Source organism: Colwellia sp. Bg11-28 (assembly GCF_002836245.1).
GTDB classification, from domain to species: Bacteria; Pseudomonadota; Gammaproteobacteria; order Enterobacterales; family Alteromonadaceae; genus Colwellia; species Colwellia psychrerythraea_A.
Genome location: NZ_PJBA01000004.1, coordinates 115,344 through 173,014, shown reverse-complemented (window position 1 = coordinate 173,014; position 57,671 = coordinate 115,344). Strand labels below are relative to the sequence as shown.

The window sequence follows — 57,671 nt, the reverse complement described above, 5'->3', positions numbered from 1 at the left end:
TACATCACTTTTTTATTTCCACGCTCCCTTAGAATCCAAACAAGTAGAAAACTAGTAAGGAAGACTAACTCGTCTTTTTTATTATATAAGCCAAGGTTGTCTTGTAGTCACTGTAATCCAGTGGTATTTGTTCGATAACGCCATCAACGTCAAGCACTAAGGATGGAAAACCCTGCTGGGTTAATTCTCTTGCCAAAGTTACTTGTTTTGCTAACTCTTTGTTTGTTTCTGACGAGTTAATATCAACAATAAATTGCGCTACATCTAAAGTAGGTGATGTCTGCTCGCTTAACTCTTTCGCCACACTAACTAACACATCCACATCAGATGGATTTAAAGCACGTAAGTAATATGCCTGCTGAATTGCATCTATCATAGCTTTTTGGCAAGACTGTTTGTGTGCTGCAATCGCAGCTCTACAGGCGTTATACGTTGAGCGCCTTGCCGTATTTTCACGCCAAAAATCATAATTAAACTTTGTACCTAATTTTTGCTCTATGGTACGCCAATGATTTTGAATCATCTGCTGTTGATCAATTGGCATTGCGCTGTCTGAATCAGGAGCCAAACCACCTGCAACATATTCCACATCTATCGACTTAGGCAAGTGTTGTTGTAAAAGGTCCCAAACAGGACGATAGCCCCAACACCAGCTGCACATTGGATCGTAAATATAATATAACTTGGTGCTCATATATAGCCTCTCTCTGGTGAAACAAAGTACAAAGAAGTGATTATTTAAATAATATTACACTTAATAAATAAATGTTGGACAGTTTAGCCATAGGTATAAAGTATCTAGCTCTTTATATTAGCTCAATAGCTAATGCCTCATTAATCACTAATGGTAGCTTTGAAACATTAGTCTTTACTGATAACTCAACTGTTCAAGGTAAAGTTACTTAGCTAAAGAAGCTAATTCTAACGTAACGTGATCTATACCCTGCCTAGCAATTTTCTTATTCAATTCAGCCTGTTTAGTACTTAATAAAGAGATGCCCTCTACCGTGATATCAAACGCCTTCCATTCTCCTGTTTTTTTGTTTTTTCTCATTTGAAAAACAATATCAATGGTTGGTGCGCCTTGATCAATAATTTGTGTTTTAACACCAATTATTCTTTTACCTTTAGTTGGTTTTTCAGGTTCAAAAATAACTTGTTGGTTTTTATACTTAGATAAAGCAACAGAGTAAGTTCTTACCAAGTAATGACGCATCGCTTTTACAAATTCAGCACGTTGTTCTTTCGATACCTTTTTCAAATGTTTACCTAAAATACGATATGAAGCATAACGGTAATCTATCGATGGCATTAATTCTTCTTCTACAATATCGCGCATTAAATGAGGAAACTTTTCAATCGCTTGCTGATTAGCTGAAATACGCGAAAACAAGTTGGTGCCCGCTGTTTTTAATACCACATAAGGTGAGACATTATTTACAGGAGAAACAGAAGCAGTTACTGAACTTGCCGATGCGGTTGCACCAGATGAAGCTGCTAATGCTTCAGAAGTAGTAGAGAGTAATACAAAAGCCATGATGCTTGTTGTTATGAGTGTTCGCATGAGAAGGTGATCCTTAAATATAATATAAGTACTGGAAAATCGGCCATTACATACCGACCAAGCGGTTTGTAACTAATAGCGAGATAATATCACCGACCGCTCGGTATGTTAAAGATATTTTAAAGAATAAAAAAGTTTACAAAAGTGTAAATAGGAATAAGCAAGTGAGATGGACATGACTAAGTATTATTAAGTTCAGGTGATTTTTTAAGGGAGAAAATACCTAGGTGAGATGATTTACTTTTTTAACGCCCTAATATAGATACATAATTCAGCGATAACTTGTTGAAACAATTCTTTATTGCGTGAGCTCTTGCTTAAGCTGGTAGCGCCATTTAAGGTAGCAACGATAAAGTACCCCACTTGGCTAAACGCTAGATTATCACGTAAATCACCACTAATTCGCTTAAGAGCATCGACAATCAATTGATTCAATTGTTCCTGCATACATAAGATACGTAAACGAAAGCCTTCATCAACATTTGCCATTTCTTCACAAAGATTATTGAGCGGACAGCCACAAACAACTTCACTGCAAGACATTTCCTCAGTCATTGAAGTTAAAAAATCGCACAAGCCTTCAATAGGATCATCAACAGTCAGAGGTGTCTGCCATACGTTTAAAAACATCGGAGTGTAAACTTCTTCAAATACGGCGTAACCCAGCTCTATTTTACTAGTGAAGTGATAGTACAGCGCACCTTTTGATATTTCACAGCGATTGAGAATAACTGATAAGCTGGTCGCTTTAAAACCATGCTGATGAATTTCATCGGCGGCCACGGTTAAAATATTCTGGCGGGTTTGCTCTGCATCACTCATGGCTACTACTCAATTATTTTACTAAACGGTTTAATCACCTAAATAATAACCAACCGATCGGTATGTTGCAAGCATTGCTTAAAAACACTCCCCCATGATTATTAAGTAGTTCAATCGATGACTAGGTCTATCATCATGAAGTTAGGGTGATTTTCGTGACTTAAATACGCTGAACGTCACGTTTTCATTTAATGTAGAATTGTTATGCTCATTAATTTTACCAATGACATTTTATTGATTCGTCCTATGAACTCTTTTTGAATAATCCATCAAACTAAGTAAAGTTCATTTACTAAATGATCACTTATGCCACATTCGAGACATTAGCTTTTAAAGACAATCAATACTTCGGATTAGGTTTTGTATCGATAACGCTTGGCTAAGCGGCTAAGTACAATTTGCTAAAATGCGCGCAGCGCGAGCAAACAGTACGTGTCCGTTTAAGCAACTTGTTAGCTGCTTACTCTCCACTTTCAAAGTGGGCAAAAACTTCCGCACCTGTCATATTTTTCGTTTCATTCTTAAACTCGTAATATTCTGGCTTTTCGTCAATGAATATTTGATGAGATAACTTGTAGTTATCCCCCGACATCAATAATCCAACAGGAAGGTGATACTGATTACTTGGAACTAAAAAGTAAAATAAGTGTGTACCACATTTACCGCAGAAGCCTCTTTCCGCCCACTCTGATGACTGATACCTAACAACATTTGACTCACCTGATATTTCAACTGAATCAGCGCAATCAATGGCTAACATTGGGCCGCCAGACCAATTTCTACACATACTACAATGACAGGCCGCCAATTCGTTACTAGCATACTCTACTTCCAACTTAACAGAGCCACATAGACACTTTCCTTTACCTTTCATAGATCCTCCAACTTTGTAATGAGTGTGAAACTTAATATCAGCTAACGCCTGCTTAAGCGGAAAATATAGCGGCCTAAAATGTTGAACGAAAACAGCCAGCTGTATTTTTTCCGTTTGAAGCCCTTGTTATCTGTTGTTTCTGCTGCGGTGATATATAACACCCATTATTGCAGCAGAAATACCAACTATTATTGCGACAGTTGCTAACTGCACACCTGCTTGTTGGCCCGTTAAAGTTCCTGAGTTTAAATTTTGCAATATCGGTAATGTACCGAAATAAACACCTACAGCTAGACCAGCAATACCGCAAAAAAGGCCTGTACTTTTACTTTGTTTCATATGAACTCCATCTCATTAGGTAAATTAAAAACATAACACCCTATTAAAGGGCAAAAAATTGTTGGTTAAAATGTTGAGGAACGAAAACAACCAACTGTTTTTTATCCTTATTTATTAGCTTGTTAGCTATACTTTTACACAAGTACCTGCTTCTTCAAGCTCTTTGTCTTTGGTTATAAATCTCGACTGCGACAATTCAATAATTTCAGATATGAAAACTTCACCCTCATATGAAATAGCTTCAAGTATCTCCACGGAGTTTTTTAGCTCAGGAATTGAGGCATCAAGAATAATCGTTTTCACTGCTTTCTCAGTAATAGTATTCCCGTTTATTTTCCAAGGACCAGAGTGAGAAACCTTAAGCCAAACATCATCTTCCATACCTTTCAATCTATAAACATGTATGTCTGTTGATGTACCATCTACTCTGTATTCAACCGTATGAGAGACATCGAAAATGTCTTCGTCGCCTTCTCCCACTGTAAATGAATCACATTTCCAGTTTCCCACAGCCAAAGATTCATCTGGCGAGGCAAAGCTAGAAAAAGAAAATATAACTAATAATATTGGAATGATTCTCATAACTATCCTTGTATAGCTAACGCCCACTTAAGCGGACAAAATAGTTGGTTAAAATGTGAAACGAAGCGGAACCTAACCAACTGTTTTTGTTTCGTTTTAAGTTCTTGTTAGGTGCATTTATATACCAAGCCTTTCAATAAGATTTTGAATTGATCGCTCAGGTGATTCACCAGCAGTATCAATTGAGATTACTTCAGAACCCCAAGGGTGATATTCTCTTGCTTTTACACTTTTCCACGATGGTAAAGCCAAACTTTTTACAGGAGAATCACGACTCTCCACTCTAATTTTATGCTCAATTTCATTAGAGCAACTAATTTCTATATTAACGTATTTTGCACCAGAATTAATAGCCGTTTGCTCCCATTCAACTCTAGATTCAGGGACAGAGTTACACGAGTCGCCAACCACATTTAGCCCTTGTATTAAATTATCTGAAGCCAACCTATAAGCTATTTTATAACCTTCAGCATAAACTTTTAAACCACAGATATCCTTTAGGGATTGCTCAATTGTATCAACTCGTAAATACGACGCTCCAAGGTGTTTACTTAAAAGTGCCGCTAAAGTACTTTTTCCAGTCCCCGGCAATCCTGAAAATATATAAAGTGTTGCCATACTAGATTTGCACCTAACGCCCTAATAATGATTTACAGTAGCGCAGCATAATTCATCTAATACAATCACTTACACAAACAATGATGGGTAATTATTTTTGCGTGTAGCACATGTGTAGCATTTTACTTTGCAAATTTATTTCGTGAATAATATCACTACAATATAGCTAAATACCACTAAGCGGTCATTGCTCGTTGAGATATGCAGCTAATTCGGATTAGATTTTCTATTGATAATGCCACATTAACAGGCAAAAAATTGTTGGCTAAAATAGCGCCGAAGAAGCAAAAAGCCAACTATTTGTTGTCCTTGTTTAATTTTTTTAGGGTTCAATCGACTCTGGCAAAGGAGTGAAAACAGTTGATCCTTTAAACCATCGTTTCTCAGCATTTTTATCTGTAATAGCTACAAGTAAAGCTTGACCTAATTCGTGTGGAACAGCTGATAGTTTTTTATTTGAATAAGCGGCCATAACAGCATGCATTTTAGCTGCACTCTTCATTGCAATTCCTTTATGCTCGGGCACTACAGCAAATGGATCTTTACATACTTCGGCGTCAAGAGAATTAAACTTTCGACACATAGCTGGTCGGAAATCATAAATAGTACACTTTCCATCATTCAACATGGGGCATGTAATTTGGTGTTCTATTTGTGAAAGTCCTTTAGCTTTTTCTGAGTAGTCCTCTAGGTTTTCTACTAACTCAGTGAGTTGTTCATTAGACAAATAAGCTTTTAATTTTTTAGCTATATAAAATATTTCAGGAGCAAGCGCTTCAACTCTAAGTGTGCAGCAATAACTACAGCCATTTTCGCAACCAAACCGAACACCAAGCTTTTTAGTTTCGTTGACAGTACTATCTATTTTAGAATGAAGATCAGAAACAAGGTTAATAGCATAAATGCTATTATTATTACTTCGTAGCTTATTTTTATATTCTTTTTGCGTAGTAACAACCAACTGTTGTATTTCCGCCTGTTCTCGTGGATTTAACACCAAACTCTCCTTGAACTCTAACGCCTCATTAAGAAGCTAAAAATAGTTGTTTAAAATAAGCAACGAATGACCAAAAAACAACTGTTTTTTGTCCTTTTGAATGGCTTATAGTTATGTGTGAGAGAGTAAATCTCCGTAACCCCATATAACAGTACCAGTGAGTGCGATAAAGAACCCAGCATGATTTATAAATTTATGCTTAAACTTATAAGTGTCGCCCATTGCACCTGCATCCTCTGACAATACCATTTGAACATGTTTGGATTCGCATATAACTCCAAGTACAACTATTAGTGCACCAGAGCGTTGAAACCAAGAATCAGGAGCTTCAAAACCTACTGAATCCAGATAGACTGAAATGAGTGCAACAATAATGGCGAGAATTATAAAAGTAATTTCACGATAGGCACTAGGATTAAAATTCAACGATGACATTGTTCGAGTACACCTTACACATAACGCTCTGTTAATGACTTTTGGAAACAAGGGGAAACCTTGAAATACAATAGGATAAACACAAAAACAAACAAATCTAAACGTACATCCGTAGCGCTTGAGGCTGAAGTGTTACGCAAGTTTATAATCCTAGCTAATAGAGCGGAGTTTAAACTAAAAATATATATTTAAGTCTATCTAGTAAGTAGGGTATGAAGTTACCCTACTTGTATTTAAGCCATATTTCTAAGTGTTTCTTTTACATAATTTAAATCTGAATTTTCAATGTTATTTTTAATCACACTAATTAATTGAGCTACATTCATATCAGTGTTTTTTTTGTATAAGCAATTTTCAGTATCTCCAATTTCGCATAAAGGGCATTGAGTGATACTCTGTCCGCATGCTTGATGTAATTCCTTCAAGAAGTGAAGTAATGATTTTAAGAAAAAATGAAGGTGCCATTTACCTTTACAAAAATCTTTCATCTGAAGAATACTACCGTTAGTAATATTGTGCCTTTGAGCAAAAGTATCAAGATCACTATACTTGGCTTCCAAGAGCTCTTTTTGGCTATCGTCATATATAAAACGTTCATAACCGTCAGAAAAGCCTAATAATGAATCATAATCTTCTTCTACTGCATTCCTCAAAGCTTCAAGTGTTATATAATAAAACTCTGTTACTCTTGTATTAATTAAATCTATCACTTTAGTTGTGAGATCTAAATTTAGTTGCTCCCTTGATACAGAGGTTAATGTTTTTATAGTTTCGATTATAGACTTTTCCGTCACAAAGCTATTTTCAAATGAATATGAATTTAGATATAAGATACCTGGTCTTTCATTCTTTTCATTCCTAAAGGCTTTAGCATCACTATCAACAACTCCTTTGAAATATTTATATACTAAATGGCTATTAGAATATTTTTCATTTATAAAAGTAACCTTATTCTCAATTTCAGCACAACCAGAGGTACATTCTTTAAAATATTCTATAGGTTTGACATTGAATTTATTGTCATTAGAATTAATGAGATCTATGTAAACACTTAAATCATCTTTACCTTCTACCACTACCAATGGCCTTTTAGTCATTACTGCTGTTTTAACTGCGTTATGAAACTCCACTTTCATCTGTTCTCTAGACATAATCATACTCATCAGAACCTTTATCTTTTGGAGCTTCTTCTATTTCCAAAGGTTCCTCATCTTTTATAATCTCCAACTCAGCTAAGTTATCAATTGATTCTGCAAGAATTGGACTATGCGATGCGGCAATAATCTGACATGAAGGCATCAACTCTTCTAATGTAGGTATTAGTGCTTCTTGCCAAGTAGCATTAAGAGATATTTCCGGTTCATCAATAATAATGAAATTTCTATGGCGTCCTTGATCTAAAAGAAGCGTGAATAAAGTCAGGATATGTCTTTCACCACTTGATAACTTATTTATATCATGACTATTTTTGCCGATTTTGACTTTTATCGCATTATTATTGATTATTAATTTCTTATCATCACCAGTAAAAAAATCAAACCTATCAATAACAGTATTGATTGCTGATAGTTCTTCTTCGCTATCTTTTAATTGTTCCGACATTTCTAATAGTAATCGGCTTAAAAGGGAATTATCTCTTAACTCATTTACATCATCTTCATTATTTATTTTTCGAAGCTCTTTAACAATTCTATCTTTAAAGCTATTTTCAGTTTTGTCATCTAAAGCTTCTATTAGAAGTTCTTTATTTCTATTTATAATTTCATTAAAGTTTACGGGTAACAATTTTGGGGCTTTGGGTCCCATTTCATTTTGTTCAGTAATAGCGCTAGCTAAAGTGTCAAACAAGGCACTCTGAATTTTTCTTGCCGCGCTCCTTCTTGCATTTCTATATCTACCAAGGAGAGTACTTTCAATATTATCCATATTGACTTCCTTTAAAAACACATGATTTTCATCGTAATCTATAACATTAGTACCTCGGATTGAACTACTATTTCTTTTCTTTAAAAACATCAATAAATCGTCTGCAAAGTCATGGACTTGGTTGAAATTTTTAAAGTTTGAACGAAATTCATGCGTTCTAGATAAATAATTTACGAGTATTTTTGTATTGAGGTTTAAACGGCTAGATTGAGTTCCACGATCAACACCTAATGAAAGTGACTTACTCATCGCTAATTCACTTTTTGAGAATGAATCCCAATCAAAGATATTTACAACGTTTTTATTAAAATACGCCTCTTTAAGCAAATACCCTTTTCTGTTTAAATTAATATCTTGTTCTGAATGTTCCTCACGAAATAAGTCTTCTTGGTTTTCTTTAATTTTAGATATCTTTACAGTTTTATCTATCCATTGTTCTTCTTGCCTATCAAATTTAGTTGAAGTTGAAGTTTTATAATCAATGATAATTGATTCAACTTCTTCCTCTAAAAGAACGTTGTCGTCTTGTTTAAAGACTGCATTTAATATTTTTAAAAATGTTGTTTTTCCACAACCATTATCACCATAGATAACGGAAGATTGCTTTTCAGAAAAACATATCTGTACTGATTTTGAAGGTGATTTAAACCCGTTAATTACGATTTTCTTTAAAAAAATCAATTTAGATTCCTTTCTTATTAAAGATAAAAAAATTTGAGAATATGACTTTACCCTGTTCATTCTAAAAAATATAGTTTCTCCTAAAAATCAATAGATTAATGTTTTGTTAATTTTAATAAATAGTACAGTTATTTACAGAACTCCAAGTAAAAGCATCTTTGCCATTCTGGCAGTCGACTAACTAAAGCCTAAAAAATTAATAGTGGAGTATTTTGAGTTGAGCTAAAGCTTAATTTCTAGCTAAAGGCTCTTTTGAGGTGTGCTTGAGTTGTTCAGGTTTGCAGATTTTCGACTAAATGAGCCTTTAGCCCAATTTTAGGCAGCGTTTGGCTTTAGCCTAATAAGTTTATGCCTTTTCTATTTTCCATTGATAATGTCTGGTTATAACCGCTTTACCCGCGAACCATAACCCTTTCACTTTGAGTATCAGCTCACCATCATAATAGCTTTGCAAGCATTCGCCTGTTTGCTCATTAACATTCAACTCATGATATAGCTGAATAGGTCTATCTTTGTTTTTGATGTGTAGTCCGCCCATAGCAAGCGTATAACCTTGCCAATCATTGTCATCAGCAGCAAAGCGAGCTTGCTCTAGTAATTCATCTTTTTTATCCATGAATTTAGTACGTAATCGTCTTAGTTCACGCCACACAGATACGCTTGCACCACCAATTTGTTGAAACTGACGAATACACCAACACGAAGCCCAAGCATCAATGCGTTGCGCTACGTGTATTGAGTCATTACCGAATTTATCTTCACCTAATCCAGCACCATCAATATTTTTAACGATGTATTTTAAGATATACCCTGTCGCAGAGCCTTTAGCTGGGTCAATTTTCTTAAAGTCACAACGGTTTTCTGCTGCGCCTTTTTCATCACCGTCAATCTCTAGTGCGTAATGACGAATAATGTCTTGTAGCGCTTGAAGCTTTTCACCTTCAATGAAAAATAACATATGCCAATGCGGTGTACCGTCATGTTGTGGTTCAACAACACGAAAGCCATAAGGGGTTATATCTTGTCGCTTAAATTCAGCGCGTGCTTTTTGCCATTGATGATTTAAATACTCATTTGCCTCATCTGGCATAAGTCCTTGCCACTTTGGGTTGGCTGCGCCTGATTTTGAAAAGGCGCGATGATATTTGGAAGGACACGTTACGGTAATAAATAAGGCTTCATGCCCTAAGTCTTTCGCTAAGTTTTCAAAGCCTCTCGCACGACATATAAGCTCGTCTTTTCGTATCTTGGGATTTGATACGTTAAGGTCTGAAATTTCTTTTAATGAGTAGCGTTGACCGCTTTCGTTGATAATGAAACTTGAGCTTAATAATTCCTCGTTTCGTAACCGTTGGGCAATACGGTTTTTAGTGGTTAGGTTACTGGCGTAAATCTGTCTTTTACTGTTAACGAAGTTTAAATGTATTGCAGCTTTTTCGTTTGCTTGTCTAATTATTTTTCGCATTTTTGGTAACCACCAGCGATTATCACTTAATCGTTTGATGCAACCTTCTAATGATTGCTTCTTATTTATTTCTGGTGGTGTGATGTTAAACATCATTACGTAACGAGATAAATACTCGTATACGGTTTTTCGCTCTGCTATAGCGAATTCGCTATCCTGTTCGCTCTTTGCATAGCGAACAGGGGCGAAAGTTTCGTTAACGGGTTCGCTATCGTTCGCTTTGTCGTTAACGGGATTTTCGCTTAGCACTAGCGAACTGTTTCGCATATTTTCGCTATGCGTTTGCTCTGCATTCCCGTTAACGGACTGACCAACGTTATGATTTTCGTTAACGGCTTTACCATGATGTACATGAAGGAAAGAAACTGTTTTGGGGTCTATTACGATTTGTCGGCAATAGTTCGCACACTCTTTTGCTTTAACATTAATATCATCGTCAAAACAAAAGAACATATGCGTCAATTTTTTTGGCAAGAGGTTATACAATTTTTTGGACGTATCTAAGATATGCCTGTTACGGTCATAGTCAGTTGGCTTGTTAAAAGCCTCGGTTAAAATCGTGCCTTTAATGACGTTAGAAAATGGCGCTAATTTATTGGTGATAAAGACAGCATCAAGTTTATCTACACGCGATAAAAAAGGCGCTAAAACATTATCTTTATCATTAATCGCTTTAACGATTAACTTTTCCTTAAAAATATCCATGTGCTTATTTAGAAATAGCTAACATAGACACATAAACCTGACCTGCTTGAGTCAAAAAATAGTGTTCATGTTTTACACCATAAGGATAAATAATCTCGCTCTGGACAAGGTTTTCGTTAACGAGTTTGTTCAGGGTACGCATATCAAATTTGTAAGGTACACCGTCTTTATTAACGTAACTTTTAAGGCCATTTACCTGTCTGTAGGAATAACCAACTTGACGACAAATTTCAAAGTATGTTGCGCTATAAGATAGCCAGATTAAAAGTCGCATTTGCTCTTTAGTTAACTTAGGCATGTTCACCTCCTAAAGAGATTTGACCTAAATGCTCTAAGCGGCAAAAGCTATTTAACCAATTGTCTAAATCATCTTTTAAGTAGCGAACGGCACGCCCAATTTTGATAAAAGGTGGCGCAGGTGTTCTATTTTCGCGATTTCCTTCCATACGTGATTGGCGCAGGAAAGAACGACTCATACCGATATATTCGGCTGTTTCTATTTCAGATAAAACTCTGGGTTGGATATTGTGGGACATTGTTGTCTACCTCGATTGATTAATGTGCTTCGAGGTAGAAATTTATTCGTCATTTTTGTCATATGACGTTAGCCATGACTAAAATTATTTATTTTTTTGAAACCTGCTTACTAAATTTTTAAAAGTACCTTTTGTCATTGTTCGGTCATTATCGTTCTCTTGCCCCCAAATTATTTTATCGGTCGACATTTCACGTAATAAAAAATAGGGGTCGATTAAGTCATTCTCTTCACTGTGCTGTTGAAGAATATGATTCCAAAGTGCAGAAGCTCCTTTTCTGGGGTGAGCTTTAATAAGTCCTTTCAGGTAAAGATGAAATACATTTTCTCTTTCACCAGAATCTTCTTCCTTCTTAGGCATTTCATCTGTTGGAAATAAATGACTCTTAGCCCAGTCAATATCTTTAGGCGTTACGACCATATCGTTAAGTTCAAAGGATAACGTTGTTGTCAGTAAGTCACTTTCGGTATGCATCATTTCACGGTTTTTTTCGTCAATAACACGACCGTTAATAGAATGGTTTGGAATAGCATTAACATCCAGAGACTTGAGAACATAACGGCTATCAAAGCAGTTATCTATGAGGATTCCAGAGGGCGTTTCGTACATAGTGATGCTAGACTTATTGAGTAAGTCACACTCAGTAATACTTATAGAGCCTTGTTGTAATAGACGTCTTCTATCATGAGGCTTTAAGGTAATAACACCTTTGTAGTTAACAACACCTACAACTCTAATTTCAGTAAAATCGGCTTCTGTAATAACAAAGTATTTACTGAAAACAAAGAAATGAATAGGATTGTTATGCTGTTCACATAAGTAAATATAATCGTACTCACTAAAACCGAATTTACTTTGTAATTCAGATAAACGGTAGTAATCCTTTTCAATCATATAATTTACCATTTTATAAATTCATAAAACTTAAGCATAGGTTTTAACGGATAATATTTTAGTGAAAGATAAAATTCATTTTAAACTTTAAGTTACAGATAATGATATTACTAAATAAGTACTTATATATTCAAGAGGAGTGATTAAACAAAAGTATCAACAAATGGAAAAATGCTATTGGAGCCCATAAATTCAAAACCCCTCCTTTTTTTTAGATTTAGTTACTTTTTTACCCGTGGTTTTTTTAGGTTTAGTTGCTTTTTTACCTGTGATTTTTTTAGATTCCTTCGATTTAATGCTACCTTTAGGTTTTGTCGCTTTTTTACCTTGCTTTTTTTGACTCTCCCCCTCTGTTTCTGTAGCTGCAATATAGACTAGACCGTTAGACTTCACCTTATTTGGTATTTCCAAAGCAATAGAATTATTATTAAACAAAAAGAAGATCGAAATAGAAAGCAATCTGATTTCTTTCAAAGTACGTGCCTTTACCTTTAACAATGACATGGGGCTGCAACGGAGTTAACTATGGTTCCGTTATAAGCATTAATAGTCTCATCAAAACAACGTTTCCCTGGATACTCGACCCTCCTCAATATTAAATTTTGATTGATCCACTTTTGACATAAAATTCTTGGAGAATTGAATTCAAGTGTTTCATATGATTCAATATCACTTGCTATTGCTTTATTTAATATATTGAAATTAAGCATAGTTACGATTGTCTCTTGAGAATCGACTATTTTTTCAACTGCAACCCATTCAAATCTTACTCTATTTTTAGGAGTCCTTATCCTAATAAAAACATCGCCAGATTCACATATATTTGCATCAACTTCTACATAGGAACTTGTAATATATGGATCCATAGGCCGAGCAGTGCATACTAAATTTTTTTTCCACATTTCAAGATTAACTTCTGCTTTTTTAGAGTCACCAAAATCAACGCTCTTTTGTTTTGAATTCCATAACTCCATATACGTGGGTACAGCGCCTACTAACGCAACTAAAATAGTTGGATATAGTAAAAACCATTGCCACCACTTTTTTGGGGGGGATTCTACGGTATCGGGGTGAGTACTACCTTCTTTCGTTGTTTGGTTTGATTTATCAATCATATGTTATCTTCCATAATATTTATCCTTTCTCAATTTAATAAGAAAGTAACAACAATTGTTGATGAAGGGAGGTAAGTTTAAATCTACCTAATATGACTTTAGTTCAAAATTTTAAAAATTCAACGTTGTTAATTTTTAAGAAATTAAAAATAATAGAAAAACTAAGTTGTATGCAGCATAAATCATTCCGTTTAAGATGAATCTTTAACTAACCTATTAAATTAACAGCCGCAGCTTTATGCTCTGGCGCTAAGTGTGCATATCTTAGCGTCATTTTTAAATCACTGTGACCTAACAACTCACGAACTGTATTTAAATCAACACTTGCCATCACTAGCTTACTGGCAAAATGGTGACGTAAATCGTGAAAACGAAAATTCGTAATTTGTGCCTCATCTAATAAAGCTCCCCACACGTAAGGAAAGTCTTTTAACTGAGCATGGTTTTTATCTTTGAAGACAAAACCTATTCCGTCCGTTTCTTGTTGCCATTGCTTAAGGATATTAAAAGCTTGTGAATTTAACGGTAAATGGCGGGTATTACCTGATTTAGCATTTTGAAAGTCAACGGTCAGTATCTTGTTATCAAAATTAACATGATTCCATTCAAGTGATAACAACTCACCTTTTCGCATACCTGTATTTAAGGCAAGTATCACTATCACTTCTAAAAAATCAGTGTCACAGGTTTGTAGATTATCTCGTAATCTTGTTTCTTCATCTTTGGATAAATAGCGAACTTTAGAATTATCTACGGTTAAGGTTTTTACCTTATTCAAATCATGACTATCAATAGCTCCCCATTCAACAGCACGACTCAAACAGCCCTTAATGGTATTTATTTGCCTATTCGTTGTTGCAGGCTTAACTCCGTCAGTTAATCGTTTGTTTCGCCATTTCTCGATCTCCCACGCGTTAATATCAGACAATTGAAAGTCCATTAGGGTAGGAAATGAAGATTCGAACGCTTTTATGGTTTTTTCGGCTGTTTTGGGATTACGTGATTTTAACCAAGGCGCATATTTTTCTTCTAAGAAAAACTGGAGTGTTGAAAATTTAGAATATTTGGTTTTGGTTCTGTCATGCTTTCTGACAGCTTGGACATCGACACCTTGAGTCACTTCGGCAATTTTATTTTTTGCTAAGTCTCTGGCTTGTGCTGGTGTCATTTGACCATCGATACCTAATCGATAATTCACTTGTTTCCCATTGAGGCGGTAAAACAAATAATAAGTGATCAAACCTGTGGGTGTTATACGGGCGTGAAAACCAGAGATCTCAGTGTCATTTAAACGCTTATCTTCTGGTGATAAGTTTTTAATATTGGTTACTGTTATTTTATTTTTTATTGGCATCGATAAGTCATCCTTGTAGCTCATTTGTAGCATCATCATTATGCTACAATGAACAAACAAGAACAACAACAAACCAACACCTATAATTTAAACGCATAAATACCAATAACTTAACGACATATAACGTTCATTGGTGTTCATTGATGTTTACTGATTAATATGGCCGTAACGCCCTAATAATGGGCAAAAAATTGTTGGCTATAATGTTGAGGAACGAAAACAGCCAACTGTTTTTTGTCCTTATTTATTAGCTTGTTATATTTATTTTTAGCTATCTATTTTATTAGAAACACTAATGCTAAATGTATTAAATTTGTTGCTATTAATCACCCTGCATTGAATACCAATAGTGACTGGAATCCAGAGTAAATTAATTAACAAAGTTGCATATGAATCTGTAATACCAAATCCTTTAACAAGTAACAGATTTATGAAAATTAATGGAAATACTCCAATTAAAATGCTTCTCCAAAACACAGACCACCATAGAAATGCGGACTGCTTATAACTCATTTTATTATTAGACTCATTATCCATTATTAAGCACTAACCTCGAGATAAATATAACAGTATATTATGGAGACTTCTCAGTAATGTCCGACCCATAAAATTCATTTAATTCGCATTAATATCTCATGATTTCAAAACATTAGACACCAGAAACTTATAACGCTTTGTCAAACCTAGCGTATTACTGAGACTTCTCAGTAATACGCGGTTCTAAAAACAATGTTAATTCTTATATTTTCATGGAATTAACATACTTAATTAACTGGTTGAGGTGTGTTACTGAGCCTTCTCAGTAACATGACAGAAAAGTATTAGAAAATGTAAGACTAATAGTTTTAGGTTAATGTCAGCTAAGCTCACTAACCGTCCAATGATTAAAAACATGCATCAGATAGATACTAGAAAACTTTCTAAAGAATTTTCCTAAAAAAATTAAGCTTTAGCGCCTTAGTGCGAAATTTAATGAACTAGAGTAAAAGTCATATTCATATTTTGCTTAGATGCTTTATTTCGCAATTAACCAACGACATTACTTAGTTTTAATAAATAATGATTTTCCTTAATCGTCATAATTATCAGGGGTTATGCTTGATTTACATCAAACAAAACTTTCAATTGTTTTGTATGCTTATTTAACTACTTCAAAATAGATAAAGGGAAATGTCATGACAGAAATCAATACAATATTATATGCAACTGATCTTGGTAAACATACAAGACCTGCCTTTCGTATGGCGGTAAGTCTTGCCAAAAGCAATAATGCAAAAATTCATTTTCTCTATGTAATAGAGCCGTTGAATACTAATACCGCGTCACTGGTTAACTCGTATCTACCTGAAGGGACTATAGAAGATATATACCAGCGCTCCATTGATGAGTTGCATGAGAAAGTTAAGAATCGCATTGATAAGTTTTGCTTAGAAGAATTAGACGGTGAAGAATTCCCTGGTGGTAAACCTGTAGCAGATATTATTGAAGGTTCTCCTGCCGCGACCATTGTTAGTTTCGCAGAAGATAACAATGTTGATCTTATTGTAATGGGCAGTCACGCACATAGCGTATTAAATAATCTGTTTATCGGTTCTGTCGCAGATAAAGTAGTGAATAGAACAACGACTCCGGTATTACTAGTACCACTCAAAAATGATTAGTGTTCAGTTATAGTTTTTAATTTTTAATTATGCCGTGTTTAACGGCATAACTAATTAGTTTTGCTAAGGAGTGAATGCCTAACTTGGTTTTCATGTTTCTTCTATGTGCTTCTACCGTTCTAAAACTTATATTGAGAATTTTAGCTATTTCTTTACTCGTTTTACCTTTAGCTAGATAGGATAAAACCACTTGTTCTCTAGTGGTCAATTTTTCACTTTCATTGGTATTAACAGGATTATCTATTAATAATTTTGCGATAGAGCTACTAAAATGAGTTTTACCATTGGCGACCGCTTTGATGGCGTAATAAATCTCTTCAGAAGTTGTATCCTTTAATAAATATCCCACAGCACCAGCCTGAATTGCACTTTTAACAAATTCGGGATTGCTGTGCATACTCAAAATCAATACTTTTGTTTCGGGCAATTGCTCGGTGATAATCTCGGTGGCATCAATACCATTCATGGTAGGCATGCTGATATCCATTAGGATCACGTCAGGTTTCAATTCAATTGCTTTGTTAAGTGCATCACTACCATCATCCGTTGAGCCAACAATAATGATGTCATCGTAGAAAGATAAACACGCTTTCAAACCACCTTGCACCATAGGGTGATCGTCAACAATTTGTACCGATACTGGAAGTTCTTTTAAGTTACTCATTGGCCGAACTCAATATCACCGTTATTGTCATTGTTTTTTACTCTCGTTTGATTAAAGTAATTTTCAAAACTACATTTCGGAATTTTCGCCGTAATGGTTGTGCCTTTTGATGATGAAACAACGCTAAATTCGCCCAAATGGTATTCAACGCGTTCTGCTAAGTTTCTCAGACCAATGCCACAATCATTTATTTCACTCACTGAATTAATATCAAAGCCTTTACCATCATCAGCAATGATTAATGTTAACCAGTTTTTGTCAAAGCTTAAGCTAATTTCAACATGCTCTGCTTTTGCATGTTTTTCAATATTGATTAATGACTCTTGTACGATTCGATAGAGGGTAGTATTAATAAAGTCGGGCAACAAATTTCTTGCTAGAGGTTTAAATACCTCGATACTTACGCCAGTTCTATCAGAAAAGTCAGCCGATAAGGTATCAATCGCAGCAGATAAACCTAGTTCATCTAATATTTGTGGGTGCATATGGTGAGAAATCCGACGAATTTCATCAATAGCAATAACTAAATTATCCTCTGCATGCTGAAGCGGTTTTGGCACGTCTTGTACCGCTTTTGAAAGGTGCATCTTAGTCGCTTCTAGTGAAAACTTTATTGACACCAAAATTTGAATTATTCCATCATGTAGCTCACGAGCAATGTGTCTGCTCTCATCTTCTTGAACATTAACAATGCGTTGTCCTAGCTCAGTAATTTTTTCATCCGTTTGTTTTTTCTGACGTAAATTTACTGTCACGCCAAACAAGAAAATAACAAAGATAGAAGAAAGAGCGAGAATCAAAATAATATTCTTGGTTTTATTAATGTGCTCGTCTATTTCGAATTGTAATTGGCTTAATTGTAAATTGACATTATCAAGGTAAACACCGGTACCTATCATCCATTTCCATTTTTCCAAATAGACAGAGTAACCTATCTTTTCAGATATTTTTTTATTTGATGGTTTGGTCCAAGGGTAATGATAAAAGTCACCGCCCGCTTTGGCGTTACTTATAAGAATTTGAATAATTTTATTACCTTTACCGTCCTCCAACTCCCACCAGTTTTTCCCAATTCTAAAAGGCTGTTTCGGGTGTGATATAGCATTACCCTTATCATCATAAACAAAGAAATAACCATCTTCACCATTGAATGTCATTTTATCTAATATGTTGGTTACCAACTTTTTGGCGACATAATTATCAGGTTCAGACGACTGGTATAAATGATCAACAGCCAATACCGCCAAGGCAGTATAGTTTTTAAGCTCTTGTTTTTTTTGTTCAACAAGAAAGTGTTCTAGCGTATCTAAGCTTTGATTGGATAATTCTCGGTATTCATTAGTCACCAAAATGTAAGTGATAAGTGCGGTTAACAATACTTGAATAACGGCAATAAAAAGTAGCTTGATGGGTAATATCATACGTTTCTTAGTCTTTATCATCGTCATTTTTTACCTATCATTTCAAGTTTTAGCCTTGATAGCTATAACCAGTTGTACCTAGGTATAACTACCTAGTCAAGTTAGGTATTCGTACGAATATTTTGTCATGCACAACCCTGTCATTCTTCTAACTATCAAAATAATCACAAACAAGTCTAACGACTTATTACTAGGATGGGGATGTAAAATGAAAACAATAATTTTAAAAATAGCATTAATTACCGCAATAAGTTTTTCAACATTTGCTAATGCAGATGACGACAAAAAATATCGTTGGCGATTAGCCGAAACATGGGGCCCTAATTTCCCAATATTTGGTGACGCCACTAAAAACATGGCTGCAATGGTTAAAAAAATGTCTAACGGCCGCTTGATTATTCAAATTGATTCATCGAATAAACATAAATCTGCATTAGGGATATTTGATTTTGTTAAACAAGGCCAATACCAAATGGGGCATTCTGCTTCCTACTATTGGAAAGGCAAAGACTTCAATACTATGTTTTTCACCACCATGCCTTTTGGTATGACAGCACCAGAACAATACGCATGGTTCTACTATGGTGGCGGTATGGAACTAATGAAAGAGGTTTATGATAAATACGGAATTATGTCATTTCCTGGTGGTAATACGGGTAATCAAATGGGTGGTTGGTTCAGAAAAGAAATCAATACTGTTGAAGACTTGAAAGGTTTGAAAATGCGCATCCCAGGTTTTGCGGGTGAAGTATTAGCTAAATTAGGCGCTAAACCTACCAACATCCCTTCTGGTGAATTATATACAGCACTTGAACGCAATACCATTGATGCATTGGAGTGGGTCGGACCATCACTTGATTTACGTATGGGTTTTCACAAAATTGCACCTTTTTACTACACAGGTTGGCATGAGCCTGCTACTGAGTTGCAGTTTATGGTAAATGAAAAAGCGTTTAAATCGTTACCTGAAGATTTACAGAATATTTTAACCGTAGCAATGAAAGCTGCAGCATATGACATGTACGCTCAATCGATGCATGAAAGTGGCGTAAATTTAGCTAAATTACAGGAAGATTATCCTAACGTTAAAATTCGTTCATTCCCTAAAGCTGTGATGACTGAAATTCAAGCAGCCAATGCTCAGTTGTTAAGTGAGTTTGCCAATAAAGATCCACTGACTAAAAAGATTCTGCACTCGATTTACGATTATCAAGATCAAATCCGCCCTTGGACTAACTTTTCAGACCGCGCTTATTTAGACAACTTCGATTCCAAGTCGAATTAATGATTCTAGGGGCATGGATAGCCCCTTCTTCAAAGTCTAACAACGTATTTTTCCTATGATTTTCAATCATACGCATGACCTCTCACCTCCTTTGAATAAAGGTTTAATATATGCAGTTCGTCCTTAAATTACTTAAAAACATTATTGATGCCGTAGGTAGTCTCTGCAGTATAATAATGATCCTCATGGTACTCAATGTTTTCTATGATGTTGTTTCTCGCTATTTCTTTAATGATGTTAGCATCGGTATGCAAGAGCTTGAATGGCATCTTTTTGCAGCCATGTTTATGTTTGGTATTGGATACACTTTAAAAGAAGATGGTCATGTTAGAGTCGATGTCTTTTACGATAAAATGTCTGAAAATTCGCAAGCTATCATTAATATACTGGGCGCTATTTTCTTTGCCTTACCCATTACAGTGCTTGTTTTATATTATGGCTCGGACTATGCCCTTGAAGCATTTCACATGGGTGAAGGAAGCCCAGATCCAGGCGGTTTACCTTATCGTTGGATAGTTCGCTCCATTATTCCATTTTCATCTGTTTTTCTACTTTTATGTATTTTATACGTAACACTTAAAAATATTTTACGACTAAATACCTCCTCTCAAAGCAAACAAGGAGAACCATCATGATAGGTTTAATTCTTTTTGCTATTGCCCTAGTTTTTTTGTTTTTCGGTTATTCGGTCGCTTTCACCTTTGCTGGTATTTCAGTAATTGTTGGCGTATTAACCTTAGGGATCGATTTATTTGCATTTATGCCCTATCGCATTATGAGCATCATGGAAAATACCATTTTAATGGCCATTCCAATGTTTGTATTTATGGGCATAGTTTTACAAAAAACGGGCTTAGCTGAACGCTTACTTGAATCATCAGCAAAACTTTTCGGCACTATTCCTGGTGGCCTTGCTATTTCAACCATTATTGTTGGCGCTTTATTAGCCGCATCAACGGGTGTTGTCGGTGCGAGTGTAGTGGCAATGGGCGTCATTTCTTTGCCGGTGATGTTAAAAAATAATTATCACCAACCTACAGCCGCAGGGGTTATTTGTGCTTCAGGAACTTTAGGGCAAATTATTCCACCATCCATCATTTTAATTATACTCGGTGATGTTATGGGCGTGCCGGTAGGTGATTTATTTAAAGCGGCTGTTGTTCCTGGATTTTTACTGATTCTTGGATACACAGTTTATATTTTGATTTTGGGAAAATTCAAACCAGAATACTGTCCTGCAATGGTAGTGACTGAAAACAAAAGAGACTTATTGGTACAAGCAGCAAAAGATATTGTTCCGCCCCTCATTCTTATTTTATCAGTACTGGGTTCTATCTTTTCAGGTATTGCAACACCAACTGAATCCGCTTCAATAGGCGCTGTTGGCGCTATGGTTTTAGCTAAGTTTTATGGTTCTTTTTCATTTAAAAATATCAATGAAATATCCCTTGAAACAGTCAAAGTTACTTCAATGATTTTTGCCGTGCTAATAGGCGCAACAGCATTTTCTATGGTGTTTAGCTATTCAGGCAGTGAGTATTTAATTGAAGAGTTTTTCTTAGACTTACCCGGCGATAAGTGGACTTTTTTGATAATTGCCATGGTTGCCATATTGGTTCTAGGTTTCTTTATCGATTTTATTGAAATTGCATTTTTAGTTGTACCTATTCTAACGCCAGTCGCAATTGCTTTTAATATTGATTTAGTTTGGTTTGCTGTGCTTATCTCAATGAATCTACAAACTTCATTTTTAACTCCCCCCTTCGGCTTTAGTCTGTTTTACCTCAAAGGTGTTGCCCCTAAAAGTTTCAAAACTACCACAATTTATAAAGGTGTTATTCCCTTTATTTTAATTCAAATTACCGTGCTGTTATTGGTACTACTGTTTCCAGAACAGTTGATCTTTTTTTAACACAATCACTTGTGTCAAAAATATAGGGAAAGCTTGACCATTACTAGGGGATTTATGCAGTACTAGTTATGGTCATCTGTTAATGGAATAACAACAATAAAACCTGACCTAAAAATAAAATTAATACCTATGGTCATAATTTAATAGAGGAAATAACATGTTAAATAAGAAAAATATTATATTATCTGCTTGTATACTGGCAATGTCTGGTGCAGCAAATGCAGGTTATGAATATAAAATTTCAGATAACGATACCATTACGTTTGGAGGTTATATAAAAGCCGATGTTCGTTATGTAGACGGTAATATTGCCGCCACAAATTACTGGTATGGTAGTGGTACTGTATTATCTGAAAGCAAATCTAATTTTGGTATAGCGGTTAATGAAACCCGTTTCAACACTAAATATGTTCATGGTGATGTCACTGGCTTTATTGAGATGGATTTTTATGGTGATGCTGTTTCTGGTGGTGGTAATGAGATTATTTCTAATTCATCCAATCCTAGATTACGCCATGCATTTATTAAATATAAGAATATTTTAGTTGGCCAAACTTGGACTACCTTTCAAAATACTAGCTCTTTGGCTGAAGCCGCAGATTTTGGTGGTCCATTGGTTGCTTCTGCTTTTATCAGACAAGGACAAGTACGTTATACGATCGGTGGTTTACAAATTGCTCTAGAGAATCCTGAAAGTTTTGGTGGTCAGAGTGGTGATGATAAAGTGCCTGATTTTATCGCTAAATATACCTTCAAAGGTGACTGGGGTAATATTTCTGTTTCCGGCTTAGCGAGGCAATTACAAACAACTGAAGGCGATAGTGAATCAGCCTTTGGTTACGGCATAGCGGGACGCTTAAAAACCATTGGCAAAGATGACTTTCGCTTTCAACTTCATGCCGGTAATGTTGGTCGTTATGTCGGCGTAGCAGCAGCCACTGATTTAGTGGGTGAAGAAGTAGAAGAGTCGACCGCTATCATGGTTGCGTATCGTCACTTTTGGACCGATGATATTCGCAGCTCAGTTTTTTACGGAAATATCACCACTGACTTATCTGACCGAGATAGAAGCCATTGGGGTGTGAATATTTTTAAGAATTATACCAAAGAGTTGTCTTTTGGTTTAGAGCTGGGTAATTTTGAAATGGCAGAGCAAGATGCTGACTCTGATTATGTTCAGTTATCGACTAAATATGTATTCTAAAAATTAATTTTCACTGCGTTTATTAACTTTTTAATGTGCTAAAGGAGACTTTTGTCTCCTTTTTTTGTAAAAAACATTATTAATTGCAGACAACGGATTTAAGCAGAATAACGGACTAATCAACCCTATTGGTCAGTGATTTTTTATAGTCAACTTTACAAGCTTGATATACGCTTTCTGATATTTCGTTACCAAAACACCGAGTGTGCACAAACTCGCCATCTTCTGCATAGACACTTGAGTTATAAAGTATATATTTCATTTTGAGCTTACCGCATACCATTGCAGGGAAGTTTGAAAAGGATTCAAATTTAGCCAGCTTAATCATCATTTGCTCTAAACATGACTTGTCGAATTGAAACTCAGACACATGATGACCTACATATTCGTCTTCAGTGTAGCCTAATACAGTTAATTCATGTTCGTTAGCATATTTAATTATGCCTTCTGGTGAAACTGTGTGGATGCCAATATTTGCATTTTCAATAAAATCTACCGCATTTTCTATAAGCACTTATTTAGCCACCTTAATTACGTTCTTCAAAGGTAATTATATTCATTATTTGATAATAGGTAAAATATAACGTGAGAATACTCGGTATTCTATTACTAGGTTAGCAAGTTATCCATTTGGTCAACAATATCTATAATTTAGCTAAATAACTACTAATATTTAACGAATAGTTAAGATTTTCGCCTATCGTCGGTAGAATGTAAGGCCAGTTAATAAATACCGACATCAAGGCCGGCAGCCATTGTCATACCAAGTTCTTCGCATTGCTCAATAAACAAAGTTTGCCAATCTCCTCGACACACTAAAGGTGGTTGAATCCAGTTCCAACGTAAGCCAGTACAGATTGTTTCAACGGCACGACAAGTACCAGTGCCATCATTTCCTGCGCGCACATATAACGCACAAGGCAATCCCTGTTTTACTTCCAAACAAGGGTAATAGCAGCGATCAAAAAAGTCCTTCAAAGCACCACTCATATAACCGAGATTTTCAGTGGTCCCCATGATTATTCCATCACAGCTTAATACATCTTCAGGGGTAGCTTCTAATGGTCGTACCCAACGTGTTTGGACTTGTTCAATATCTGGGTGCTGCGCTCCTTTCAAAACCGCTTCAGCCATTAGCTTCGTATTTTCAGAAGGTGCATGCGCTATAATTAACAGTGTTTTCATGGTTATACTCACATTAACTTGAAACGCCCCTTTGGGAATAAAGGTTCAGCGAAACTTAGTCCATACTTTTAGACTACAACTATTTAAAATAAAAATCCTCTTTGCATGGTTATCAACTGTACTAAAATATCTTTTAGGAGATCACGCTGCCAGTCGAGTTAGAGACAGTAACTGCCATTGTAATAGGAGTTGCAATGCACCAATAGCCTTGCGAAAGTGAATAACTTAATTTGGTTTTAAAAATAAAAGATAACAAAACTCTCTGACCGCCAAAGAGTTTTGTTGTTATAAGGAAGAGATTCCTATGGTTAAATTAAGCTTGTTAACATTTCATCTGAATAACTTGTTAAAGGCTCATTATTCCGTATTTTAGCGACATAATCAGGGTTAGCGATAAAAGGTCTACCAATAGCAATAAGATCAAACTTATCATCATTTATTGCACTACTTGCCGCTTCAGCACTATAACTACCGACACCCACTAACGTTTTGCTGTAATTTTCTCTAACATAACTTGATGCCCGACCACCTAAGTAATCAAATTCCATGCTATCGTCGAATATACCGATATGAAGGAATGCTAAATTTCGTTGCTCTAACTCGGGCAATAAAAGATCAAATACTGCGCGGTCTTTACTATCGCCAGTCATGTTAAAGTAGGCACCGGGTGAAACTCTTAATCCCGTTCTGTCAGCACCAATCTTACTGATTATTTCATCAATCACTTCTAATGGAAATCGCACCATATTCTCACTACTACCACCATATTCATCATTACGACGATTACTATCATGATGTAAAAATTGATCAATAAGATAACCATTAGCGCCATGAATTTCAACACCATCAAAACCTGCTTTGATTGCATTCTCAGCGGCTTGACCATAATCAGCAACTAAAGTTTTAATTTCTTCAACAGTAACCGCTTTTGGTATTTTATAAGTTAACTCTCTCATTCTAGGCACAGTACCTTCAACGCCAATAGCTGAAGGAGCTAATACGGATGCATCGGCGTCTCCATTTCCGTAGAAATATGGGTGAGCTACACGGCCAGTATGCCAAAGTTGAGCAAAAATTTTCCCGCCATTTTTATGTACTGCAGCAGTAACTATTTTCCAGCCTTCAATTTGTGCTGGAGAAAATAAGCCAGGGGTATTGGGAAACCCTTGGCCATCAGGGCGAATAATTACCGCTTCAGAAATGATTAAGCCCGCTTCAGCTCTTCGAGCATAATATTCGGCCATTAACTGTGTCGGCACTAAATTATCATCTGCCATGCAGCGTGTTAAAGGGGCCATTAATATACGATTGCTTAAATTAATAGTGTTGTTTAAAGCATAAGGCTTAAGTAAATTTGCTGTCATGGTGATATTCCTTTTTGAATGTTCGTTCAAGATACTCCTTCTTGAATGTTCGTTCAAGTATTATTTTTGAATGATTGTTCAAATAAGGGTATAATCGAAAAATATAATGTGACTAAGGTGCTAAATAAATGCGTAATGCTGAGTTTGATAGAGAAAAAGTATTGAGATCTGCAATGAATGCTTTTATGAATAAAGGTTATGCAAATACCAGCATGCAAGACCTTAAAAAAGCGACAGGTCTTCATCCAGGTTCTATTTATTGTGCCTTTGAAAATAAACGGGGTTTATTATTAGAAGCGCTTGAACAATACCGGTTAGATAGATCTACTGAATTTGAGAAATTTTTTTCTGCATCACAAAAAACAACCGATAATTTAAAATTATATCTCGATAATGTCGTCACTGAGTGTATCAGTTGTGATAATACTCAAGCCTGTTTAATGACCAAAGCTTTGAATGAAACCGCAGAGCAGGATATTGAAATACAGCAGATAATTAGTAATAACTTATCTATGTTGCAACAAGCCTTTACTGAAAAGTTTGAACAAGCTAAAGAAGAAAAAGGCATCAGCGCGCACAAAGATTGTGAGCACTTAGCGAGATATTTTTTGATGGGGATATACGGTTTAAGAACTTTTGCTCAAACTCACCCTACACCTGAAATATTAGAGCAGCTCGCAGAGCAGCTTTATCAAGATGTATTAAGGTAACTTTTAGTGATGTAAACTTAGAATGTAATGGCTGTCATTGAGCGATAGCTAATGTGAGAAGTTTTTTCATGGTTATACTCACGTTAGCTAAAGACGCCTCTCAATAAATAACACCTAAGCATAATGTTTGAATGCCCCTCTACTGAGGTTTTGTCAGTGCTTTTAACTGAATAGATTCTTTAATTGCAATGTATTTAGCAAGTAGAGCCACTATCACTATTGCAAAGATAATCCTCAGCCACAATATTGCTATAACATCTGCACCTAGCAATAAAATCAATAAAGTATCTTCAATCAAACTGTGAGCCAGGCTTAAAAAACTAATAGAGAGCAATACGTCTTTTTTACCAATATGACCCTTTTTTATTTCAGAAATAAGTAAGCCAGCTCCGTAACTCAAACCTAATGTAATGCCTGTTATAGTAATGTTACTGGCATCCTTGGTAATGCTCAGTAATTTGAATATTGGCGATAGTAGCTTTTGCAACAAGCTTTCCACGCCAATTTTTTTCAGAATTCTCAATAATATAATTAGTGCAGAGATAATAAAGAAGATGCTAATCAACATTTGTAATTGATCTAAGCCCCATTGAATTAACGTTTGCTCTTTTATCTCGTGCTGCCATAGCAATACGGCAGCTTGTTGTTGATAATCCATCGCTGTATAGAGCCAGTTCACCAGCGCAGCCAATAGTAATCCCCCACCTATTTTCAAGCTTATTGTAAGTCGCCAGCTAACGCCAACCATTTTAGCAACAGCACCTTCAATGAGAACGGAGTGAGAAATTAAAATTAAAAGTCCAATCACCGATACCTGCGCCACAGATAGTTCGAGTTGAGCTGTAGTATCAACAAACACGACCATCGCTGTAAATATATTGGTTAAAATAGCGGTTGCCCAAACGAGTCCTAACTGCTCTGGCAGTCCTACAAGTTTCATAACGGGCGCTAGTATTTCAGCTAACCATTGAGTTCCACCTAGTAAGTCTAAAATTTTCACTACTATAATCGCTGGCACCATTACTTTTAATAACGTCAGGTAAACTTGGCTAACTTCTTGAAATACACTTTTCATAGTTTTAACAAACATAAGTACTGCTCTACTGCTTAGTTTTATGAGTAATATAATAACGGCTCAACTAAGAAATAATTCCAATTAATCATCAGTAAAGTTAATATAAGTTTCTTTTTATCGTAATTATATTAATTATGTTTCTTGATAGACTAGATAAAGCAATTCTCCGTCAATTACAAAGTGACGCGTCAGTGAGCAATGTAAAGCTTGCAGAAATAGTTAACCTATCTGCCCCCGCTTGTTTAAAGCGAGTGAAACGGCTAGAAGATCAAGGTGTCATTAACAAAAGAGTTGCACTGTTGGATCAAACTAAGTTTGGTAGTTGCCTTCATATGATTGTTGAAATTGTGATGCATCAAGATAGGTTAGATTTAAATGAGACCTTTAGCAAAGCCATAAAAAATTGTGAGCAGGTACATGAATGTTACAAGGTAACGGGTGAAGTAGATTTTGTGTTAGTGGTCGTAGTACCAGATATGCCGAGCTATGAGGTGTTCTGTGAAGAAATATTATACCGGCACCCAAATATGCGTAACTTCAGAACCTTAATTTCAATGAACCGGATAAAATATGACACTAAGGTTTATATTCCGATTGATTGATTTTTTGAAATTTGACGACATGTTTAAGCTGATGTAATTCTTGGCAAAATAGCGCATTTAAGTATATTTATTCAATGGTTAACGCAAAAAACAAACTCGATCAGTTAAGCAAGTCATAAGGGGATCGCAGCTAATGATCCTCTTATTAATTGCCTTAATTCCCCTCGTCACTAACAAAGCACTAATTTATTCTTTTCTTAGTTTGATGATGCCTAGTCGGTGTTGCCGAGTGTCTTGGTGACTGCCTTACTGTTTGCTTCGGTGCTGATCTAGTCACAGGTCGATTATAAACAGCCTGCTTTTTAACTGACGCTCTGTGAACTTGCGTATTCTGAGCTGTTTGCTTCACTTGTTTATGTTTTACTTGTTTATTACTTTGTCGATTATTCATTTGAGCATTTCCCTGATACTTTGCTTGGTATTTATTCGGGTTATGCTGTTTTACCTTATGACTATTATTTGCCACTACCGTTTTTTTATAATGTTTTCCTTGGTTATTGTTGTAGGCATTACTGCGTTTATAATTACTATTAATTGCCTTACTGTTACGCGCATTGCTATTGCGGACTTTTGAGTTGTTCACATTTGCGCTTCTAACTACTTTATTATGGTTAATTGCCTTATTTTTATGGCTATTACTTTTATAAACACGATTTTTATGACCGTTTCCTTTATGGGCACTATTTGTATGAATAGTACTTTTATAAGTGTTTGTACTACGAACACTTGGTCGAGACCCATAATATTTCTGCTTTAATCTGCCGTTACTGTAAGCAACCCCGCGTCTATGTTTTGGCTGATGATTCCAACGTTTTGCACTATGACTTGATACAATTTTTTTTCTGGAATGATAACCAGGACGGTTATAGTGCTTAACAACCACATGGCGGTTGTGCCAATGAAAAGCACTAAAATAAAAATGACTACTGATGTGTACGCCATGTCCCCAATAAAAATGTCCATAATGAGCGGCATAATAATTAGGGTTACGCCAATAAACAGGTGGATAATGTGTCCAATGCCAACGACCATAAACTACGCGAGTATCATAATATGGTACGTAAATAACCTCTGGTTGCGCCGGTTCAATGATAATAACTCTCTGCTCTTTTATCACCTTCACATTATCCATATTGGCCAAATTACCCGCTTGGTCCGCCTGTTGTCTCAACGATTGAATACTGGCAAGCACTCTGGCTTCATCTTGTAAAAAAGCGTTACCGAGCTCTTGCATCCAAGTAAGATCTTCACTTAATTTAGTTATCACTCGTGGAAAAGCTAACAGTGCTTTGATGCTGGCATCCCAATCTTTTTTCTCCGCTTTTCTCTCTATTTGTGCAGCCGTTAATTTTGAGTGTTTGTTAAGCCATCGCTCAGCTTCAATGACCTCAATTGGGTAGGTAGATGCAATTAAAATATGGGTAAGTAAAGTATCTGGATACAAGGCGATGGGCGCTAGCGTTTGCGCAAGCTCTGCTTCAGATAACACAAATACTTGCTCTTCTTCTGCGTCTAATGAGGCTGAGAAAGCAGTAGTGGTAAATAGTGTGGTGGATAATAGGAGTCCCCCTATTATCACAAGATGTTTTAATACTGTTGAGTGAAAGTACATAAGCTCACCTTTGTTCATAACTAATCTTATGGTTAGCATACGACTGTTTAGCTGAACAAAGGCTGAACATACTTAAAGCGCACTTAAAGCATTATGATAATAGCGGTTTCTCCTATTCAAGCTGATTCTTATTGAGTATCCCTTGTTCCACTAACTTATTTTGAATAATGGCGCATTTTTCTTTTAGCATATCTCTTAATAAACGTACTGCAGGAGTAATCGACTGCCTACTTGGGCATACCAGCCATAATTCAGTTTTTCTCGGTTGATAATCAGTCATAACACTTACTACGTTACCCGCAAGTAAATCTTTAGACATATCAAGGCATGATTTCACCGCAATGCCTTTCCCTGCTACACACCATCGCCTCACTAAATCACCATCATTCGATGCTCGATTTCCCTTCATTTTTATTTTAATCACATTGCCTTTATGCTCGAACTTCCAGACATCGTGAACTACATCATGGAGTTGATAAAAAAGTCCGTTATGTGCGCTTAAATTATGCGGATGTTGTGGCGTACCGTTATCTTTAAGGTACTGTGGTGTAGCACAAAGTATGCCTGGCACATTACATATTTTAAAACCATAGAGGTTGGAATCAGTTGGTGAACCGTAGCGTATTGCAACATCAACGGAGTCTCGGTAAAAATCAATATTACTATCGCTAATATTCAATTTTAAACCAACCTTAGGATGGTTTTGTATCAATTCATCAAGCCAAGGTGCAACCAAGTTACGGCCTAAGTCCGAAGATATTGCAATACGAAGTTCACCATCGACAATTTCTAAATCGTCGCGCATATTTTGTTTAGCTTGCTCAAGCATTAACAATGCTTGCTGACATTGAGGAATGTACCTTTCCCCTGCACTAGAGATTTTCAACTGCCGTGTTGTTCGGATAAATAAATCAACACCTAATGCAGCTTCAACCCTTTTTATAGCTGCACTTGCTGTTGCGGTTCGCATATCAATACTTGCAGCGGCTTTGGTGATATTTTTAAATTCGGCGACTTTAAGGATGACTTGTAGGTCTTCTAATAACATATTGTCAAATATTTTTTGATAATGATTCAATTATTATGCTGTTTATCTTTACTAAATCAAGTTCTATTATTATCACCGTTAGCAGCACTTAAATTAGCAGCCTAAATTAAACAACCGGAGAATACACATGAAAGCCATTGGTTATAAAAAATCGTTACCCATTAGTGATATTGACTCTTTAGTCGATATAGAAATACCACAGCCAATAGCCACTGGCCGAGATATTTTAGTAAAAATAAGCGCTATTGCTGTTAATCCTGTCGATTATAAAATCAGACAAAACAAACCTTCAGAAACGGATGAATATAAAGTAATCGGTTGGGATGCTGTTGGTGAAATAGTCGCTATGGGTGAAAATGCGACAAAATTTCAGTTAGGTGACAAAGTATATTATGCCGGCGATTTAACTCGTCAAGGAAGTAATGCAGAATACCAATTAGTTGACGAACGCATTGTTGGCCATAAACCTAAAAGCTTAGCTGATGTTGAAGCAGCAGCCCTGCCATTAACAACAATTACCGCTTATGAAATGTTATTTGAACACCTTGCATTGCCTAAGATAATGCCCGATTCATCTGAAAAATCTAACGATGTTATTTTAGTTGTTGGTGCTGCGGGTGGTGTTGGCTCAATTTTAGTACAGCTTGCCAAAGCGATTACCGGTGCAACCATTATTGCGACTGCATCACGAGAAAGCTCAAAAGCGTGGGTAGAAAAACTCGGGGCTCACCATGTTGTCGATCATACCAAACCACTGAAGCCACAAATTGACGCCCTTAATATAGGCCAAGTTACACATGTTGCTAGCCTTAATGGCACAGAGAGTTATTTCGATACTTATATTGAGTTGCTCGCTCCTTTTGGCAAAATTGCCATGATTGATGATCCTCAAAAACCTTTAGACGTAATGAAATTGAAATTTAAAAGCTTGTCATTACATATCGAGTTTATGTTTGCACGCTCAATGTTTAATGCCGTCGATATTGAAGAACAAAGTCATTTATTAAATCACGTGTCCGATTTAATTGACCTTGGATATATTCAAACAACAGTAGGCAAAGAGTTAGGTTTAATTAATGCCGATAATTTAAAGCTTGCCCATGAGGAGTTGGAGTCAGGAAAATCTATCGGAAAAATAGTGTTACAAGGTTTTTAGAGCCATAAATTCAAATACAAAATTATGCCAAAAATGTGTCATGGATGATGCAAAGACACAGCAAAATATAATTTACTTAGAGGAATGAACATGACCCAATTAACCATTGTCGCCAATATCAAAGCCCAACCTGATCAAATTGACTTAGTGAAAGCCGAGCTTTTTAAACTTATTACCATGACCCGCAGTGAGCTAGGCTGTATTAATTATGATCTTCACCAAGATAATGATAATCCCGCTCAGTTTATATTTTATGAAAACTGGGAAACTCGTGAGTTATGGGAAGCACATATGGCCAACGATCATTTGAAAGAGTACATGGAAGCAACGCAAGGTGTGGTTGAATCTTTCACTCTCAACGAAATGACAAACATTAGCTAAGTTAATGGTGAAAAGGAGTTGTGCTAAAATAATGGCAACTTTTTTTCGAGAGTTTAATAATTAGATTGAAAAAAAGAAAATGTTTACGCTAACCTTGCAAAAGTGACTTAACAACTACTTCACATTGACTGTGTATTTACTTTTTATTTACGTTTTATTAGTGAAGCTCAAAGTAAATTGCGCGCCACCTAATTCTGTAGAGTTACCAATATGCAATTGACCTTGATAACTTGCTACCAAGTCTCGCACTATCGCCAAACCGACACCATGTCCTACTTCGTATGTATCAGCACGAACGCCACGTTCTAGTATTTGCGTAATTTGCTGTTCTTTAATACCAACGCCATCATCTTCTATACACATGATTAAAGCATCATCTTGTTGGCTAATTGTCAGTATAATAGTGCTTTTCGCCGCTTTATAAGCGTTATCAAGTAAATTCCCCAACAGCTCCAGTAAATCAGCTTCATCACCTTTGAAGGTGATGTTACCAGTGAAATTAAGTGTTAATTCTTTATGATCGCCCTGATAAATTTTTGCTAAGGTATTTAACAATTTATCGACAACTGGTTTCACCTCAATCCCTAACAGCCAAGACGAATGCCCCGCACTCTGCGCACGTTTTAGCTGGTGATCAATGGTGGAATTAATACGATTTATTTGCTCTTGATTAACGGCAGAAATTCCCCTTTGAGCTTGCATTACCGCTAGTGGGGTTTTCAAGCTATGAGCGAGATCTGATAAAGCATTTCGATAACGTTGCCTTTGCTTTTGCTCTGTGGCTAATAATTGATTTAATTGAGTGGTGAGTTGAGATAATTCTTTGGGATATAAACTGGTGAGCTTTTCAGCTCTGCCCTGTTCAACCGCTTTAACTTCCTGCTCTAAGGTAGATAAAGGTTTTAACGTCCACATCAACCATACAAGTTGCAGCAATAAAATAATGACCATTAAAATCGCTAAACCAAACCAAAGTTGCTGTTTGAAATCACGAATAAGTTGTGAGAATACTTGTTTGTCTCTAATAATATGTACGGTAATTGGAAAGTTATCGCTCCCTTCGGTAAAGCTGACTGCATAGCTATAAATAAAGTGGGGGAAGCCATTAATCTCAAAACTCGAAAATGTTTTATCTCCCGTTGCCAGTGTCGCTATCTCCCCTGATAATTGCTCATCAGGTATTTTAATAGTAAGTAAGGATTGAGAACTCCATAAAATAGCATTTTCTAGTTTTACATCTGATGTTACCTTACTCTCATACTTAACTGGCCCTGAAATAAAAGCATATAAACCTGAGTCGCTGACATTAAATTGGTTTTCAATTAAAGCTTCAGGCATCACTAAGTTAGCTTGTTCAACTTCTGCAACAGCCAAAATAGAATAGCTATAGGCACTTAATTCATTTTCTATACTACGCACCATATGTTTTTCAAATGAGTTCATGATGATAAACGCTATGGTTGGCAATATAATTACCACCATCGCCAGTAAGCTCACCATTAAACGTAATTTAAGGGAGTTTAGGAAAACATTAAAAAATGGTTTGATAAATGTAAGCAAAGATAAACCTAATCTGGGAAGTTAAGCTAAGTGAATTTAAGTAAACGATAGCCTTGGCCACGCTTCGTTTCAATGAAGTTATATTTACTGTCTGGGTCAAGCTTTTTACGTAAACGTCTGATAAATACTTCAATGACATTAGAGTCTAAATCGAAGTCTTGATCATAAATATGTTCAGTTAAGGTGGTTTTAGAAATCACCTCACCTACATGTAACATTAAATACTTAAACACTTTAAATTCATGAGCACTTAAACTAACGCTTACCTGTTCTACCAGTACTTGAGATGTAGAGATATCCAAACTATAGGGACCATTATTAATCATAGTACTGGCTTTGCCCGCACTACGTCTGATCAACGCATTTAAGCGTGAAGTGAGCTCTTCCACATGAAATGGTTTAGTTAAATAATCATCTGCGCCAGCATCTAGACCAGAAACTTTATCTTGCCAACGATCGCGAGCAGTAAGAATTAGAATAGGAAAATTACGGCCTTTTTCTCTGAGTGCTTTAACTACCGTAGTACCATCAATCTTTGGTAAACCTAAATCTATAACGGCAATATCATAGTCATATTCAAGCCCTTGAAATAAGGCAATCTCTCCGTCAGAAGCGACATCTACCGAATAGTTTTGTAAAAGTAATTGTTGTTGAAGCTCTTGTTGTAACGCTTGATCATCTTCAACTAAAAGTAAACGCATTGCTTTTTCCTTTCGAGTGATTGCTCGTTAATTTTTTTCAATCTTACCCGTTTTGGCATTGACCTTTTTCGATACTACTTGCCCATTGGGTTTTACAATCTTTACTTTATAAGCCGTATTATTTTTTTGTTTTTTTACATTCAAAACAGTACCGCCGTAGCGTTTTTTAACGAGTTTTGCCGCCTGCTGTGAGCTAATAGCTTTTTGTTTCTTTTGCGCATTAGCTTGCGTATCTGCCGCCACAGCAGTTGTACTTAAAGCAATTAAACTTATGAATAGCGTGAATAAAAGAACTCGTAACATCATCTCAATACCTAATGCAGATAAAACCTATAGAGCACTCAGTGTAAAAGAATGCTTGCCGCAAATAAACCAAGTTTAACCCTATAATACAAAAATCTAACTGAACGGAGTCTGAATACTTCACTGTATTAGAGATCTCACGGATAAAAGTTATCAGTTGACATTTTATTTGTTCAGCTTGAGTTCATTTAACTTACGCTTTAATGGTCTTAAATCGATACAGGAAGGATTTAATGATGAGCAATTTTATCAAGCAGTTAACATTAAAAGTAACATCAAGTTTTTCACCAATACTACTAACGACTTTACAGTTAACACTCATGTTAACTCTTATGATGATTACACTACCAAGCTTTGCGTTAGAAGCCGACAATGCAAATGAGATAGCAGGCACAGCAAGCACAACTGACACAACATATATAACGAATACTAAAGTTGTTCAAAGTTACTCTAGCGGGCAAGTAGCCAGTTCAATGGACAGTGCATCACAAGAACAAGTATTAAAAGATATTAAACAAAGAGTACTACTTGGTGATAGCGACCAAGAAAAGAATAAAGCATTAAACACGACTCGTGAGGATATGATTGACCAAAAGCAACAACAGGCACGTAAACGAAGTACCGCTAAAAACATAGCGGCAATACCAAGGTTGAACCAAAGCAGTAGAAGCTTCAGCGACGGTACTTTTGTTATTTATGAAGGCTATTCACAATTAATTGAAGATCTTGATGCTGATGGATATTTTCAGACTTTTAGTGTGACTTTTGATGCTGATTTACTTACTGGTAATCCTCATGATGAGGCGGTAGTTTATGCTGAATTGTACTTAAGTGAAAATGGCGGTCCTTGGGTTCATTATTACAGTACTGACAATTTTGTTATACATGGTGAGAGTTCAGATGATGAATTTGAGGTATATAGCACCTTAGAACAAGGTTTTAGTGCCAATCATTACGACATCCTCATAGACCTTTATGAAGTGGGCTTCCCGAATATAGTGGCTTCTTACAGTAGTGATGACAGTAATAGCTTATATGGTCTTCCCTTAGAGAGCAGTGACTATGACCTAGAATATGTAGAGTATTACACTGAAGTGCATAGTGATGGTGGCAGCAGTTCTGTTATTATTTTAATCATAATGATGATTGCTTTATCAATGCGTAAGCTCAAACTTAAAAGGTAAATCCCGTAGGTAGATAGGCGCGAACTAAGTAGGTCAATTAAGTAGGAAAAATTATTTCCTACTTTCTCCTTTCAAATGAATTCAATATCTATTTTCTAGCCACTAAATGGACCGCGCTAGTTGAACGCTCTAAAAATGCGCCTTCACAGTAAGCAAAGTAATAAAGCCATAATCGTTTAAAGGTTTCATCATAATCATGTTGAGTCAGCTCTAACCAAGATGCCAAAAAATTCTCTCGCCAGTGCGCTAACGTTTTAGCGTAATCAAGCCCTATATCATCTAGGGATTCAACAACCAACTCACTGTGATCAGTAATATTTTGAGTCAACACATTAACTGACGGTAAAAATCCACCGGGGAATATATAGCGTTGAATAAAATCAACGTTGTTTTTGTAATAGTCAAAACGTTGATCGGCAATGGTAATTGATTGAATAAGCAACTTACCGCCAACTTTTAATCGGTCATTGCACTGCTTAAAGAAACTAGGTAAAAAGTCATAACCAACAGCTTCTATCATTTCAATGGAAACGACTTTATCAAAAACTCCCGTTAAATTTCGGTAATCCTCTTTAAGCAAGGTAATTTTATCTGTTAAGCCCAACTTTTCTATACGAGCTTGTGCATAGGCATGTTGTGCATCAGAGATAGTCGTTGTCGTTACACGGCAACCATAATGCTGAGCTGCATATATTGCTAAGCCTCCCCAGCCAGTACCTATTTCCAATAAATGATCATGTTCATTTAGTGATAATCGCTGGCAAATAGTGGCGAGTTTATGCTGTTGAGCCTCATCTAATGAAGCGTCTTCTGTCGGATAAATAGCAGACGAGTACATCATATCCGGGTCTAAAAATCGCGTGTATAACTCATTACCTAAATCATAATGAGCTAAGATATTACGCTTTGAACCTGATTGGGTATTTCTATTTTGCCAATGACTGACGGTATTTTTCAACCTATTCATCCATGACTTGTTTGCTTCCAAGCTATCGGTTTGCTGTTGAGCTTTGGCGAAAATTCTAATGACATTGGTTAAATTTGGACTACTCCATTTACCTTCAATAAAAGCCTCAGATGCACCAATACTCCCACCTTTAACAAAGTCACGGTAAACACTCGGATCATGGATATGTATTTTACCTTTAATACTTTGTTCGCTAACTTTTTCAGGGAAATGCGAATGAACAGAGCCTTCAACAATCTCTAATTGACCATAGGTAAGGTTTGAGAAAATGTTTAGCACTAAGGTACGACAACGTTTATCTAACCAATTAGCCGCTTTTAGTACTCGAACCCCTTCAATATTTTCCATTTTTATTCCCCTTAGTATTACTTATACCCGTTACCATTCAAAGTGAAGCTGAAACCTGCATATTGATTGGCTACGGGTATAACTTCAAGCTTTCAAAAATAATCCACTAACTCGGTTTTTGATAACCAATAAAAGGCACACGTTTGATGAATAACTTTAATGCTTGCCAATAAATTGTGACTACAACTTTCATTGTCATAACAGGCAATTGCCCCCAAATACGCAATAAACTGGCTTTAGTGAAGGGTTTTCTCCTCATCACTAAACTTGCATCAAATAACTTACTTACTGTGCCGCTTTCGTCATTAACACGTTTATTTTCAATTTTAACCAGTAACTTATCATTACCATTGCACGGTGGAGTTACCTGCCAAAAGTAAGTCATAGCTAAGTCCATAAAAGGTGAAACTTGAAACATTTTTTTCGTGGTTTTATCACCTTCTACTTTTAACAAATCTACTAAGTAATAATGGCGTTCATTCCAAGGTGTATTACTGACTTCTGCGAGCATTTGTGTACATTTATCGTCTTGGTCGTAGCAAAAATAAAAATTGGCGGGACTAAAGTAAATGCCAAAACACCTGACTTGCACCAACATAACAATTCTTTTTATATCTGCATGACCCTTTAATTGCTGTACTTTCATCTTTATACGATCGTTTAAAGAAAGAGGATCACTGGTTACCCTTTCTTTTACTGAGCCTTTTATGTAATCTTTTTCAACAAAACGTAATGGTCGATACCACGAAAAGCCAAAAACACCAAAACCACCCTGAGCCTTTTCAACATCAGCAACATCGAGCGCTAACATAAATAAACGGTAATCAAAGCTGTGCTTTTTGGGGCTAAAGCGTCGATGCATAACATTACCGAGGTAAATATGGCTATTACTAAATGAATTAGGCATGTTCATCAGTTACACCTATATAACAATCAAACCGTTCAGCCACTTCAACAGCGCTTCTTACGCCATCTTCATGAAAACCACTGTGCCAATAAGCACCAGCAAAATGCGTGTGATTAACGCCGCAAATGATATGTCTTTGCTGTTGGGCTTTTATCGAGTCGGCCGAAAAAACAGGATGGTGATAAGTGAACTCCCTTAATATTTCTTTGGGGTCTATGTCATCTTTTTGATTTAAGGTAACGCAAAAGGTGTGCTTACTTTGAATACCCTGCAATATATTCATATTGTAAGTAACACTAGCGGCTGCACTGCGGTTATGGCTGCGATCATGGCTGGTGTTATTACCACGATTATGGTTTAGCTGATAATTCCAACTTGCCCAGGCTTTTTTTCGTTTAGGTAATAATTTTTCATCGGTATGCAGTACAACCGTGTTTGCACTATAAGGCATTGCAGATAACACCGACTTTTCATCTTGGCTTGCATCATTTAATAAGGAGAGTGCTTGATCAGAATGACAAGCAATAACCACTTCATCGAACGTTTGACTAGGCGTATCTTCAAAATGTAAATGTACTTTATCATTGCTTCGAGTAATGCTGGTAATGTTGGCCTTAACGTTAATATTATCCTTAAACGGTGCGCATAATGGTGTTAAGTAGCTGCGCGAGCCTTTTGGAATTACATACCATTGTGGCCTATCCGCAATATTTAATAAGCCATGATTATGGAAGAATTTAACAAAAAATGTGAATTCGAAATCTTCCATTTGTGCTAATGAGCTAGACCATATTGCTGCGCCCATTGGTAAAATGTAATGTTCAGCAAAAAAGTCACTAAAGTTATGTTCAGTTAAGAATGCACCTAATGTTAAGCCATCGATATACGTATCTTGCTGATAAATGCTTTTGCATAATTTGTTGAAGCGCAATATTTCTTTAACTAATAACCAAAACGTCGGTTTGAAAATATTTCGTCGTTGGGCAAATAGTGTATCTAGATTATGCCCATTGTATTCAAGGCCTGACTGGCAATTGTGAACAGAGAAACTCATTTCAGTGGGTATTTTACCAATACCTATTTCATCCAACAAAGCTAAGAAGTTAGGATAGGTTCTATCATTAAAGACAATAAAACCGGTATCTATTGCAAATTTGTCCCCTGACTTTTCTATATCAACCGTTGCCGTATGGCCGCCAACAGAGTCATTTTTCTCAAATACGGTAACCTTATGCTTTTTTGATAATAAATAAGCGGCAGTTAGTCCGGAAATGCCGGAGCCAATAATGGCAAAATGCTTCATACTTGATCTTCCCTAGTGTGACTCTTACTCGAGCTATCATTTTTGGTAATAAATTTTCTAGTAATAAGTAACTGCCATAAAAACGAAGGTAAAAAAGAGAATAGTTTCATAATAAGCGTTAGTCGCTTAGGGAAATGTAGATATTTTTTTCGCTTTTCAATACCAATCAGCATACGGCTCGCGGCTTGTTCGCTAGTGAGTATAAACGGCATCGCAAAGTTATTTTTATCCGTTAAAGGTGTGCTAACAAAACCAGGATGTACTAAAGTAACGTCAATATCATGCTCAAGTAGATCAAGCCTCAAACTATTAGCTAAATAGTCCATCCCGGCCTTTGATGCCCCGTAAGCCTCACTGCGCGGAAACGGTAAAATAGTGGCACTTGAACTAACAAAAACGACTTGCCCGCCCTTTTTCACTTTTGGTAAAAAGTATTGTAATAGCGCACCTAAGGAAGAAAGGTTGGTATTGATGATATTAGAAAACAACTCACCATCAAAATGTTTAACATCATCAACATAGCGACAATCACCGGCATTTAAAATCAGTATATCTAATTCTTTAATATCTTGAGCGGCAGCCGCTATTTGTGCGGGCTCAGTGATATCAAATAAACAGGTCTTATAAGAGCGTGACTCCAGAAGGGCCATTTTTTCTGGGTTTCGACCGCAGGCAATCACGTTTTCACCTTGATTGGTGTACTTTTCAAATAACGCCAAGCCAATGCCTGATGTTGCCCCTGTGATTAAAACATTTTGAATGGCCATTAGTTTGCCGCCTTAGTTTTTATCCACTTAGTAAGCTTGCCGAGTATAGGCAGTTGCTCATAAAGCATTGCACCTAAATCAAGGAAGTCTCTATGGTAAATAACCTTATCGCCTTCTCCCTTAATATGTGAGGTGCCAACGACAGTAACCATTTTACCTTTGTTGAGCTTAGGGTGTTGGTAAGTCATGGTCCAAAATAGTGAAGCTTGCGAATCCTGCCAAATCACCTCTTCAATAACGAAATCACACGCAGAAAGGTTTTGATAGAGATTTTCAAAGTACTGATATAACTCATCAAAGCCTTCCACTGTGTGTAGAGGATCAATAAAGGTGACATTTTCATGGTAAATAGTGGCTAATAATTGCAGACTCTCTTTCGATAGCTTTTGATAAACAAGCACAAAATTAGTTAGCCACAAAGGTGCACCTTGTAGGGTGTGCTCTAACGTTTTATTTTCCATAACACTACCTTACTGACTAAAACTTTGATGATGAATACCTTAATAACAACACTATGAACGCAATGACCAAATAACCAATTTCTTAACAATGAGTTACCGACCTAGCTTCCCATTACACTTTATAAAAAGCTAACGCTTTTAACCTAGCCTCTTTGTGTTCAACAATCGCTGGCCAATAAACATTTAGTTCATTATCCTTAATATATTGATGAGGAAAATGAATCGCCTTATCAGAAATATTGTTAAGCTCTGGTATATATTTACGTATGAAAACGCCCTTTGGATCAAAACGTTCGCTTTGTCTAATAGGATTAAAAATTCTAAAGTAAGGTTGTGCATCACAGCCAGTGCTAGCCGCCCATTGCCAGCCACCATTATTTGAAGCTAAATCGCCGTCAATCAGGTGCTGCATAAAATATTTTTCACCTAATCGCCAATCAATGAGTAAATGTTTGGTTAGAAAGCTCGCCACGACCATACGAAGACGATTATGCATCCAGCCTGTTTGATTGAGCTGCCTCATTGCAGCATCAACAAGTGGGTAGCCAGTTCTGCCTTGGCACCACGCATCAAATAATGTAGCATCGTTATGCCACAACATCTCTTGATAATTTTCTTTATAACATTGGTGTTTACATAATCGTTGTTCATGAAAAAGCAGGTGGCGATAAAACTCTCGCCAAATAATCTCATTCAACCATGAAAATTCTTCACTGTCTGACGCGACTAACAAATCGGGATGTTTGTTAAGTAATAATCGAAGTACAAAACGAGGACTGATAACACCTGCAGCCAAATAAGGTGATATACCCGACGTACCTTTAATCGATGGTATATCACGATTAAGTTTGTAAGTGCTTATTTTTTGTTGGTAAAACTTTGGTAGTATTTGCTGCTCAAAAACAGTTGCTAGCGGCCAGGTACTAGAAATACTTTCCTGTTCAACTTCTTGATTATCAACCTTGTTAACCGCTGACGATTTAACAGATACTTTGCCTAAATACTCAAAGCCGCCTTGCTGAATATAGGTTAACCAAGCACGCTTAAACGGTGTAAAAACCTTATACATAATACCCGACTGATTCAGGACTTTGCCTTTTGGTACGATTACATCTGCTTCGAATAAGGTTAATGGAATACCGCTAGCCTTTAATTCTAAATATAAGGCTTTATCTCGTTGCTGTTCATTAAATTCAACCTCACTATTAGCCACCACTTCAGTAATATTGTGCAGTTGACAATAGCTGTGTAAATACGTTTTTTGCTGGGTAAAATTATCGAGTTCAATCAATTCAAGTTCGATATTTAATAGCGCGAGTTCTTTAACAAGGGCATGGGCGTGACGCTCAATAAAATCTATCTTTATCGGCGACCAATCATGTTGTTGCCATTGTTGTTCACAGATAAAAAAGATAGCTTTCGCTGGTACTACTGAATCATGTTGACTTAAGACGTTACGACTCAGGAAATAGTGTAACGCTGGATTGTCGTGTGTTCGAAGGTCATTACGGAGCCAAAGTAACAAGCGGGATCCTTATGTGCCCGGTTAAAGGCATCACGGAAGAATAATTAAAAATATGGGTGACTGGGTTACTAATTTATTTAGCATCTAAACTAAAGTTAATATAAATCAGTTAGTAAGCGTATCTCAATCTTAATTTATCAGGGTAAGGAGATAAGTACGCTTGCTTTGTTAAATAGTCTTTTGGATGATTAAGTAGATAATGCTTAATTAACGTTAAAGGTGCCATTAACGGAATAAGTCCTTCGCGATAAGCATCAATTTGTTCACATAATTCCTGTCTTTCATTCGCTTGTAAGTGCTTTGAAAAGTATCCTTGAATATGCGCCAGTGTATTAGCATGCTTTTTACGGGTCGCTATAATTTTCAGTGCCGTCATTAATCCTAAAATATATTGCGCGGCTACCTCATCAAGGGGTAAGTCAGCTCTTGCTAATAATTGCCCTAACTCTTTATAGGCGATTAAATCGTGGCTCATCACCGTATACTTGTAATGGCTATGAAAGGTGGTTAACTTGTGCTTAGTTAATCCTGATTCAACAATCGTTTGCCAATGTTTATAAGCAAATACTCTGGCAACAAAGTTTTCACGCAGTAGAGGATCGTTTAGACGGCCATTTTCTTCGCAAGGTAATAACGGGTTAGCATCCATAATTTCTTTGGCAAAAGCACCGATACCTTTTGAGGGTAATGAGTTACCTTCGGGGCTATAAATCTTAACTCTTTCCATGCCGCAACTTGGGCTTTTAGCGCAAAAAATATAGCCACTTAACGATTTGGTCATGCTGGCTACTTTTTTTCCATACGCTTTTAAGGCCTCGGTAACATCGCCACTGCCATCTTTTTGAGAAACATGAATAACATCATCACGCTTTATTTGACGAATGGTTGGTCTAGGAATAGGTAAACCTACAGCAACTTCTGGGCAAAATGACTTATATGAAACATGTTCTGAAAATTCTTTAATACAAAAATGAGACGGTTTATTACTGGCATCAAACCGAACCTTTTCACCAATTAAACAAGCGCTAATACCAATTTCTATGTCTTTCTTATCCACTGAATAAATCATAATCCTTTCCTTCTAATTTCTGATTTTAACTTTAATTAACGCTTTAACTGTTAAATACTTAGCTAGCTAATATATGAAAGAACCTATTGGGTTAAGCAACTTATTAATACCTTGGGTAAAGTGTAGTGCATCATTAGCAACGGTATAACAAAGACAACCATTGGTAGAAATAGGATGATGCTGATGAGAACTGTCAAGCATGATAAAATCCCCCTTAACATACTCACCACTTTCATCATGAAATGATCCCGCTAACAGCACCGTAAGCTCAAAACCTTTATGCGTATGTTCAGGTACGCCTCCACCAGGCTGTATATGTAGTAAACTGCTATGGATTTCATTTTCATTAAGCTGAATTCGTGCTCTCGTTAACTTACCAATATGAGCATGTTTACCCATTTCCATACTATTTAATGCTGCAGGAATAGTATAAGTCGTATCATTAAAACTGATTGTTTTTTCTACTTTAGGTACAACAACAGCAATATTAGAAGATTCAACAATATTATCTATCATGTGATCAAAATCTATTTTTGCAATCGCTTCTAGTGTTTCATTGTCATCAACGATGAATCGATCTAAGTATTCTTCTTCAAAGCTATTTTCAGCTACTTGTTCAGTAAATTGAGCGATCGTTTGCTGACATACCGGACACATATCTGCATGAATAGCGATACCAGCAGATAAAGATGCAGGTAAATCACCATTTACAAACGCTTGAATAAGCTCAAATTTAGGGTGATGGTTAATCATGTTTTTCTCCTAACTGTACTTTGAGTTTTCCTAGGGCTAAACGTAATCGAGATTTAACTGTCCCTAGTGGTAAATGTAGATGCACAGCTAGCTGCTCTTGAGACATTTCTCTAAAGTAAAAACCTTTAACAACGTCTTGTTGAGCTTGAGGTAACTCTTCTATGACACTTAACAAGTTTGCATGTTCTAAATGGTCATCAAAAATTTCATTTTCGATGCTCATACTTTCAGCGATAGGCCAAATATCATCACTTAGATTATCTTCTTTATTACCTTGGATTTTTCTAAGCATATCGAAGGTGACATTACGCATTACCGTGTATACCCAAGTGGTTGCCGCCCCCTTATCTTGATTGTAAAGGTGGGCTTTTCTCCACACATTACTCATAGTGTCTTGCACTACTTCATTGGCTTGTGCTTCATTAGGAAATTTACCACGTGCAATACGTAGAATTTTAGGTGCAAAGAACTGAAACAAATGAGTGAAAGCTTGTTTGTCTCGACTTATAGCAACAGACTCTAGCCATTGGCAGAGTTGTGGGTGATTTATTTTATCTGACATATAAGTAGATTTAGCACTTGTCGGCCTGCTTAGCAAGTTAGTCTGCATTGCTTCGTCCCACTATTTATTTGAACATGTCAGGTTATACGGTCAAATAAATATCAGGATCACTTTATATTGAAATTATTTCAAAACTTTTTAAAGAGCAGTTAAAAATTAATTAAAAATAAAGAACTATTCAAGAATAACGGATTCAACAAACGCTTTTGCTTCTTTAAAACTGTAACTCACAACAAAGGCATTTTTTACATTTAACTCTATAGGTAATATCTCTAACCACCTCGCTAACACCCAATGGCTATCGTTTAGACCTTTCGTTGGATATAAATCATCAAGCCTTTCGTTCTCTGCAAAGACACTCGCTAACGATGTAGATAATCTTCCTTTAGCCATGTCGACATGAATTTCAGACCAATGCGCGATGCAGCTAACATCACCAAAATGCAAATTATTTTCGTCATGCGCTATGCTCTTAATGACGACAAGAGATTTACACTTAACATCAATTTCTAAAATACCGTCATCACCTTGATCAAAATTAATAATGTCAACCCAACTACCCCACGGCATACTAGTAGAACTTTCGTTAGCAATTATATTTTTATCTTGAAGCCATAGAACAAAACCTTGACCCGAAGAGGCGGTACTGACCATTTTTAGATAGCGTGGTTCAAATATGCGTAACTTTGTTACCCCGCCTGGCAATAAGAACACGGGTAACGGAAATATTGGTAAGGTAACATTTAAATTTTTCATAAGAATATCACTTGCTGGTTTATAACTATTCATACGTAAAAAATCACTAAACGATCAGTATTATACCAATTCAAGTAAGTTTTTTCCCTCACAGCGAGTTTTAAAAGGCTTAGAGGCAAGGCATTGATTGAAGATAATGGTTTATCCCTTATCAAAAATAATAACGCGGCATGTAAGCCTTTTCAACTCGCCCTTTGGGAGTTTGTCAGCAATCTGATAACTGCACATAATTTTCCTAATATAGAATGACTATACATAAAAAAATTCTATTTGTTCTCAAACCGCTGACAAGCTCTGAGTGGGAATAAACTTATTTGATTTGGTATGACAAAAAAAGCCTCTGAAGACAGAGGCTCATGGTCGGTAATGTTAATCAAACTCTTTGCATGGTAAAAGAAAGAACAATTATCCAACCAAAACTTAGCGCCTAACAACTTGGTAACTAAAAGTTAGGTAACTATTCCATAATCACGGTATCGATTACATGAATAACACCGTTTGTTGTGTAGATATCAGAGATAATTACTTTAGCTCCTCCAATCATCAGCATTCCCGTATCAGCGTCAATACTCACATCAATCATTACATCCGATGCTGTGGTTAATGAACGTCCATTTTTTGCATAAGCATCTGTAGAACTTAAGCTACTTTCACCCACAACATGAGTTAATAAGACTTTAGTAAGCATCTCAGTGTCTGCTAATAAAGCGGTTAAAGCTTCACTGTCAATCTTATCAAAGGCGGCATTAGTTGGAGCAAAAACAGTAAACATAGCATCTTCGTTTGATAAAGTAGTCACTAAATCAGCAGCAGTAAGTGCGGTTACTAGGGTAGAAAAATTATCCGGGTCTGCCAAAGCGATTTCAACAATATTCAATGTTGGCGTATCCATCATTGCAGGAGGCATAATCACATTATCAATTAAGTGAACAACACCATTTGCAGCCATAACATTAGCTGCACTTACCTTAGCGCCATTAATGAAAAGCATGCCATCAGTGAACGATACAGCGGCTTTACTCGCATTCGCCATTTCTGCCATGTTATCCATAGATTGAGCTAAGTTGATAGCGCCATCAGCAAGAACTTCGCCAGCGATTACGTGATATAGCAATATGTTACTTAATTGTTCGCTAGTTAATCCTTCAACTGTGCCAGCAGGTAATTTAGCAAAAGCGGCATTAGTTGGAGCAAAAACAGTATAGTCATTATCAAGGTTAGCTAAGACGGTATCTAGGCCTGTTGATTGCAACGCTGACACTAGTGTAGATAGATCACTGTTGCTACTGGCAATATCAACTAAGCTCATGCTCGGTTTTGGTAATGCCACATCACCAATAATTACCGCATCTATCACATGGATAATGCCGTTGGTTGTATAAATATCTTTCATCACAACATTGGCACCACCAAACAATAGCTTATCTGTGTCCATGTTGATGTTAAGTGCTATTTTAGCCATACCCGCTGTATCAACCATATTGCCACTCAAGGCGTAGGCATTAACCGAATTTACAGCAGCATCTGCTATAACATGTTGCAGTAGTACTTTTGTTAAGGCATCGGTATCACCTAATAATGCAGTCAAGGTATCACCTGCAATTAAAGCAAATGCGGCATTAGTCGGAGCAAAAACAGTAAACGTAGCATCTTCGTTTGACAAGGTAGTCACTAAATCAGCAGCACTAAGCGCGGCAACTAAGGTAGAGAAATTATCAGGATCAGCCAGTGCTACTTCGACAATACTCAATGTCGGCTCCATCATTTCTGCGGGAGGGAGTAAAACAGCATCGATAACGTGAATAATACCATTATCAGTCTGAATATTAGTGGTAATTACTGTGGCGGTATTTACCAATAATTTGTCACCATCGAGTGATAAACCTACGGCATCACCATTCACCATATCAACGGTTGTCCCAGCTAGCGCTATAGCTGCTGCGGCATCAACTTCACCACTAATAACATGATAGGTTAAAATATCTGATAACTTATCAGTATCAGCTAGCAGCGCATCAATAGTATCTTGGCCCAACAAAGCAAAGGCTTTATCCGTTGGCGCAAAAACGGTAAATTTCGCACTGGTATCTGCCAAGGTTGTATCTAGCCCTGTCGCTTGTAAAGCAGCAACTAAAGTAGTGAAACTGCCGTCATTAACAGCAGCATCAACAATCGTAGTTGGTGCAACTACATCTTGTTTGACTTGTTCAATTACGTCATTATCGTCGTCATTGCAGCCTTGCAATAAAAACACACTTAATACGGTTACACTTAGTATTTTAAAATATTTCACTTGCTTACCCTCATTAATTAAGTACACCTGAACTTACGTACAAAAAAGAAACAAAGATCAACATTTGTTCACAAATAAACTTATATTTTTAGCAGTGATCTTTTATCAAATTAACGCGTATTGAATAGGTTAATTAAAAAGAATTTCAACAATAATGATGAATGAGTTTTTTATCACTACAAGGAGTATTACGATGAAAAGTATTCGTTCGAGAGACTAAGGCTATAAAGAGACTTTTATCTAGCATTACATTGCTTATAAGATATTATAAATCTACAGAGTAAACTTTGCTTTTAAAGTCTTTGAGGAATACATAGAATACATACAGTTTCAGCAAGTTTTCATTGATTGTATAACTGTTTATCAATTTAAATAAATACAAAAAATTAAACCTCCCCTTTTATCTAAGTTGTATAAAGTTGTGCTTATATTGCATTACTACTTGGACATTGTTGCACTTGTGTTTGCTTATCAAAAAACAATGTCACCTCAGCAACTTTAACGCCAAGCTTGCTCATCGAGGTCTTATTCATTACCCGAAACTCATCAAGTTGATACATCCAGTCATCCATAGAAACTTGATAGCTTTCATCTTCAACAACTAATGATAATTGGTATTGAAACTGAAATGCGAAACCTTGATGTTTACCAATAGCCATTCCTATCACGTCTTCCGCTTGCCCTTCATAACTACCATCCGTTTTTTTAGATAATTGCCAGTTTCGGTAACTGATTTCACCATCATTAAAATAAAATTTTTCCGCAAGAACGCCTTCATTACCTTGCCATGTGCCCTCTATTTCGACACAAAATCGTCTACTTACTTTATTAGAATAATTCTGCACCATGCCCCAAGCGATTACTCGCCCATCAAAGTAACGTTTAATATCAAATGGTTTATCAACATCTTGATAATCATCTAACGCTGTGGAGCAACTAGAAATAAGGCTACAGGTAATGATAATTAATAGAAAAATCTTAACTTTAGTCATGGGTAATACTTCCTAATAATTCACGGCGTAAGTTGGGTTCACTGGTATTTTCAGATAGCCAAATAGCAAGAAATATTTGACCGAAATCAGAGGGATTAATAACGCCAATATATTGCTGATTAAAATAAAAAACACTGCGCCCTTGGTGAATAAGCAAAGACAAGCTGTCACCCTCTTTGATGTCTGGCCACATGTTTTTAAGCTCAGATACGTAAGTGAGATACTCCTCAGCGGGAATGCCTAAGTGATCCCATTGATCTATGGTTCTGTTGATAAGGTCTTCACTGGAAATATCAGCTAAATAATTAATCGTAAAAAGTACCTTGTCAGTTGCTATATTGACGGGATATTTTCCTGAAGTAGTCAGTAGCTGACTTTTATAAAGATCCCAAAATAAAATAGAAAACGTGGTCTCCCCTATCGATACAAAGGTTTGGGTATCAATAGTGCTTTGTAAATTATTTGGCAATTCCATTTCATCGGTGATGTTTTTTGCAAAGACTACACTTTGTGATAAGCAAAAAATAAAGTAAAAGTACGATAAATAAGAAGAACATAAAGAAAAAGAAAGCTTAAACATAACTAACCTCTGCTTCGACTAACTTGTCTTTTAAATAGAAAAACAAAACGAATAACACTGCCCATATCACACTTAAAAGCAAATACGTTGAGATCATAGATTGACCAAAATCAACCGCCTGAAATTTGTAACCAGCGATATAACTCAAGGGCGCAAATATGGCACCAACGAAGAGTTGTAATGCCTTACGTCCCGATAGAAATCGTAAGCTATGGCATATAGTTGTCGCAAAACAAGCCCAAAGCATCATCAACCAAAACGGAATATGACCGCCATTAACAAAAATAAAAACATTAAATTGCACAAGCAATGAATCAACAAAGATACCAATAAAAGTTATCACCATTATTAGCAGTAATTCGTTTCGTGATTTAGCGATAAAAAAAAGGTGTGAAATCAATAATAAAAGGCTGAAGGGAATAAAGTTATTGCCCCAATAAACTAAGCCAAACCAGGCTAAGTTAAAACCAACCAAATTAAAGACTATTAAGTTAATAAACACGTTGCCAAAGTACCTAACAAAAACTGTATAAATCAATATACGTTTGAGGTACACATTTAGATTAATAACCACGCGATTAAATTAGCTATAATTCATTTAGCATTTATTTAGCGGCTTGAATGCGATATGTTATCGCAAAAGAATACTCTAACGAGCTCCAACAATTTTCTTCACCAAATTATTCACTCACTATTTACCTAAATATTTTTCCTTTAACAACCAATAACTAACAACAACGGATTTCATCGACCATGAAAGATCTTACCCAAGGCTCAATTCCTAAACATCTGATCTCGATGGCATTACCCATGATGATAGGTATGCTTATTCAAACATTGTATTTTATTGTTGATTTGTATTTTGTGGGTAAATTAGGCTCTGCAGCGCTCGCTGGATTGAGCTTAGCCGGTAATGCGATGTTTTTAATCTTCGCGCTGACACAAATACTCAATGTGAGCACTGCAGCGCTTATCTCTCATGCGGTAGGCGCAAAAGATCAACAAGACGCAAACCTTACCTTCAATCAATCAATGATGTTATCTACTGTCGTTGGCATCATTGTTTGTATCATTGGTTATTTTGGTGCACAAGATTACCTTAATTTAATATCACAAGACTCAGAAACCGTGATGATGGGCTTAACATACTTACATTGGTTCATTCCCTGTATGGCACTGCAGTTTATTATGGTCTCTATCAGCTCTGCGCTTCGAGGAACAGGGATTGTTAAACCAACTATGGTGATTCAGACGCTATCTATTTTACTCAATATCATACTCTCACCCATATTGATTACTGGTTGGGGTTCAGGCTACGCCATGGGCATTGCTGGCGCTGGATTTGCCAGCTCACTGTCAGTAATTTTTGCTGTGGTACTTTTATGTTATTACTTTATAACAACAGATAAGTACGTCAACGTTGATTTCTCTCTTTGGCATATTAACGTGCCTCGCATTAAGAAATTGCTCGCTATTGGTTTACCCGCCGGTGGGGAGTTCTTTTTGATGTTTGTTTATATGGGCGCTATTTATTGGCTAATTAAACCGTTTGGTGCGGAAGCTCAAGCAGCATTTGGTCTTGGTTCACGTGTCATGCAAGCATTATTCTTACCTGCAATGGCTATTGCTTTTGCAGCGCCTGCGATTGCAGGGCAAAACTTTGGCGCACAAAATTACCAAAGGGTGAGAGATACTTTTAGATGGACTGCCATTATGACCTGCTCGTTAATGGCTATTATCTTGTTAATTTGTTTAAGCCAAGCAGAATGGATGCTGACTCACTTTTCTGACGATCGAGAAGTGATTTTGATTAGTGTGGCTTTTTTACAAATGATTTGTTGGAACTTTGTTCCTGCCGGTTTAGTTTTTACTTGCTCGGGTATGTTTCAAGCTCTGGGAAACACCATGCCTGCTTTACTGAGTACCGCAACCCGCTTAATTACTTTTATCTTGCCTGCCCTTTGGTTATCCAAACAAAGTGACTTTCAGATAGAGCAACTTTGGTATGTTTCTGTCGCTACCGTTTGTTTGCAATCATCGGTGAGTTTTTACTTTCTAAAACGAGAGTTTAAAAAACGTTTACCTAATGATAATTTATCAAACGAATGTTCTGATGAACTTAATAAAAATAAGCTTATCACCTAAAGCAGCACTAGCTATATTTTAGCCAGTTGCAGATATGCTTTGTTTCAAGCTTGGTAGATATAAAACTGAAAATACAGCGACTAACTATATGTTAGTCTCTTTATCATTGTTGCGACTAGCTAACCGACACTGACCAGCTGCAATGGCTGTGGTTTTGACTCTGCTGTTGAAACATCATGTGAATGAGCTGTTGAAACATCATGTGAATGAGCTGTTGATTGTTGGTTTTTATAACGATCGAACTGAACTTGTTTAACACCTAAGCGCTTAAAATACTCTTTTATCGTATTAAAATCTTCTCTAACAAACTCTGCATCAGAGTTTGTCATTAAGCCGTCTACATAAGCGTTATCACCATTAAGGTTAATGTTGGCAATAGCTGAGTAAGGTTGTCCGTATTCTTCAACTCTAATTGCCCGCACCATTTTTATTTCAAAAATCCAGTCATCTATTTTAATACAACGAGATAATGTTTCTGATTCTTTTTCTGATATAGGTTCAGACATCAAGGTTTCCTTTTATAAGTAAATGGTTAGTGGCTAAAGCCAGTATTTAAACGTAAACCTCACACAAGGTCTGTTATAAATTTCACATAACTAATCAGCTAATTTACCTAATCAGCTCCGTAGCTAAAGCACGAAGTGGACCAACATGACAATTCATTGTTCTCTAAAGATTTAAATGAAAACATCACCCCAAGACTGTTGCCAAAAAGAAACACGTAGTCAATAGTAATTTTCAAAAATAGCGAATTAAAAAACAATATAATAATATTAAACAATGACTTGATTATGAAAAACAAGAAGAATCAGGGTGTCTCCTAAAAGCAACAGTTAAATAAGTTACTCACTGCGATGAGGTAGCTTAAACATAATTTTATTCATGACAGTCAAGGCAGTACTTCTTTCTCAGGCACCATACAGTTTGTGCAACAAAAGAAAATATCGTTGGATAAATAGCTATGAAACTCGTGATTGAACGAGTAGAAGCGAGTTCGAGTGGATCCACTAGCCGTTTTATTAAGAGTAGTAATTAAGTAACAGAGCCGATTGATCTTCCCCACGAAACACTGAAAAAAAAAGTTAAGGTTGATTAACAACCTTAACTTTTTTATCTAATTACATTCGTTTTTTTCAAGCCGTCTGACTAAGCAATTTTTTTAGTCTGCATTTGGCTATCAAGGTATTCATCTAACGAACCTTGGAAATCAATTAATTTTTTATCTTTAATATCAATAATGCGCGTTGCTAAAGAAGAAATAAACTCACGGTCATGACTAACAAAAATTAATGTACCTTCGAAGTCTTTAAGAGCATTATTTAATGCATCAATCGCTTCGATATCCATGTGGTTAGTCGGCTCATCCATGATTAATACATTGATATCAGCCATCATTAACATACCAAATAACAAACGGTTCTTTTCACCACCTGAACAGTTACGTGCTTTTTTATTCGCATCATCGTCAGTAAATAACATACGACCTAACATACCACGAACACTTAAATCGTTGTGACAAGGTCTACGCCATTGCGACATCCACTCCATTAGCGTTAGGTCATTATCAAAGAATGAACCACTATCTTGCGGGCAATAACCTACAGAAGCATTTTCAGACCATTTAACAACACCTTCAATGTGCTCTAATTCGCTCATTAAACAACGTAATAAGGTAGTTTTACCCACGCCGTTTTCGCCGATAATCGCTAACTTAGCACCGGCTTCTAGTAATAAGTCGCCATTTTCAAACAACATTTCGCCATCAAAACCATGACTTAGGTTTTCAAGTTCTAAAGCTTGACGATGCATTTTTTTGCCTGGAGCAAAAGCAATCTTCGGGGTAATACGACTCGATGATTTAACATCATCAAGTTTAATTTTATCCATTTTCTTAGCACGAGAACTTGCTTGTTTAGCTTTTGAAGCATTAGCACCAAAACGGTTAACAAAGTCTTGTAGTTCAGCAATTTCAGCAACTTTTTTATCATTACCGGCTAATAGCTGTTCACGTAATAAACCAGACTGCGCTAAGAAGAACTCATAGTTACCTGGGTAAACACGTAATTCACCGTAATCAATATCTGCCATATGCGTACATACAGAGTTAAGGAAATGTCTATCATGCGAAATGATAATCATGGTGCATTTACGTTTGTTCAATTCACCTTCTAACCAACTGATGGTATGAATATCCAAGTTGTTGGTAGGCTCATCGAGTAATAAAATATCAGGGTTTGCAAATAATGCTTGTGCAAGTAGCACACGTAGCTTCCAACCTGGCGCAACTTGCTGCATTGAACCGTAGTGAAAAGACTCTTCAATACCCGCTTCTAATAAGATTTCACCAGCACGACTTTCTGCTGTGTAACCGTCCATTTCTGCAAATTGGCTTTCTAAGTCACCAACACGCATACCATCGGCTTCACTCATTTCAGCTTGGGCGTAAATAGCATCTCTTTCTTGCTTTACTTTCCACAAAGGCATATCGCCCATGATCACAGTATCAATTACATTGTGTGTTTCAAAAGCGAATTGATCTTGGCCCAAAGTACTTACTTTGTTACCGGTACTTACTGATACATTGCCAGAGCTTGGCACTAAATCGCCACTAAGTATCTTCATAAATGTAGACTTGCCGCAGCCATTTGCTCCGATCAAACCGTAGCGGTGACCGTTGCCAAATTTAGCCGAAATGTTTTCAAATAACGGCTCTGCGCCAAATTGCATTGTAATGTTCGATGTAGTGATCAAAAGGTATTCCTAGATGTTGCTAACAAGTAATCAACGATTGTTAGTAGCACGGACCTATCTTATAAATAGATAAGTAACCCTGAAAACAACAATCAAGACTCAAAATATTAAGGTCGCATATTATATAGCAAGAGTGGTGTGAACAAAATATAATCTTTGAAATAAAGTGATGTTTTTTTCATCAACAACATGTTTTGGGGTTACTTACTTGCTGCTGAAGCATACAAATTACTTATTTAGATAAAATATCACTCTGCTAGTTATTCAATTAAAACGCAGTCAAAATGGGCAAGATGTAGAAGAACTTAAGAGCTAACGCCGTAGACACAGGTCTTGCGGTTGCTTTGACGGTTCTATGATAGATAAATTTCAGGTATTTATTTTTAAGTAGCTACAAAATAACAGTAAATATTATTAATAAATAATAATTAAGGTTTTACGCTATAAACTACCGTAATTTATCGCCTCTAATGTACTTTTTTCATCTTGCAGAGTTTCTTCTTTAAGCCAAGTAGTAAAAACATTAACCCGTTCTTTTTTCGCCGAATTAGGGTCAAAGACAAAATATCGTTTAAAGGAAATCGGATGTTTAATATTAAACGGAATAACCAACTGCCCTGTAATCACATATTGAGAGAAAAGCGCTTGTGATGCTAAAGTAAAACCATGACCACTGAGTACTGCACTTAACGCCATATCGCCAGAGCTGACCTCTGTCCATTTTTTATGGCATTGATAGTTTTCAACACCTGCTTCCTTAAACCATGTGCGCCAGTCAATGCTGCCTTGATTTTCTAAGCTGACTAACCAGCACTTCAAAACATCTTGTGGCTCTTTAAAGTTATATTCTTTCATCAATTGTGGTGAGCAGGCCGGATACACATGATCTTCAGCAATAAATTCATATGTCATATCATCACTGGTATCTACTTCTTTATTGGTTATAAAGCGAATAGCTAAATCGATATGACCTCTACGGAGATCTTCAAGACCATTTGAGGAAACGACTTTTACTTTGATTTCAGGATGTTTAATAGAAAATTTATACAGCCTTGGCATAAGCCATAAAGATGTAAATGCTTGAGTGGACGTTATAGTTAGGGTACCAGCAACGTCTTCTGTTTGAATACTGTTAAAGCCTTTTAACAGTGTGTCGAATGCTTTATGAGTCGCTATATAAAGCTTTTCACCACTTTCGGTTAATTGCATTTTCCTACCGTTACGGACAAACAACTGACTGCCCATGGCGGCCTCTAACTGCCTCATTTGCTGACTAACTGCAGCTTGGGTAACAAACAACTCTTCTGCTGCTTTACTATAACTTTGATGGCGAGCTGCACTTTCAAAGCTTCGTAAGTTATTTAGCTGCTTTAATCTTTTATCCATCTTAACTTCCCTCAGAGTAATTGAAGCAATACACAGTAAATCAGATGCATAAGCTCAGCTTATGGATACGATAAATTCTTATTGTTGGTTTCATTGTGATGTTCTAGGCAATATGGCTTTAAGCAACATAAAGAGGTAAATATTATGAACATAAAAATAGCCACACAAGCCACTAAAGTAGAGAGCAAGCAAGTTAACCTAGAAAATTGCTGTAAAAATATAACTAACTCTCTAAGTACTTTCAACTTAATACTTGTTAACATTTCAAATAAGCTAGGGTTATCAAAAGCCATTTATCAAAAATAATAGCAACATAAAATCACAGAAAAATGTTCCGCTAAAAGCGAAACTAAAACTAAAGGAGTATGTTCGTGCCAAAATATAACTATTTAATTTCTCTACTAGTCTCTTGTGCCTTATTATCCCCCATACAAGCGTTTGCTGGTGTGAGTGATATTGCCACTAAGACTGCACAATATGCACAATCAACCTACCAAGTTCAAATGCTCGAAAGCTTACGTCAATTAATGACATTTAATACCGTAGCAGTAGAGGGTGTAAACTCTCCAGATAATCCTGAACATCAAAAATTTAAAGCCGAGTTGGCCAAACAAGCCAAACACTTAGGTTTAGATTATATAGACTATGGTTATGTGGTAGTTATTGGTTTAGGTGATAACGAGCAGCGTGTAGGCATGATCACTCATGGTGATATCCAACCTTTTAATCCGACTAAATGGGCACAATCTCCCCTAACACTTGACCTAACTTCTGAGCCTGGAAAACTTATTGGTAGAGGAACAGAAGATGATAAAGGGCCAATAAGTAATGCCTTGTATGCAATGAAAGCTATCAAAGATTCAAACGTTAAGCTAAATAAGCGTATCGAGTTATATGTTTACATGGCCGAAGAATCTGATTGGGAGCCATTGCGTCAACACATCAAACTTCACTCTCTGCCACAGGTTAACATCACCCTTGATTCAGAATACCCTGTAGTAACGGCAGAAAAAGGTTATGGCACCATAAGCATGACTTTTCCTAAAGCCAACTATACATCGAACAAAGTTTATATCAGTGAATTTACCGGTGGTTTTTTTGGCAGTCAAATTCCAGAAGATGCTCATGTAAGCATAGAGAACGCCAATCAAAAACTATTAGCTGAGATAAAGCAGCGAGCTCAATCCCACATTGGCATGAGTTATAACTACCAATGGCAAGGTAAACGCTTAAGTATTAGTGCTCTGGGCAAATCAGCTCATTCTTCGAAGCCTGAATATGGTGTAAATGCCATTACCCACTTAGCAGATTTATTAGCGATAAATCACTGGCCGAATAATGCCAGCGGTGCCTTGATTAATTTTATCAATGATCACTTAGGCATAGGTTTATACGGCAGTAAATTTGGTGACATCGCCTATAGTGATGACTTCATGGGACCAATGTCGGTGCAACCTACCGTTCTTAAAGCAACAAGCAAAGGTATGGAGTTAAATATCAACATTCGCCGACCTGTTGGCAAAAGCACCAAGCAACTAGAGCGTGAAATTAGTTCGACATTAACTAAGTGGCAACAACAAAACCAAATAACCTTAGTAGATGTTAGCAATGAAATTAATGAGCCTTTTGTACAAAAAAATGCTCCGCAAATTGACACCTTACTTGACGTATTCTCATTTTATACAAATATAACCGATGCTAAACCGATCTCTATTGGCGGGGGTACTAACTCAAGACTTTTTCCTAATGCAGTCAGCTTTGGTCCTTCGATGCCAGGAACAGTATACACAGGTCATTCAGAACATGAGTTTATTACCATGGAGCAATTTGTATTAACCCTGAAAATGTACACAGCAATGCTGATTGAACTAGCGAAATAAGCTTAGCTGCCATGCTTCAACGATCATGTTAAAGGCTCATATGCGGCGTGATTTATTTCGTTAAAGAAGCTACACGGATGTCGCTTCCTAGAGAATACATACGGCACAGCAAGTACCTTATTGAATGATACTGGAGCAATTATCTAATGCCGATTGTCCTGTGTCGGCATTATCTTCATTTAATATCTCCCGAAAACAAAACAAAAAAATAGCAGGTAAAGTAAGTGACCTGTGCTATTTTATCGGGAAATTAAATCGATATGTGGATTTAAGTAAACAATGAAAGCCAAC

At 36.4% G+C, this 57,671-nt stretch carries 59 protein-coding genes; 13 read left to right on the top strand and 46 right to left on the bottom strand.

The genetic code is table 11. The features are described from left to right. Positions 1 to 64 precede the first annotated feature (64 nt). The 18 genes from CXF79_RS04580 to CXF79_RS04495 form a co-directional block, all read right to left on the bottom strand. Complete coding sequence (locus tag CXF79_RS04580; protein WP_101154145.1) at positions 65 to 694, bottom strand: DsbA family protein; 630 nt, start codon at positions 692 to 694, stop codon at positions 65 to 67. Between the two features lie 204 nt (positions 695 to 898). Beyond that, positions 899 to 1,564, bottom strand: a complete 666-nt coding sequence (locus CXF79_RS04575) for an MlaC/ttg2D family ABC transporter substrate-binding protein (RefSeq protein ID WP_011042248.1) — start codon at positions 1,562 to 1,564, stop codon at positions 899 to 901. Positions 1,565 to 1,801: 237 nt separating this feature from the next. Further along, positions 1,802 to 2,386, bottom strand: a complete 585-nt coding sequence (locus tag CXF79_RS04570; protein WP_101154144.1) for a TetR/AcrR family transcriptional regulator — start codon at positions 2,384 to 2,386, stop codon at positions 1,802 to 1,804. 460 nt (positions 2,387 to 2,846) lie between these two features. Then, positions 2,847 to 3,260 (bottom strand): GFA family protein, encoded by a 414-nt coding sequence (locus CXF79_RS04565; protein ID WP_101154143.1) that lies wholly within the window; start codon positions 3,258 to 3,260, stop codon positions 2,847 to 2,849. Between the two features lie 126 nt (positions 3,261 to 3,386). Continuing rightward, positions 3,387 to 3,599, bottom strand: coding sequence for a hypothetical protein (locus CXF79_RS04560; RefSeq protein ID WP_101154142.1), 213 nt, complete (start codon positions 3,597 to 3,599; stop codon positions 3,387 to 3,389). A 126-nt stretch (positions 3,600 to 3,725) separates the two neighbouring features. Next, positions 3,726 to 4,181, bottom strand: coding sequence for a hypothetical protein (locus CXF79_RS04555; protein ID WP_101154141.1), 456 nt, complete (start codon positions 4,179 to 4,181; stop codon positions 3,726 to 3,728). 117 nt (positions 4,182 to 4,298) lie between these two features. Beyond that, on the bottom strand, positions 4,299 to 4,799 hold the full coding sequence (locus CXF79_RS04550; RefSeq protein WP_101154140.1) for an AAA family ATPase: 501 nt from the start codon (positions 4,797 to 4,799) through the stop codon (positions 4,299 to 4,301). Between the two features lie 322 nt (positions 4,800 to 5,121). Next, positions 5,122 to 5,796, bottom strand: a complete 675-nt coding sequence (locus CXF79_RS04545) for a YkgJ family cysteine cluster protein (protein WP_157825845.1) — start codon at positions 5,794 to 5,796, stop codon at positions 5,122 to 5,124. Positions 5,797 to 5,907: 111 nt separating this feature from the next. Beyond that, positions 5,908 to 6,231 carry a hypothetical protein gene (locus tag CXF79_RS04540; RefSeq protein ID WP_101154138.1) on the bottom strand — a complete coding sequence of 108 codons (324 nt, stop codon included), beginning with the start codon at positions 6,229 to 6,231 and terminating at the stop codon, positions 5,908 to 5,910. A 233-nt stretch (positions 6,232 to 6,464) separates the two neighbouring features. Further along, entirely contained in the window at positions 6,465 to 7,382 is a 918-nt protein-coding gene (locus CXF79_RS04535) for a DUF4435 domain-containing protein (protein ID WP_157825844.1), read from the bottom strand. Beyond that, a complete protein-coding gene (locus tag CXF79_RS04530) occupies positions 7,375 to 8,838 on the bottom strand; it encodes an AAA family ATPase (RefSeq protein WP_157825843.1) in 1,464 nt (487 codons plus the stop codon). The genes CXF79_RS04535 and CXF79_RS04530 overlap by 8 nt, the downstream gene beginning before the upstream one ends. A 346-nt stretch (positions 8,839 to 9,184) precedes the next feature. Next, positions 9,185 to 11,008 carry a replication endonuclease gene (locus CXF79_RS04525; protein WP_101154135.1) on the bottom strand — a complete coding sequence of 608 codons (1,824 nt, stop codon included), beginning with the start codon at positions 11,006 to 11,008 and terminating at the stop codon, positions 9,185 to 9,187. Between the two features lie 4 nt (positions 11,009 to 11,012). After that, positions 11,013 to 11,306 carry a hypothetical protein gene (locus tag CXF79_RS04520; RefSeq protein ID WP_101154134.1) on the bottom strand — a complete coding sequence of 98 codons (294 nt, stop codon included), beginning with the start codon at positions 11,304 to 11,306 and terminating at the stop codon, positions 11,013 to 11,015. After that, complete coding sequence (locus CXF79_RS04515; protein WP_101154133.1) at positions 11,299 to 11,544, bottom strand: helix-turn-helix transcriptional regulator; 246 nt, start codon at positions 11,542 to 11,544, stop codon at positions 11,299 to 11,301. Before CXF79_RS04515 ends, CXF79_RS04520 begins: the two co-directional genes overlap by 8 nt. Positions 11,545 to 11,628: 84 nt before the next feature. Beyond that, complete coding sequence (locus tag CXF79_RS04510; protein ID WP_101154132.1) at positions 11,629 to 12,438, bottom strand: hypothetical protein; 810 nt, start codon at positions 12,436 to 12,438, stop codon at positions 11,629 to 11,631. Positions 12,439 to 12,630: 192 nt separating this feature from the next. Next, a complete protein-coding gene (locus tag CXF79_RS04505; protein WP_157825842.1) occupies positions 12,631 to 12,912 on the bottom strand; it encodes a hypothetical protein in 282 nt (93 codons plus the stop codon). A 17-nt stretch (positions 12,913 to 12,929) separates the two neighbouring features. Beyond that, entirely contained in the window at positions 12,930 to 13,553 is a 624-nt protein-coding gene (locus CXF79_RS04500) for a hypothetical protein (protein ID WP_101154130.1), read from the bottom strand. A gap of 208 nt (positions 13,554 to 13,761) precedes the next feature. Beyond that, positions 13,762 to 14,907 carry a site-specific integrase gene (locus CXF79_RS04495; protein WP_101154129.1) on the bottom strand — a complete coding sequence of 382 codons (1,146 nt, stop codon included), beginning with the start codon at positions 14,905 to 14,907 and terminating at the stop codon, positions 13,762 to 13,764. Positions 14,908 to 16,082: 1,175 nt separating this feature from the next. Here CXF79_RS04495 and CXF79_RS04485 point away from each other — a divergent pair. Beyond that, entirely contained in the window at positions 16,083 to 16,568 is a 486-nt protein-coding gene (locus tag CXF79_RS04485) for a universal stress protein (RefSeq protein WP_101154127.1), read from the top strand. A 16-nt stretch (positions 16,569 to 16,584) separates the two neighbouring features. Here the strand turns inward: CXF79_RS04485 and CXF79_RS04480 are convergent, their stop codons facing one another. Together CXF79_RS04480 and CXF79_RS04475 are read right to left on the bottom strand one after the other, a co-directional pair. Then, positions 16,585 to 17,232 (bottom strand): response regulator transcription factor, encoded by a 648-nt coding sequence (locus CXF79_RS04480; RefSeq protein ID WP_011042243.1) that lies wholly within the window; start codon positions 17,230 to 17,232, stop codon positions 16,585 to 16,587. Next, the gene (locus tag CXF79_RS04475) at positions 17,229 to 18,680 is read right to left on the bottom strand and encodes a cache domain-containing protein (protein WP_232769076.1); all 1,452 of its coding nucleotides are present in this window, start codon (positions 18,678 to 18,680) and stop codon (positions 17,229 to 17,231) included. The genes CXF79_RS04480 and CXF79_RS04475 overlap by 4 nt, the downstream gene beginning before the upstream one ends. Positions 18,681 to 18,861: 181 nt before the next feature. Here CXF79_RS04475 and CXF79_RS04470 point away from each other — a divergent pair, with 181 nt between their 5' ends. From CXF79_RS04470 to CXF79_RS04455, 4 genes are all read left to right on the top strand, one after another. Then, entirely contained in the window at positions 18,862 to 19,938 is a 1,077-nt protein-coding gene (locus CXF79_RS04470) for a TRAP transporter substrate-binding protein (protein WP_101154125.1), read from the top strand. A 110-nt stretch (positions 19,939 to 20,048) separates the two neighbouring features. Then, entirely contained in the window at positions 20,049 to 20,573 is a 525-nt protein-coding gene (locus CXF79_RS04465; RefSeq protein WP_198560035.1) for a TRAP transporter small permease subunit, read from the top strand. Further along, a complete protein-coding gene (locus tag CXF79_RS04460; RefSeq protein WP_101154124.1) occupies positions 20,570 to 21,850 on the top strand; it encodes a TRAP transporter large permease in 1,281 nt (426 codons plus the stop codon). The genes CXF79_RS04465 and CXF79_RS04460 overlap by 4 nt, the downstream gene beginning before the upstream one ends. A gap of 157 nt (positions 21,851 to 22,007) precedes the next feature. After that, entirely contained in the window at positions 22,008 to 23,054 is a 1,047-nt protein-coding gene (locus CXF79_RS04455; RefSeq protein ID WP_101154123.1) for a DcaP family trimeric outer membrane transporter, read from the top strand. A 115-nt stretch (positions 23,055 to 23,169) separates the two neighbouring features. On the opposite strand, the gene CXF79_RS04450 is transcribed toward CXF79_RS04455, so the two are convergent. The 3 genes from CXF79_RS04450 to CXF79_RS04440 all read right to left on the bottom strand — a co-directional run bounded on the left by CXF79_RS04450 (position 23,170) and on the right by CXF79_RS04440 (position 25,603). After that, positions 23,170 to 23,568, bottom strand: coding sequence for a PAS domain-containing protein (locus tag CXF79_RS04450; protein ID WP_101154122.1), 399 nt, complete (start codon positions 23,566 to 23,568; stop codon positions 23,170 to 23,172). 209 nt (positions 23,569 to 23,777) lie between these two features. Next, positions 23,778 to 24,239, bottom strand: coding sequence for a flavodoxin family protein (locus CXF79_RS04445; protein ID WP_011042235.1), 462 nt, complete (start codon positions 24,237 to 24,239; stop codon positions 23,778 to 23,780). 308 nt (positions 24,240 to 24,547) lie between these two features. Next, positions 24,548 to 25,603 carry an alkene reductase gene (locus tag CXF79_RS04440; protein WP_101154121.1) on the bottom strand — a complete coding sequence of 352 codons (1,056 nt, stop codon included), beginning with the start codon at positions 25,601 to 25,603 and terminating at the stop codon, positions 24,548 to 24,550. Between the two features lie 128 nt (positions 25,604 to 25,731). Between CXF79_RS04440 and CXF79_RS04435 the strand changes: the two genes are divergently transcribed. Beyond that, a complete protein-coding gene (locus CXF79_RS04435; protein WP_101154120.1) occupies positions 25,732 to 26,313 on the top strand; it encodes a TetR/AcrR family transcriptional regulator in 582 nt (193 codons plus the stop codon). A gap of 139 nt (positions 26,314 to 26,452) precedes the next feature. Here the strand turns inward: CXF79_RS04435 and CXF79_RS04430 are convergent, their stop codons facing one another. Continuing rightward, positions 26,453 to 27,403 carry a nucleoside recognition domain-containing protein gene (locus CXF79_RS04430; protein WP_101154119.1) on the bottom strand — a complete coding sequence of 317 codons (951 nt, stop codon included), beginning with the start codon at positions 27,401 to 27,403 and terminating at the stop codon, positions 26,453 to 26,455. A 119-nt stretch (positions 27,404 to 27,522) separates the two neighbouring features. Here CXF79_RS04430 and CXF79_RS04425 point away from each other — a divergent pair, with 119 nt between their 5' ends. Continuing rightward, complete coding sequence (locus CXF79_RS04425; RefSeq protein WP_101154118.1) at positions 27,523 to 27,990, top strand: Lrp/AsnC family transcriptional regulator; 468 nt, start codon at positions 27,523 to 27,525, stop codon at positions 27,988 to 27,990. A 181-nt stretch (positions 27,991 to 28,171) separates the two neighbouring features. Here the strand turns inward: CXF79_RS04425 and CXF79_RS04420 are convergent, their stop codons facing one another. After that, a complete protein-coding gene (locus CXF79_RS04420) occupies positions 28,172 to 29,602 on the bottom strand; it encodes a DUF3300 domain-containing protein (protein WP_101154260.1) in 1,431 nt (476 codons plus the stop codon). A 112-nt stretch (positions 29,603 to 29,714) separates the two neighbouring features. Then, the gene (locus CXF79_RS04415) at positions 29,715 to 30,650 is read right to left on the bottom strand and encodes a LysR family transcriptional regulator (RefSeq protein ID WP_011042229.1); all 936 of its coding nucleotides are present in this window, start codon (positions 30,648 to 30,650) and stop codon (positions 29,715 to 29,717) included. A 127-nt stretch (positions 30,651 to 30,777) separates the two neighbouring features. Here CXF79_RS04415 and CXF79_RS04410 point away from each other — a divergent pair, with 127 nt between their 5' ends. Together CXF79_RS04410 and CXF79_RS04405 are read left to right on the top strand one after the other, a co-directional pair. After that, positions 30,778 to 31,806, top strand: a complete 1,029-nt coding sequence (locus CXF79_RS04410; RefSeq protein WP_101154117.1) for a zinc-binding alcohol dehydrogenase family protein — start codon at positions 30,778 to 30,780, stop codon at positions 31,804 to 31,806. Positions 31,807 to 31,896: 90 nt separating this feature from the next. Next, on the top strand, positions 31,897 to 32,187 hold the full coding sequence (locus CXF79_RS04405) for a putative quinol monooxygenase (RefSeq protein WP_101154116.1): 291 nt from the start codon (positions 31,897 to 31,899) through the stop codon (positions 32,185 to 32,187). Between the two features lie 147 nt (positions 32,188 to 32,334). Here the strand turns inward: CXF79_RS04405 and CXF79_RS04400 are convergent, their stop codons facing one another. The 3 genes from CXF79_RS04400 to CXF79_RS04390 form a co-directional block, all read right to left on the bottom strand. Continuing rightward, positions 32,335 to 33,687, bottom strand: coding sequence for an ATP-binding protein (locus tag CXF79_RS04400; protein ID WP_198560038.1), 1,353 nt, complete (start codon positions 33,685 to 33,687; stop codon positions 32,335 to 32,337). 86 nt (positions 33,688 to 33,773) lie between these two features. Continuing rightward, a complete protein-coding gene (locus tag CXF79_RS04395; RefSeq protein ID WP_101154114.1) occupies positions 33,774 to 34,448 on the bottom strand; it encodes a response regulator transcription factor in 675 nt (224 codons plus the stop codon). 27 nt (positions 34,449 to 34,475) lie between these two features. Then, the gene (locus CXF79_RS04390; RefSeq protein WP_101154113.1) at positions 34,476 to 34,754 is read right to left on the bottom strand and encodes a PepSY domain-containing protein; all 279 of its coding nucleotides are present in this window, start codon (positions 34,752 to 34,754) and stop codon (positions 34,476 to 34,478) included. 230 nt (positions 34,755 to 34,984) lie between these two features. Between CXF79_RS04390 and CXF79_RS04385 the strand changes: the two genes are divergently transcribed. Next, positions 34,985 to 35,935 (top strand): choice-of-anchor H family protein, encoded by a 951-nt coding sequence (locus CXF79_RS04385; RefSeq protein ID WP_101154112.1) that lies wholly within the window; start codon positions 34,985 to 34,987, stop codon positions 35,933 to 35,935. 88 nt (positions 35,936 to 36,023) lie between these two features. Here CXF79_RS04385 and CXF79_RS04380 read toward each other — a convergent pair whose 3' ends face one another. The 14 genes from CXF79_RS04380 to CXF79_RS04315 all read right to left on the bottom strand — a co-directional run bounded on the left by CXF79_RS04380 (position 36,024) and on the right by CXF79_RS04315 (position 49,720). Beyond that, the gene (locus CXF79_RS04380) at positions 36,024 to 37,250 is read right to left on the bottom strand and encodes a class I SAM-dependent methyltransferase (protein WP_442871890.1); all 1,227 of its coding nucleotides are present in this window, start codon (positions 37,248 to 37,250) and stop codon (positions 36,024 to 36,026) included. Between the two features lie 106 nt (positions 37,251 to 37,356). After that, positions 37,357 to 38,163 carry a DUF1365 domain-containing protein gene (locus tag CXF79_RS04375; RefSeq protein ID WP_101154111.1) on the bottom strand — a complete coding sequence of 269 codons (807 nt, stop codon included), beginning with the start codon at positions 38,161 to 38,163 and terminating at the stop codon, positions 37,357 to 37,359. After that, positions 38,150 to 39,460 (bottom strand): NAD(P)/FAD-dependent oxidoreductase, encoded by a 1,311-nt coding sequence (locus CXF79_RS04370; protein ID WP_101154110.1) that lies wholly within the window; start codon positions 39,458 to 39,460, stop codon positions 38,150 to 38,152. Before CXF79_RS04370 ends, CXF79_RS04375 begins: the two co-directional genes overlap by 14 nt. Continuing rightward, positions 39,457 to 40,227, bottom strand: a complete 771-nt coding sequence (locus CXF79_RS04365) for an SDR family NAD(P)-dependent oxidoreductase (RefSeq protein ID WP_101154109.1) — start codon at positions 40,225 to 40,227, stop codon at positions 39,457 to 39,459. Before CXF79_RS04365 ends, CXF79_RS04370 begins: the two co-directional genes overlap by 4 nt. Further along, complete coding sequence (locus CXF79_RS04360; RefSeq protein WP_101154108.1) at positions 40,227 to 40,688, bottom strand: nuclear transport factor 2 family protein; 462 nt, start codon at positions 40,686 to 40,688, stop codon at positions 40,227 to 40,229. Before CXF79_RS04360 ends, CXF79_RS04365 begins: the two co-directional genes overlap by 1 nt. A gap of 112 nt (positions 40,689 to 40,800) precedes the next feature. Next, a complete protein-coding gene (locus tag CXF79_RS04355; protein WP_101154107.1) occupies positions 40,801 to 42,213 on the bottom strand; it encodes a cryptochrome/photolyase family protein in 1,413 nt (470 codons plus the stop codon). A 109-nt stretch (positions 42,214 to 42,322) separates the two neighbouring features. Next, the gene (locus tag CXF79_RS04350) at positions 42,323 to 43,282 is read right to left on the bottom strand and encodes a YbgA family protein (RefSeq protein WP_011042216.1); all 960 of its coding nucleotides are present in this window, start codon (positions 43,280 to 43,282) and stop codon (positions 42,323 to 42,325) included. Between the two features lie 66 nt (positions 43,283 to 43,348). Continuing rightward, positions 43,349 to 44,035 carry a ChrR family anti-sigma-E factor gene (locus CXF79_RS04345; RefSeq protein ID WP_101154106.1) on the bottom strand — a complete coding sequence of 229 codons (687 nt, stop codon included), beginning with the start codon at positions 44,033 to 44,035 and terminating at the stop codon, positions 43,349 to 43,351. After that, entirely contained in the window at positions 44,028 to 44,645 is a 618-nt protein-coding gene (locus CXF79_RS04340; RefSeq protein WP_101154105.1) for a sigma-70 family RNA polymerase sigma factor, read from the bottom strand. Before CXF79_RS04340 ends, CXF79_RS04345 begins: the two co-directional genes overlap by 8 nt. A gap of 126 nt (positions 44,646 to 44,771) precedes the next feature. After that, positions 44,772 to 45,353 (bottom strand): LON peptidase substrate-binding domain-containing protein, encoded by a 582-nt coding sequence (locus tag CXF79_RS04335; protein ID WP_157825841.1) that lies wholly within the window; start codon positions 45,351 to 45,353, stop codon positions 44,772 to 44,774. A 457-nt stretch (positions 45,354 to 45,810) separates the two neighbouring features. Then, positions 45,811 to 47,646: a fasciclin domain-containing protein gene (locus CXF79_RS04330; protein ID WP_101154103.1), complete on the bottom strand. Its 1,836-nt coding sequence runs from the start codon at positions 47,644 to 47,646 to the stop codon at positions 45,811 to 45,813. Between the two features lie 425 nt (positions 47,647 to 48,071). Further along, positions 48,072 to 48,638, bottom strand: coding sequence for a DUF3833 domain-containing protein (locus CXF79_RS04325; RefSeq protein WP_101154102.1), 567 nt, complete (start codon positions 48,636 to 48,638; stop codon positions 48,072 to 48,074). After that, positions 48,631 to 49,218, bottom strand: coding sequence for a chalcone isomerase family protein (locus tag CXF79_RS04320; protein ID WP_232769075.1), 588 nt, complete (start codon positions 49,216 to 49,218; stop codon positions 48,631 to 48,633). Before CXF79_RS04320 ends, CXF79_RS04325 begins: the two co-directional genes overlap by 8 nt. Beyond that, positions 49,211 to 49,720, bottom strand: coding sequence for a DUF2878 domain-containing protein (locus CXF79_RS04315; protein ID WP_157825840.1), 510 nt, complete (start codon positions 49,718 to 49,720; stop codon positions 49,211 to 49,213). The genes CXF79_RS04320 and CXF79_RS04315 overlap by 8 nt, the downstream gene beginning before the upstream one ends. A gap of 251 nt (positions 49,721 to 49,971) precedes the next feature. On the opposite strand from CXF79_RS04315, the gene CXF79_RS04310 reads away from it, so the two are divergent. Further along, complete coding sequence (locus tag CXF79_RS04310) at positions 49,972 to 51,363, top strand: MATE family efflux transporter (protein ID WP_101154100.1); 1,392 nt, start codon at positions 49,972 to 49,974, stop codon at positions 51,361 to 51,363. 119 nt (positions 51,364 to 51,482) lie between these two features. Here CXF79_RS04310 and CXF79_RS04305 read toward each other — a convergent pair whose 3' ends face one another. The 3 genes from CXF79_RS04305 to CXF79_RS04295 form a co-directional block, all read right to left on the bottom strand. Then, complete coding sequence (locus CXF79_RS04305) at positions 51,483 to 51,869, bottom strand: hypothetical protein (protein ID WP_101154099.1); 387 nt, start codon at positions 51,867 to 51,869, stop codon at positions 51,483 to 51,485. Positions 51,870 to 52,509: 640 nt separating this feature from the next. Next, positions 52,510 to 54,114 carry an ABC-F family ATPase gene (locus CXF79_RS04300; RefSeq protein WP_101154098.1) on the bottom strand — a complete coding sequence of 535 codons (1,605 nt, stop codon included), beginning with the start codon at positions 54,112 to 54,114 and terminating at the stop codon, positions 52,510 to 52,512. A 441-nt stretch (positions 54,115 to 54,555) separates the two neighbouring features. Further along, entirely contained in the window at positions 54,556 to 55,500 is a 945-nt protein-coding gene (locus CXF79_RS04295) for a LysR substrate-binding domain-containing protein (protein WP_101154097.1), read from the bottom strand. A 144-nt stretch (positions 55,501 to 55,644) separates the two neighbouring features. Here CXF79_RS04295 and CXF79_RS23340 point away from each other — a divergent pair, with 144 nt between their 5' ends. Continuing rightward, positions 55,645 to 55,806, top strand: a complete 162-nt coding sequence (locus CXF79_RS23340) for a hypothetical protein (protein ID WP_157825839.1) — start codon at positions 55,645 to 55,647, stop codon at positions 55,804 to 55,806. Between the two features lie 59 nt (positions 55,807 to 55,865). After that, positions 55,866 to 57,380, top strand: coding sequence for a dipeptidase (locus tag CXF79_RS04290; RefSeq protein WP_101154096.1), 1,515 nt, complete (start codon positions 55,866 to 55,868; stop codon positions 57,378 to 57,380). The last annotated feature ends 291 nt before the right edge of the window (positions 57,381 to 57,671 follow it).

Excerpts from the sequence above, each read along its gene's own strand:
- CXF79_RS04425 (WP_101154118.1), top strand. The coding sequence starts at position 27,523 with ATGTTTCTTGATAGACTAGATAAAGCAATTCTCCGTCAATTACAAAGT.
- CXF79_RS04480 (WP_011042243.1), bottom strand. The coding sequence starts at position 17,232 with ATGAGTAACTTAAAAGAACTTCCAGTATCGGTACAAATTGTTGACGAT.
- CXF79_RS04370 (WP_101154110.1), bottom strand. The coding sequence starts at position 39,460 with ATGAAGCATTTTGCCATTATTGGCTCCGGCATTTCCGGACTAACTGCC.
- CXF79_RS04510 (WP_101154132.1), bottom strand. The coding sequence starts at position 12,438 with ATGATTGAAAAGGATTACTACCGTTTATCTGAATTACAAAGTAAATTC.
- CXF79_RS04555 (WP_101154141.1), bottom strand. The coding sequence starts at position 4,181 with ATGAGAATCATTCCAATATTATTAGTTATATTTTCTTTTTCTAGCTTT.
- CXF79_RS04440 (WP_101154121.1), bottom strand. The coding sequence starts at position 25,603 with ATGACAGCAAATTTACTTAAGCCTTATGCTTTAAACAACACTATTAAT.
- CXF79_RS04465 (WP_198560035.1), top strand. The coding sequence starts at position 20,049 with ATGCAGTTCGTCCTTAAATTACTTAAAAACATTATTGATGCCGTAGGT.
- CXF79_RS04390 (WP_101154113.1), bottom strand. The coding sequence starts at position 34,754 with ATGATGTTACGAGTTCTTTTATTCACGCTATTCATAAGTTTAATTGCT.
- CXF79_RS04580 (WP_101154145.1), bottom strand. The coding sequence starts at position 694 with ATGAGCACCAAGTTATATTATATTTACGATCCAATGTGCAGCTGGTGT.
- CXF79_RS04380 (WP_442871890.1), bottom strand. The coding sequence starts at position 37,250 with ATGGAAAATATTGAAGGGGTTCGAGTACTAAAAGCGGCTAATTGGTTA.
- CXF79_RS04435 (WP_101154120.1), top strand. The coding sequence starts at position 25,732 with ATGCGTAATGCTGAGTTTGATAGAGAAAAAGTATTGAGATCTGCAATG.
- CXF79_RS04385 (WP_101154112.1), top strand. The coding sequence starts at position 34,985 with ATGATGAGCAATTTTATCAAGCAGTTAACATTAAAAGTAACATCAAGT.
- CXF79_RS04470 (WP_101154125.1), top strand. The coding sequence starts at position 18,862 with ATGAAAACAATAATTTTAAAAATAGCATTAATTACCGCAATAAGTTTT.
- CXF79_RS04400 (WP_198560038.1), bottom strand. The coding sequence starts at position 33,687 with ATGGTGAGCTTACTGGCGATGGTGGTAATTATATTGCCAACCATAGCG.
- CXF79_RS04350 (WP_011042216.1), bottom strand. The coding sequence starts at position 43,282 with ATGATTTATTCAGTGGATAAGAAAGACATAGAAATTGGTATTAGCGCT.
- CXF79_RS04305 (WP_101154099.1), bottom strand. The coding sequence starts at position 51,869 with ATGTCTGAACCTATATCAGAAAAAGAATCAGAAACATTATCTCGTTGT.
- CXF79_RS04335 (WP_157825841.1), bottom strand. The coding sequence starts at position 45,353 with ATGAAAAATTTAAATGTTACCTTACCAATATTTCCGTTACCCGTGTTC.
- CXF79_RS04455 (WP_101154123.1), top strand. The coding sequence starts at position 22,008 with ATGTTAAATAAGAAAAATATTATATTATCTGCTTGTATACTGGCAATG.
- CXF79_RS04575 (WP_011042248.1), bottom strand. The coding sequence starts at position 1,564 with ATGCGAACACTCATAACAACAAGCATCATGGCTTTTGTATTACTCTCT.
- CXF79_RS04525 (WP_101154135.1), bottom strand. The coding sequence starts at position 11,008 with ATGGATATTTTTAAGGAAAAGTTAATCGTTAAAGCGATTAATGATAAA.
- CXF79_RS04375 (WP_101154111.1), bottom strand. The coding sequence starts at position 38,163 with ATGAACATGCCTAATTCATTTAGTAATAGCCATATTTACCTCGGTAAT.
- CXF79_RS04410 (WP_101154117.1), top strand. The coding sequence starts at position 30,778 with ATGAAAGCCATTGGTTATAAAAAATCGTTACCCATTAGTGATATTGAC.
- CXF79_RS04515 (WP_101154133.1), bottom strand. The coding sequence starts at position 11,544 with ATGTCCCACAATATCCAACCCAGAGTTTTATCTGAAATAGAAACAGCC.
- CXF79_RS04570 (WP_101154144.1), bottom strand. The coding sequence starts at position 2,386 with ATGAGTGATGCAGAGCAAACCCGCCAGAATATTTTAACCGTGGCCGCC.
- CXF79_RS04475 (WP_232769076.1), bottom strand. The coding sequence starts at position 18,680 with ATGACGATGATAAAGACTAAGAAACGTATGATATTACCCATCAAGCTA.
- CXF79_RS04340 (WP_101154105.1), bottom strand. The coding sequence starts at position 44,645 with ATGCAGACTAACTTGCTAAGCAGGCCGACAAGTGCTAAATCTACTTAT.
- CXF79_RS04290 (WP_101154096.1), top strand. The coding sequence starts at position 55,866 with ATGTTCGTGCCAAAATATAACTATTTAATTTCTCTACTAGTCTCTTGT.
- CXF79_RS04460 (WP_101154124.1), top strand. The coding sequence starts at position 20,570 with ATGATAGGTTTAATTCTTTTTGCTATTGCCCTAGTTTTTTTGTTTTTC.
- CXF79_RS04405 (WP_101154116.1), top strand. The coding sequence starts at position 31,897 with ATGACCCAATTAACCATTGTCGCCAATATCAAAGCCCAACCTGATCAA.
- CXF79_RS04310 (WP_101154100.1), top strand. The coding sequence starts at position 49,972 with ATGAAAGATCTTACCCAAGGCTCAATTCCTAAACATCTGATCTCGATG.
- CXF79_RS04565 (WP_101154143.1), bottom strand. The coding sequence starts at position 3,260 with ATGAAAGGTAAAGGAAAGTGTCTATGTGGCTCTGTTAAGTTGGAAGTA.
- CXF79_RS04320 (WP_232769075.1), bottom strand. The coding sequence starts at position 49,218 with ATGTTTAAGCTTTCTTTTTCTTTATGTTCTTCTTATTTATCGTACTTT.
- CXF79_RS04550 (WP_101154140.1), bottom strand. The coding sequence starts at position 4,799 with ATGGCAACACTTTATATATTTTCAGGATTGCCGGGGACTGGAAAAAGT.
- CXF79_RS04445 (WP_011042235.1), bottom strand. The coding sequence starts at position 24,239 with ATGAAAACACTGTTAATTATAGCGCATGCACCTTCTGAAAATACGAAG.
- CXF79_RS04430 (WP_101154119.1), bottom strand. The coding sequence starts at position 27,403 with ATGTTTGTTAAAACTATGAAAAGTGTATTTCAAGAAGTTAGCCAAGTT.
- CXF79_RS04495 (WP_101154129.1), bottom strand. The coding sequence starts at position 14,907 with ATGCCAATAAAAAATAAAATAACAGTAACCAATATTAAAAACTTATCA.
- CXF79_RS04365 (WP_101154109.1), bottom strand. The coding sequence starts at position 40,227 with ATGGCCATTCAAAATGTTTTAATCACAGGGGCAACATCAGGCATTGGC.
- CXF79_RS04325 (WP_101154102.1), bottom strand. The coding sequence starts at position 48,638 with ATGACTAAAGTTAAGATTTTTCTATTAATTATCATTACCTGTAGCCTT.
- CXF79_RS04415 (WP_011042229.1), bottom strand. The coding sequence starts at position 30,650 with ATGTTATTAGAAGACCTACAAGTCATCCTTAAAGTCGCCGAATTTAAA.
- CXF79_RS04345 (WP_101154106.1), bottom strand. The coding sequence starts at position 44,035 with ATGATTAACCATCACCCTAAATTTGAGCTTATTCAAGCGTTTGTAAAT.
- CXF79_RS04535 (WP_157825844.1), bottom strand. The coding sequence starts at position 7,382 with ATGTCTAGAGAACAGATGAAAGTGGAGTTTCATAACGCAGTTAAAACA.
- CXF79_RS04295 (WP_101154097.1), bottom strand. The coding sequence starts at position 55,500 with ATGGATAAAAGATTAAAGCAGCTAAATAACTTACGAAGCTTTGAAAGT.
- CXF79_RS04395 (WP_101154114.1), bottom strand. The coding sequence starts at position 34,448 with ATGCGTTTACTTTTAGTTGAAGATGATCAAGCGTTACAACAAGAGCTT.
- CXF79_RS04360 (WP_101154108.1), bottom strand. The coding sequence starts at position 40,688 with ATGGAAAATAAAACGTTAGAGCACACCCTACAAGGTGCACCTTTGTGG.
- CXF79_RS04560 (WP_101154142.1), bottom strand. The coding sequence starts at position 3,599 with ATGAAACAAAGTAAAAGTACAGGCCTTTTTTGCGGTATTGCTGGTCTA.
- CXF79_RS04500 (WP_101154130.1), bottom strand. The coding sequence starts at position 13,553 with ATGATTGATAAATCAAACCAAACAACGAAAGAAGGTAGTACTCACCCC.
- CXF79_RS04420 (WP_101154260.1), bottom strand. The coding sequence starts at position 29,602 with ATGTACTTTCACTCAACAGTATTAAAACATCTTGTGATAATAGGGGGA.
- CXF79_RS23340 (WP_157825839.1), top strand. The coding sequence starts at position 55,645 with ATGAACATAAAAATAGCCACACAAGCCACTAAAGTAGAGAGCAAGCAA.
- CXF79_RS04540 (WP_101154138.1), bottom strand. The coding sequence starts at position 6,231 with ATGTCATCGTTGAATTTTAATCCTAGTGCCTATCGTGAAATTACTTTT.
- CXF79_RS04485 (WP_101154127.1), top strand. The coding sequence starts at position 16,083 with ATGACAGAAATCAATACAATATTATATGCAACTGATCTTGGTAAACAT.
- CXF79_RS04520 (WP_101154134.1), bottom strand. The coding sequence starts at position 11,306 with ATGCCTAAGTTAACTAAAGAGCAAATGCGACTTTTAATCTGGCTATCT.